Below are 57,671 nucleotides of genomic sequence, written 5' to 3'. Positions count from 1 at the left end.
TTACCCGAAGCATGAAAATTCACAGGGCACCCTGTCCGGAGGGATCGACCTATTACCAAAGCCGCAAGGCGCGCGCTTGCCGATACTCATTACCGGCGGCAGCCAGCAAACACCCGACTGGGTGGCGCAAAACGGGGACGGCTGGATGACTTATCCGCGGAACGCGGCGGCCCAGGGTCAGGTCATCGCGGATTACCGGAGGCGTTTGCAGGCAGCCGGTCAACCGGACAAACCGGTCATGCAATCGCTTTACGTTAATGTCGTGGCCGATCGTGCTGCACCTCCGCGTCCGATCCACCTTGGGTTTCAGTCCGGAACGGATTTCCTATGCGAATATCTGCGCGAGATTAAAACGCTCGGGGTCAATCACGTCGCGCTGAACCTGAGGTTCAATCAAGCACCCATCGACGCAACTCTCGACCATCTGGCGGACGTTGTGCTGCCTCACTTTTCCTGAAGGATCTTACCGATGACCAAGACTATTCTTATCACTGGCTCCACTGACGGCATTGGCTTGCTCACGGCGAAGAAACTGGCAGCCGAGGGGCACAAGGTACTGCTGCACGGACGCAGCGCCTCCAAATTAGAGCGCGCCGCCGCCGAAGTTGTTGGCGATGTTGAAACCTATTCTGCTGATCTGAGCGATCTGTCCGCGGTTCGAAAGCTGGCCGACAACATACGCGCCAAACATGACCAACTGGATGTGCTGATCAACAACGCAGGTGTGTTGAAAGCCCCGCAAACCGTGCTTGAGAACGGGCAGGACATTCGCTTTGTCGTCAACACGCTTGCACCGTATCTGCTGACCGAATTGCTGTTGCCGATCATGCCCGCCGACGGGCGCGTTGTGAACCTGTCGTCAGCGGCGCAGGCCCCGGTCAACATTCAGGCTATGCTGGGCCAAGTCCCGCTGGCGGATATGGACGCCTATGCGCAAAGCAAGCTGGCGATCACCATCTGGACCCTAGAATGGGCCAAAGCGCTAACCGATGCGCCGATGATGGTCGCTGTAAATCCCGGATCATTACTCGCCTCAAAGATGGTGCAAGAGGGCTTTGGCATCTCAGGGAACGACATGAACATCGGCGCTGATATCCTGACTGATGCAGCCCTGGGTGAGCGGTTCGCTGACGCGTCCGGCGCCTACTTTGACAATGACAGCGGTGATTTTGCAGATCCACACGTTGCTGCACGCGACAAGGACCACGCCGCCGAAGTCATGAACACCATCAAATCCTTGATCAGCCAAACGGGCTGACCCAAGCGGCGCGGCCGCGCCAAACACATTCACCTTTACCTCCCCCCACCCCCTCGCGCGTATCGCGTCGAGGCCCAAGAAAGGGCTGCCTGATGAAATATGAGAACTTTCAAACTTTTAAGGTCGCCGTCGAAAACGGCATCGCCACGGTGACATTCGACTTCGGCTCTGTGAATGTGCAAGGCCAGGAAATGTTGGCCGACCTCAACAGCTTGGCCATGCGACTGGAGCGGGACCGCAACACCAAGGTCGTGATCTTTCAATCCGCCAATCCGGAAATCTGGGTCTGCCATTACGACACCGACCTGCTCAAGGACATGTCGACCGAGGCGGTATCCCGGCAGGATGCACAGCTTCTGGACCTGCAGTCGGTTTGCGAACGGATAAGCAAGGTGCCGCAAGCCACTATCGCTAAGCTGGAAGGGTTTGCACGCGGCGGCGGGCACGAGCTGGCGTTGGCGCTCGACATGCGCTTTGCCGCGCGGGGCAAGTACAAATTCATGCAGATGGAGGTCGGCATGGGCATCCTGCCCTGCGGCGGTGGTGCCTCGCGCATGGCGCGTCAGACCGGTCTTGGCAAGGCGATTGAGATCATCTTGAGTGCGCAGGACTATGACGCAGACGACGCAGAGCGCCTGGGCACCATCAACAAGGCGCTAGAGCCGGATGAGATTGGTCCCTACGTGACCGCGTTGGCCAAGCGGATCGCACAATTCCCAGCCGAGTCGATCAATGCCTGCAAGCAGATGGTTTATGAATCCATCGACAAGCCGATTGATGAGGCGCTGAAGGCCGAAGCCTATTGGCTGTATCAAGCCACCAGCAAGACCCCTGCGGTCAAACGATTCACCATAGCGGATGAACAAGGTCTGGAACACGACATCGAAAACCAGCGCAAATGGGGCGATCTGGTGATGCAGGTGCAGGACATCAACTGACCACTCTTCAACACAATGAACTCGTCAGGCGTGCGTGGTTTCCGCGTGGGCCCGACACACTCTCTCTCAAAAGGAAAATCCCAATGAAAGCACTGGTTCTAAGTTCTTACGGACCCGATGCACCGTTCGAGCTTGTCGAAATGCCCGACCCGGTCGCGACGTCTGGGCATGTGGTCATCAAGGTGGCCGCTGTCAGCGTCAACACCGTCGACACAATGATCCGAAGCATGGGTGCAGACCTGCCTCTGTCTCCCCAATTGCCAGCCGTGCTTGGCATGGATTTTGCTGGCACGGTCATTGCAATTGGCGACGGTGTGACAGGTTTTGCCGTAGGCGATGAGGTGTACGGTTGCGCCGGCGGTTTGATGGACCTGCCAGGCTCTCTGGCCGAGTACATCAATGCGGATGCCCGCCTGATTGCACACAAACCCAAGTCGCTGACCATGCGGGAAGCCGCAGCGCTGCCTCTCGTCGGCATCACCGCCTACGAAGGGCTGTCCCGCACCGGTGTTGGCGAAGGCCAGACCGTTCTGGTCCACGGCGGTGCAGGTGGCGTGGGCCATGTCGCGGTCCAGATCGCCCGCCACCTTGGTGCAACCGTGTCCGCTACAGGTCGCGGCGCAGATCACATGGCCCTGATCGAAGGTCTCGGTGCCCGAGCTGTGGATTTCACCACGGAAAAAGTCGAGGATTATGTGGCCGAGCATACCGGTGGCATAGGTTTCGATGTAGTGTTTGACAGCGTGGGCGGGCCGAACATGACGAACTCGTTCAACGCGGCCAAACTCAATGGCCATGTCGCCTCGACGGTCGCGATGGTCGAGATTGATTTGACGCCTGTCCATTTCAAAGGCCTGTCACTGCATGTCGTCTTCATGCTGCTCCCCATGATGCATGACGTCGGGCGGCAAACCCATGGCGACATCCTGAAGTCACTGGCAGATTTGGCGGATACGGGCGCACTTAAACCAATTGTTGATGAACAATTGTTTGGATGGACTGACGTCGGTGCCGCTTATGCGCATCTGACAAATGGAACTGCGGTCGGGAAAGTTGTAGTAGAACTGTGACCTGATCCGCTTTGGATTGGTGCGCGACTACAATCTTGCGCACCGGTTCAAAATGGCCTGCAATTGATGTCGCCCATCGTTAGGATAACTGACTTTCTTAGCAACCAAATACGCCGAAAAGCCAACTGGGTTCAAAGTGGCAAGCAGATCTAAACTAAATTGGTCATGAGCGTAGACCTGAACAACCTGCGTTCAAACTTGGTGGGCGTTGAGCAGAAAAAGATGTGTGAATTGTTGCGCTCACATCGCCTGCTTCAATTCAGCTCAGGGATCTTCTGGAATTTTCGCGCGATGAAATCCGTGAATGCCCGCACCCAGGCGGGTGGCGTGCGTGACGGCGAGCGGACAGCATGAATGCCCCATTCGGGCACAACGAAATGGTCCGGCAGAACTGGCACCAAGGCGCCCGAGGCAAGGTGCTCATCAATTTCCCACCGGCATTTTCGCGCGATGCCAACGCCGGTCAGCGCGGCCTCAGTCACGGCTTCGGCCAGATTGGTGGCGAAATTGCCCGACACTTTGACCTCTTCGATGCGGCCATCCGGTCCGCGCGTGACCCAGTTGCGCAGATCTGATCGGATCAGGCAGTTGTGGTGTTCCAGAGCAGCCGGCACCTGCGGCGTGCCGTAACGCTCAAGATAGGTCGGGGCCGCAACGGCGATGCGGGGACTTTCCCCGATACGACGTGCTTTCAACGTAGACGGCGTCAGGTTCCCCAATCGGATGGCGAGGTCGAAGCCGTAATCCACGATATCAAATGGTGCATCACTCAGATGCAAGTGTAGTGAGAGTTTCGGATAGAGGTCCAGAAACTCAGCAACAAACGGAGCCAGATACTTTCGCCCGAACGAGGCTGACCCGGCCACGCGCAACGTCCCGCCGATCGCATGAGGATCGCTTTGCAGGTCGGACAAGGCGTCCTCGACATCCTGCAGAATGCGTTTGGCATGGACCAGAAACGCCTCTCCGTCCACAGACAGCGAGACGGATCGCGTGGTACGGTGCAGCAACTGGGTTCCGACAACCGCCTCAAGATCCTGAATGCGCTGCGAGGCGGCGGTTCGTGACAAACCAAGTTCGGTACCCGCTTTGCCGATGGCACCCAATCGGGCCACGCGCACGAACAGTTCCAGCGATTTCAGATCGAAGTCCATTATCCCGAATTAGGGAATTGTGAAGCCGCAAACAAGAAGGTTATCCGCATCCGCCGGAGCCCTACCTTATGCCAGCCCATCCCACACGCCGGTGGGCATTTTGTACGGACAGGAGATATCATGACCATCCGAATGTTCCTCTCAACGCTTATGTTGGGCGTTGGTTTCATTGCCAACCCGGCCTTTTCCGAGGCTACCGTCGAGGTGGTCAAACGCGCTGATGTGAATTTCATCCACCTGAACCCGGCCCGTGGCGATGCCAGCCCACAGGCGGGTGTTTTGTGGGGCAACATCCGCGAAGACAATGCCAGCGGGGCGCTGATCTCCTTTGCCAGTGGCTTTCGCTCACCGCCGCATATCCACAACATCACTTATCGCGGCGTGGTGATCGAAGGCACGGTGCACAATGATGACCCGGACGCCGCCGATCTGTGGATGGGGCCGGGCTCGTTCTGGTCGCAGCCTGCGGGTGAGGTGCATGTCACCTCGGTCGGGTCTGGTGGCGGGTTTGCGTTTCTGGAAATCCTGTCCGGCCCCTATCTGGTTCAGCCCTCGGACGAGGCGTTCGACAACAATGAGCGCCCGATCAATGTCGAGGCCCGCAACCTTGTGTGGCTGAACCCGTCCGACCTGACATGGTTGGAGCATTCCGGTGAAGGCCCCGCACCCGATGTCGCCTTCCTGTGGGGCACGCCCGAGGCCGGAGCGTTGAACGGCACATTTTTGCGCCTGCCAAACGGTTACTCCGCCGCATTGCAGGCCGGTGCGGATGAGCTGAAAGCCGTGGTCATTCAGGGCGATATTGCGCATGAGGCCGGAGATTTGTCTGCACTGACGACGTTGGAGCCGGGCAGTTATTTCGGCTCGGATGGCGTGGTTGCCCACACCCTGTCTTGCACGGGTGACGCGGGCTGCGTTCTCTATGTCCGAACCGTCGGCACCTATCGGGTCGCCGGGGCGCAATGACTCAAACGGCACTGTCTGTCTGAAGCCCGGGATGCCCGATCCGCAGCACTCTGCCTTCGCGCGCGAAGAGCGCGCGAACCTGACCTTTATGGTCCGGGGCCGAGCGGCGGTGCTGGCCCTGATGGCGATCTGGGTAGCGGTGACCCTGCCGGCGGAACGGTCGGTGCTGTACCTCGCGGTCATTCTGACCTTTCTGCTATCGGGTATCGTCCCGGTCTTGATTGCGCGCCGGGGTTACGGCAGCAGCTTGCCGTATGCGTTGTGCCTGTTTCTGGATGCGGGACTGCTGAGTTACATCCTCATCGTCCCGAACCCCTATGGCCTTGACGGCTGGTCGCCACAGATGAACCTGCGTGGACCGGGTTTTTTGTATCTTGGTATCTTCCTTGCCTATGTGTCGCTGAGCTACCGGCCCGCGCATGTGATCTGGGCCGGGATCGCAGCCATCCTGAGCTGGAGCATGGGGTATTTCTGGGTCGCCAGCCGTCCCGACACGCTGGTCTTCCTATCGCGCGATGTGCTGGACGCCGGTCTGCGACTTGAGGCTGCTTTGGACCTGATCCTGGACCCCGCGGCAGTGGGGGTGGCGCGTTGGGTGAACCAGATCGTCTTTCTGATCGCCGTCACTTTGATCCTGACCTTGGCGGTATGGCGGTCGCGAAATCTTGTGCACCGACAGATGGCGGTTGAGCGGGAACGCGCGGCGCTATCGCGTTACTTCTCCCCAAATATTGTAAATGAGCTGACCCAAAATGCGCAAAGGCTCAATCAACCCCGGCTCCAACCGGTCGCGGTTTTGTTTGCTGATATGAAGGGCTTCACCGAAATCTCCGAGCAGCTTACCCCGGTTGAACTTTTGAACCTATTGCGTGCGTTCCATGGGCGTCTGGCCCGTCAGGCGATTGCGCATGGCGGGACCATCGACAAGTATATCGGCGATGCGATCATGGTGCAATTCGGGACTCCGGACCCAAGACCAGACGACGCGGTGCGGGCGCTGACCTGCGCTGCTCGAATGATCGAAGATATCAAAGATTGGAACCGTGCCCGCGACGCGGCGGGACAGAAACCGATCTGCGTCGGGATCGGTTTACACTATGGTGAGGTCATCGTCGGAAATATCGGTGATGCGCAACGGCTGGAGTACACGGTGCTGGGCGATACAGTGAACGTTGCCAACCGTCTGGAGGAGCTGACGCGCAGGCTGAAGACATCGTTGGTCACCAGCGATGCACTGATCCAAGCGATCCGAGACGAAGGGGTCGATCCGTCCGATATCGCACCAAATCTAACAGGTGGAAAATCCGAACCGATCCGTGGGCGCGCGACCCCGGTCAAGGTTTGGTTCAGCGGGTCTGCCGAGGAAGCAAAATTCACCTGATAGCCAGCCCGTCGCACAAGACGGATCGGCGTCTTCAGCGGAGTTTAGTTGGAGGGTTCAGTAATCATTCAGTTCGACACCCAGATTAATTCGTTGGTACATGTTGTCGATACACTCTTTCACTACCAGCGCGCCGTCGTTTACGCGTTCAAAGATTGGCCGCTGGCACAAGCACCGTGGCGTGGTTCCTTTTAGCGCAATTTGTAGTCTGCGCCGCACGCGATTGACTATTCATGATACGAGTGACCACCCTCCGCACAGCTGACTGATGCAGGCTTTAGCTGCACCAGCAAACCGCACTCCAAAATCATTCCATGTGGTTCAAACCTGTCCTGGAAGCCATAAAACGATGGCAGGGAAGGCAACGAGCAGTGCGATGGTTGCGGCATCCGCCAGAAAGAAAGGCGTTACACCTTTGAAAACATCCTGAACGCCAAGGTCATCACGCACACCAGCCACTACAAAGCAATTCAGCCCAATGGGTGGGGTGATCAGGCAAAACTCGGCCATTTTGACCACCAGAATACCAAACCAAATAGCACACATAGGCCCGGACATACCAAAGGTGCTATCAGCTGCGCTTACGGCTTCTCCACCATTCAACGCCATGACGGCGGGGTAAACCACCGGCAACGTCAGCAGCAGCATGCCTATCGCATCCATGAACATACCCAGTACAGCGTAAGCCAGAAGAATACAGATCAGGATTAGCATCGGAGACATCTCAAGCGAGGTGATCCAGTCGGAGAATGCACTTGGCAGTTCGGCAAAACCAAGAAAACGAACGTAAACCAAAACGCCCCAGATGATCGTGAAAATCATGACGCTCAGCTTGGCGGTTTCCAAAAGCGCGTCTTTGAGTTCGGACCAGCGCATGCCCTGATACAGCGCCATCAGGAACACCACGAAGGCTCCGATTGCGCCACCTTCGGTTGGTGTACCCCAAGCATCGCCGCCGAACGGGTTGTAGACAAAGAAAATGATGGTGACGACGACAATCACGATGGGCAATGCAGGCGGCAACGAGAGGAGGCGTTCCTTCCATGTAAATCCGGTGACTGCGGGACCAAATCCTTTGATCACGACGGCCATGCCGATGATCAGCAAGCCATAAATCACCGCCGAGAACATGCCGGGAATAAATCCGGCCAAAAGCAGTTTGCCCACATCCTGCTCAACGATAATCGCGTAGATGACCAGAATGGCCGAAGGCGGGATAAGCGAGGCGAGCGTGCCGCCTGCAGCAACGACACCTGCAGCAAAACGCTTGTCATAGCCGATCTTCAACATCTCGGGGATGGCAATACGGGCGAACACAGCAGAAGTGGCGACCGAGGCCCCGGATACCGCCGCGAACCCAGCGGTTGCGAAAACGGTCGAAACCGCCAGCCCGCCCGGGACCCATGCCAGCCAACGTTTTGCGGCTTCGAACAATGCTTTGGTCAGGCCCGCGTAATAGGCGAGGTAGCCAATCAGGATGAAGGTCGGGATCAGGCTCAACGCCTGGCTTGAAATCTTGGAGTGCGGCACCTGCCCCGCTGTTTTAACAGCCACTGTCACAGCCTTGCCGAACCGCGCCGGGTCGTACCCAAACTTGGCCCAGAAGATCCAGATCAGACCAACCATGCCAGCTGTCGCGGCGGCAAAAGCCACGCGCATCCCCAACACCACAAGAACAAGCATACCGCCCGAGACGATCAGACCAATATCAATGGGTTCCATCAGATTTAACCTCAGTTGTCGTGGCCCGAGACGTGCTCGGCTTCCATCGCAGCTTGAGTGGCTGCATCGGCTATTAGCGGGACGGCAATCGGAGCCTGATCGGGGTGCCTGATCGCGCGACCATAGGCCCAGAGCTGCAGAGCAAGCCTCAGGCAAAGCACGCTGAAAGCGACGGGGGCCAACAGCTTTGCGGGCCATAGCGGGATACCTATGTCGATCGAGCTGTCACGGCTCCAGAGTGGAGCACCAAAGTCAAAGCTGCGTGCGAAATGCGCCCAGCTCCCCCAAATCAGCAGGACGATCAGCGCCAGAATTACAGCGGTCGTGACGAATTCGACGACATAGAGCATCCGGCCTTTAAGCGCTCCGACAACCATGTCCATTCGGATATGGCCGCCATCACGCTGCGCATAAGAAATCCCCATGAAGGCGATTAAAGGCATGGCCTGCTCGATCCAGTCCACGTAACCGGGAAGTGGCGCATTGGCGAAATTCCGACCACCAACGGAGACTACGGCCATGACCATCAGCGAAAAAACCGCAAGACCGCTGATCAGGGCCAGAAAGCTTTCCAGTTTGTAGAGGCGTTGATCGAGAATGCTCAGATGGCTGTCATCAGACAGCACCAGGGATGACCCGGCCATCGTTGTACTCCGCTGTCAGGGGAAAAGGCACCCGACGCCAGCTTGGCCGACGCCGGGGTGTGAGTGGATTAGCTGCCGTTTGCGATCTTCCCGGTTACAAGGTCATAAAGCTCTTGTGCTGGTAGGCCACGCTCGGTGTTTTCTGCAATCCAGGCCTCGGCCGCGGGGGCGGCAGCGGCGTCTTTGAACGCTGCGATTTCTTCATCGCTGAAAGTGACCCGTTCTATGCCGCGTTGATCCAGCTCAGGGCCCCACGCTTCCATCGTTTTTGTCTGGTAGTGGCTCACGTAGTGATCCAGTGCCTCTTCCACCGATCCCAACAGCGCTTCGCGGTGTTCGTCAGATAGGTCTTCCAGCGCCAGCGTGTTCACCACGACAGGGCAGTTGACGGTGCCGGGGTTGAGGTTCGTCGTCCACCATTTTCCATTTTCAATGGTGCCGAAGGACATATGCGCGTGTGGTGCAAAGCTGACTGCTTTGACGATGCCGCTGTCCATTGCCTGACGCACTTCGGATGCGGACATCGAGGTCGGAACGGCCCCAACCGTCTCCATCGCCTTGCCGATACCACCTGTAGCCCGTACGCTCAGACCTTCAAAATCCGACAGGGATTTTGGTGCTTCACCCACGCCGACAAGGTTGTACTGCGGCAGTGGCGAAGGCATCAGCAGAGTCGCGTCCCAACGGGCCAGATCCTCGACAACGGCCGGATGCTGATAAACGGCCATCGACAGGTCGACTTCTTGTTCAAGGGATGTCACGCCCAGAAACGGCAGTTCCAGAACAGTGATCGAGGGATTCTTGTCGCGGTGATAGCCCGCGCAGAACTGGGCCATTTCAAACGCGCCAATCGAAATCCCATCAAGGTTTTCTTTGTTTTTTGACAAGCCACCATAGCTGATGTTGAGTGTGAACTCACCGCCCGTCTTTTCGTTCACCAGTTCGGCAAGTTTCTCGACGTGTTCAGTAAAGGCACGACGCTTGCCCCACAGTGAAACGTTCCAATCGACAGCCAGTGCTTCGGATGCAACGGTCAGCGACAGGGCAGCAATGGCTGCCCGGTTCAGATGTTTGCGCATAGTGGCTCCTCCCAGATCACGCAATTCGTTTGGGTGGAGTATTCAGGAGGCGCAGCAGCCTGACTATGAAGGAAAATGCGGGCAGAATTCAGGATATCCTGCGGGTTTCCGCAGGGTGGTTTCACTTACAACAAAGCTTCTTTGTCGAGACCGAGTTTGACGATCTTTTCGTTGAGTGTCCGACGCCCAATCCCAAGCGCTTCGGCGGCGGCGTCCATGCGGCCTTTGTGCGCCTTGATGGCTTTTCCGATGAGCTCGCGTTCAAACGCAGCCACCGCTTCGCGCAGTGTATCCGGGACATCGTCAATATGCTGGTCGCTTTGGATCGCCTGCGCCACCGACCCTGCTCCGCGTCGCGCCGTCAAAATACGCCGCTCGCAGACATGGCGCAGCTCACGCACATTTCCAGGCCAGTCATGTGCAAGCAAGGCGGCCAAGTCGTCCTGATCGAGTTCTGGCGCGTCTATCTCATAAATCTGCGCGTATTCATTCAAGAAATGCGTTGCCAACAGAACCAGATCATCCCGTCGTTGTCGTAGCGGAGGTAAGGACAGAACGACAGTATTCAATCGAAACAACAGGTCCTGACGCAGGCGGCCTTCCTCGGCTGCCAGCACAACATCTTCGTTGGTTGCCGACACGACTCTGAAGCTGACCGGCACCGGCGACACTGCGCCCACCGGAAGCACCTGCTGATCTTCGATGACCCTTAGTAGCTTAGCCTGCGCCGCTGGTGGGCACGAGCAGATTTCATCCAGGAACAAGGTCCCACCTGATGCCGCCACAAGTCTTCCGTCGGATTCACCCGCGACGCCGAACATCTCCGCTTCAAACGTATCAGCCGACAATGCGGCGCAATTCAACGCCAGAAACGGTGCCTCGGGCGAGCGGCCCAAATCATGTAAAGCATGAGCTACCAGCTCTTTCCCGGTGCCCGTATCCCCCTTCAACAAAACCGCAACCGATGTATCTGCAAGATCAAGCACGTCTTGTCGCAAGTCTGTAATGGTGTCTGTTTGGCCCAGTAGGATGCGGTCAAGACCCGACAGTTTGAACAGCCGGTCTTTGAGGCGGGCATTACTTCTTCGCATCCGGTTCTGTTCAGCCGCGTGCCTCAGCACCGTAAGCAATCGACGTGGTTCATATGGCTTTTCGATGAACCCATACGCCCCGTCCTGTATGGCCTGAACCGCCATGGGAATGTCACCATGCGCCGAAATCAATACCACCGGAGGCGCCACATCCCTGTCCAGGCTGGCCAGCAATTCGAGACCCGACATGCCGGGCATACGCACATCGGACAAAATGACATCGGGCGAGGCATTGGCCAAATGTTCCGTCACCTGTGTCGCACGTGGTAAGGCGCTGACTGCCCAGTCGGCGGCTTCGAGCAACTCGACAAGGGACTGTCGCATTGCTTTGTCATCGTCAACGACCAGAACTTTGAAGGGTTGCTGCTGGGTCATTCGTCCGTTTCTTCATTAATTGAGGCTATCGGGAAGCTGACACGGAAAATTGTTCCGCCGCCATCACGATTTCGGGCCGTCATTGTGCCATCGTGATCTTTGACAATGCTGGTGGAAATGGCCAGTCCCAAGCCCATGCCTCTCCCGCTCTCTCTTGTGGTTACAAATGGCTCTTGCAACTCGGCCAGCGTTGCCTCACCCAACCCATGACCGTTGTCCTGAATTTCCAACACGACCTCATCATCAAGTGCCTTGACGGCGATATGGATTTCAGGCGCGTCCGCGTCATCCATAGCGTCTATGGCATTGCGCAAGAGGTTCGTGATGACCTGTTCGATCCTTAGGGCACTGCCCCGGATAAAGACCGGATCGCTCGGCGCATCAATTGAGACTTTCACCTTGCCCTGTTCGATGTTTGGCGCAACTAGAGCCAATGCGGCGTTAACCGACGTGCATAAGTCTACGTCGTCGAACGCCTCGCTCTCTGAGCGCGCAAAGAACCGCAATTGGCGCGTGATCGCCTCCATCCTGTCCACGAGGCTTCCGATTTTTTGCGGCAGCTTGCTCTCCCCGGAAGATGAGATCTCTTCTGCCACCAAGTGATTGCGCATCGCAGCAATGGGTTGACCCAGCTCATGTGTGACCGACGCGGATAGTTGCCCCAGAGCCGCCAGTCGGCTTGCGCGCTCCAACTCGCTTTGGGTGCGTTTGAGGCTCCGCTCGGCTGTCTTGCGGTCGTCGATTTCAACGGCAAGCCTTTCATTTGCCTCGCGCAACTTCACTTCTTCCTCTTCGGACCGCACCAAAGCCGCGCTTACGCGTCTTGCGCGTTGTATCTGGATGAAGATAAACGCGAGCCCCGCCAAAAGGACAAAAACTGCAGTTACAAGCCAACTGCGCGCGACGGCCTGGTCGTCACTTGCGAAATAGTGCAGCGACCAGCCATGCGGCAGGTCCGTAGCCGCAAGGTGCAGACGCTTAGCCCCCGCAATTCTGGCCTGATCCCCGGGCAACTCGGCCCAATCCATTGGATCTAAGTCTTGCCCCGGAAACTGCCTTGCGTTTCGGATCCGGTCTTTCTGCTGGTCCGACAGTGGCGTCAGCACGCGGTATTGCCAATCCGAGTTTGAGGACAGCAGAACAACACCGTCCTCATTGGCCAATAACACCTGTTCGCCCGAGTTTTTCCAACTGTCCTGAAGGTCCGAGAAATCTATCTTGATCGCTATGACGCCGGTTGAAATCCCTCGGTCGTTACGCACTGCGTTCGCAATGAAGTAACCCGGCAAACCCGTTGTGGCCCCGATGGCGTAGAAGCGGCCCTGTCCACCAGAAATGGCAGTTTGGAAATACGGTCGGAAAGCGTAGTTCTGTCCAACAAAGCTCCCAACGTCGCGGAAGTTCGAAGCGGCAATGGTGATACCGTCTTCGTTCATCAGATAGATAGCATCCAGCCCCGCCTGCGCCGCAAAATCTTCGAGCCTTCGGTTCAAAGTACCAGTGCCGTCCCCTTCGGCTGTTCCAATCACAAAGGAATCCTGTGACAGCACATATGTGAGGTGGGAAAATCGTTCGAGTTCGCTGTTTACCGAGCTTTGATAGAGAGAGAGCCGGCCCTGAGCCTTGGAAAGCTCCTCTGAAACGAAGTACTGGTAAGAAACCAAATAAAGGCCAATGCTGGCGGTAATGGCTACCAATATTCCTACAATATACGAAGCTGATCGCATTGAATGCCCATGAACTGTGACCGCATAGGATCACAGTAGGTTTTAGCCGTCCATCCCAAGAGTTCTAACCCGACATTTGGATGTTCATGCCAAACAAAAATGACCGAGTAATTTGAGTAAGCGAAGCAATGAACAAACCGGTCAATGCTAAAAAGGAGCAGGGAAACAACTTTCTGGAAGTCCCGCCAGGATTGTTGGCTGCGTCAATAAGATTGGTGTGTCCGCTGAGCGAGATGCTTACCCTGCTCGAATCAACTGCCCAATATGGTGATCTGAGCGCCCCCGCGAGTGTGATCGGTTAGTAGGCCAGCAACCTGATCACTGTTTATGCTCAGTCCGTGACCTAAGCTCAACGTGGCAACCAGGGCAGTGCGCTCAGCTCAAAGCTGCACGCACGACTCCTGACTATTTCTCGTCATTTCTTCCCGGCCACGATCCGATCCAGGATGAGCGCGCAGAAAAGGATCGCAAGACCGGCCAGTATCCCCTGCCCTGCCGCCGCGTATTGCAGCGCCTCGAGCACATCCTCACCCAGTCCCTTGGCCCCGATCAACGACGCAACGACAACCATAGCCAGCGACATCAGGATGGTCTGGTTTACGCCCGCCATGATGGTTTTGTGCGCCAAGGGCAGGTCGACGCGCCATAGCAAGTATCGGGGTGTTGCTCCGAAGGCCAAGGCGGCCTCGCGAACGGTTTCCGGGACCTGTTGCAGGCCAAGTACTGTGAAACGAATGACAGGCGGGCTGCCGAAGATCATGGTCGCGACCACGCCCGCAGGTTTGCCTGAACCGATAAACGCGACTACAGGGATCAGGTAAACGAAGGACGGCATCGACTGCATGAAATCCAGGATGGGGCGCACGATGGCAAAGGCGCGCGGGCGGCGCGCGCAGTAAATGCCCAGAGGAATGCCAAGCGTGATTGAGATGAGCGCCGCAGCGCCCAGCAGGGCAATCGTGGTCATCGCTTTTTCCCAGAAATCCAGCAGGCCCAGATAGGCCAGCGCTGCGCCGGTAAAGATGGCCACGCGAGGACCAGCCGACAGGTAAGCAAGCATGATGATCACCAGCGCGACCACTGGCCACGGGGTATCGACTAGTACAACTTCGATCCAATCCAACAGGGTGCGCATCCCATAGGTCAGCCCGTCAAAGAAGCCACGCCCGGAGGTTTTGGTCCACTCGAACACTGCCTGCACACCGTCGCCTACGTTCAGACGCCAATCCCGGTTGGTCGGGAAGGTTTTGAGCACCGCCACCGCATCCGGCTGCGCAAACTTGATCATCGACAGGATCACCACCACGGCGGTCAGTGCCGTCGCAACAACCAATCGGGGGAATGACCAGCCATTGGCGACGCTGGGGTCCGAGCGCCAGCGTGCGAACTGCCCTTCTAAGGTCCAATTGGCCAACGAGGCAGCCAAAAACTTGACTGCCAACAACAAAACGATTCCGATCACCAAATAGGTAACCCCGGTCGAATCCGCCGTCTGCGCGGCCTCTTGCGCCCCCGCCAGAGCCCCTTCGAGGGACTCTGCTGCCCGTTTCAAAGACTCCAATGTGGCCGATCCGGATTGCTCCGCAGCAGCGATTTGCTGTTGGCGCAGCTCCAGCGTCTGCTCGATTTGTGCCGCCCGTTCGCGGAATTCGCGGCCCAAATCACCAAACAAGCCAAGACCGATCTGGATATAGGCCAGCGTCTCCAGCACAAGAAACCCAAGGAACCACGACCAAAGACCGCGTGCCCCGAACCAGATCGGCCCCAGAACCGCCGCCGCCTTGTTCAGCGTAAAGCGATAGCCGGGGGCCTGCATCATATAGGCAAAGGTCTTCTGATAGTAAGTCTGCCCCTGCCCCACGAAATCTCCGATCAGACCATTCAAACGGTCGGCGGTTTCCGGTTGGATCTGTTGCATATCAACATGTTTCATAGCGGTCCCCTTATGCCTGACTGTCCTGAATCGCACGGATCAGACCCGCCCGGTTGATCACGCCCACGGTCTTGCCATCCTGCGTCACTGCCACGATCCCATGGCCGTCCACACAGAGGTTCATCAGATCGGCCAAATCCATTTCCGGATGCGCCTCTTTTGCATCGTCCGGCACTTCGCCGTGGCGTGCTTCGAACTCGTCGACTGGTTTCATAACCGCATGGGCGAAGATCATGTTGAGTTTGGAAATCCCCGCCACGAAGTCGGCCACATAGTCATCGGCGGGGTTGAGGATGATCTCTTCCGGCGTGCCGATCTGAACGATGCGCCCGTCCTTCATGATCGCGATGCGATGGCCGATGCGGATCGCCTCATCCAGATCGTGGGTGATGAACATCGTGGTCTTGTTCAGCTTGTGGCTCAGTTCCATGAACTGATCCTGCAACTGTTTGCGGATCAGCGGGTCGAGGGCCGAGAACGGCTCATCCATCAACAAAATCTCGGGGTCGGCTGCGATGGCCCGGGCCAGACCCACGCGCTGCTGCATTCCGCCCGAAAGCTCATGGGCGTATTTATCTTCCCAGCCATTCAATTCGACCAGTTCCAGCACCCGGTCGGCCTCTTCCCAGCGACGGGCCTTGCCGGTGCCGCGTATTTCCAGCGGCATCGCCACGTTGTCGCGGACCGTGCGGTGAGGCATCAGGCCGAAATTCTGAAACACCATGGCAACGCGACGGTTGCGCAGATCACGCAGGCCTTCATCATTCAGACCCATCACATCGTCGCCATCCAGATAGATACGGCCGTCGGTGGGTTCCAGCAGACGGTTCACGTGACGCACAAGGGTCGATTTGCCCGAACCCGACAGGCCCATGACACAGAAAAGCTCACCCCGTTCGATCTCGAAACTGGCATCAGCCACGCCAACAACACAGTTGAAGCGCTCCAGCACCTCGGCCTTGCTCAGCCCCTCGCTGTGAATGGCGTTCAAAGCTTCCTGCGAGCGCGCGCCGAACACTTTCCACACGCCCTTTGCGTCGATTGCGATTTGCGCTGTCATTTTGACCCCATCGGATTTGTGTTGTGTTACGCCCCCGAAACCTGGGGGCGCGCAGGTTTTAGTTGGTGGTCAGACCCAGCCAGCTGTCGACGGTATCGCCATTGGCAGCGATCCATTCCGCCACGACCTCATCCGTGTCACGACCTTTGACCACGACCTCATAGGTCAGTGCACTCAGCTCACCGGCATCCATGTCGATATTGGCCAGGAAAGAGGCCGCCGCCGGGTTGCGCTGGTCCAGTGATTTGGAATGCGCCACGGTCACTGTTTTGACCGGTTCACCTGTGCTGACGTGCGATTTGTTGTACCAATCCGCATCCTGATCTGGCTGCACCATCTTGTAGGTGGCGGCGTCATGCTCGGGCTCTTCCAGAATGGTCACGTCATACAGCGCATGGACGTAATGCGGCGCATAGCAATAAAACGCCGCGCCTTTCTTTTGGTCGATCTGATCTTTCAGCCGCGAATAGAACACGGTTTCGTCTTCGGTGGTCGGCGTCAGAAAAGTCTCGATCCCATAATCCCGCACCCGCACTTTAAAGGTGTTGGTCGAGGCCCAGCCCGAAGCACCGACCCAGACCTCACCCATGCCGTCACCATCCGAGTCGAACAGCTCTTGCGCCACCGGTGTCGCCAGATCGTAGATTGAGCGGATGTTGTGATCCTCGACCATGTAGTTTGGCACGCAAATCCCGGCGCGGCCTTTATAGCTGCCCGAGGACAGACCCACGGAGCCTTTCTGGTCGACATATTCATCGGTGAAGGAGGATTGGTTCGGCAGCCAGACATCAGGATGCACGTCAATGTCACCTCGCCCGCCATCCATGGCGGCAAAGATCACCGCGTTGGCGCCGGGGGCATAGCCAACCTCGCCGCCCAGGCGGGTTTCGATGACCTGCCCGATCACCCGGCTCATGATTTTGGCACCGGGCCAGCTGGGTTCACCCACCATGACCTTGTCCTGTGCCATTGCCGTCGTCGCGCCCAAAGCCAGAGCCAAGGTTGCTGTAAGCGTCAGTTTCTTCATATCTTATCTCCCGTTGTATTGAGTTATCTACGCCATCAGGCGCGCGCCCGCTTGCGTTGCGGGTCTATGAATGGAGTGTCCGAGACGGTGGCGCGCAGGCGCTTCATCCGCCCGTCGAGCTGGCCGATCTCCAATTCGGCGCCGTTCTCCGCGTGTTCGACAGAAAGCCGCGCCATTGCGATCGCGTGTTCCAGCATCGGTGAGCGTGTGGCCGATGTGACCACACCCACCTGCCGCTCGCCCGCATAGACTGGGGCACCGTGTGCAGGCACATCATCGCAACCGATCAACAGCCCCTTCAGCACGCGGCGCGGATCTCGCGCATTGCGTTCCAGCGCGGCTTTGCCCGTGAACTCGGTTTTGGTCAGATCAACGGCAAAGCCCAGACCAGCCTCAAACGCATCGACACCTGGTGCAAACTCGGCATTGGCCGAAGCCAGCCCTGCCTCAATCCGGATAATGTCCAGCGCGGCCGAACCCATTGGAGTGACCCCGAATTCCTCGCCGGCCTCCATCACTGCGTCCCAGATCGCGACGGCATCGGATTTGGAGCAGAAAACCTCATATCCCAATTCGCCGGTATATCCCGATCGCGACAGCATGAACGGCGCGCCCTCGCGGTCGTTCAGCCGCGCGACGGTGACGCCGAACCAATTCAGATGATCTAAGCCGGGCACATGCGGTTGGGTGAAGGCAATCTTGCGCATCAAGTCGCGCGATTTCGGTCCTTGAATGGCAAGGTTCGGCATCGCTCCGCGCAGCGCATGAACCCGCACCTGCAAATCGCGCGCATCAGCCAGTTCCTGCAACGCCCGACCGCTTTCCTCGGACCCGCAGCACCAGCGGAAAATCTCGGGCGCAAGGCGGAACAAAGTGCCATCATCAATGACCGAACCGCTTTCGTCGCACATCAACGTATAAGACCCACGCCAAACCGGCAGCTTCGCCACGTTGCGCGTTGTCGCCAGCTGCATCAGAGCCTCTGCATCCGGGCCGACAATGTCGAATTTGCGAAGTCCACTCATGTCCTGAACAGTCACCGCCTGACGGCAGGCCCAGTATTCGCCCAACGTGCCATAGGCCGGATAGCTGACAGGCGCCCAGAGATCACGTGCCGGGGCGAAATGCTGTGTCAGCGGCGAGAGACGGTCGTGAAAGGCGGACTCCTGACTGATCGACATGGGCGCGTCTTCCTTTTCACGATAGGCAACCGCTCGGCGGATGGGTGTTTCGGGACGATAGATGCGCACATGCACATCGGTCGGGTTCCAGCCATTGATGGGGTCAATATCGTCCGGACAAGCAGTTGAGACGCAGACCAGATCCTCCAGCGCCCGCATGGCGACATAATCGCCGGGACGAGAATGGGATTCTTCGGTCAGAATGTGATGGTTCGCCGGGTCGATCCACGTGTTCCAGAAGAAGTTGATTGCAGGCCAGGCAGCCCGCCGCGCAACACTGTAAGCAGCCAAGGCATTTGACATATTGTCCGAGCAATTCACGTGCCCCGGAAACCCGCGCTCTTCATATCCACGCGCAGTGCAGGCCAATCCGAATGTGTCATGCCGCCCGCATGTGTCTTGTACCACGTTGAGCAGCGGTCGCATTTCGCGATCATAGAATTTATCCAGTAGACCCGGGCCGGGATAGGCGCGGCGCACCATAGAGCGGGTGGCGGTCGAGTCGATCGTCCATTCTTCGCCACGATCCAGCCCATCGGCCCGCAGCGCCATGAAGTCAGAACATTGCTGACCCTCGACATCAATGATCTGAACGAATTCTCCAGCCTTCAGTTCGTAGGCCAATGCGCTGCCGCGCGTTACAGTGAATTCATCCCGCGTATCCCCCAGCAAATGCGGCAGATGCGACCCATTTGTAACTGCCGGCTTGTGCAAAACCGTGACGCATCCTGCCCCGCTGCCCTCGATCAAACCTGCAACAGGGGCGGCACGAACCAGCCAGACGGTCAGAGCCCGGTCCGCGCGTAGAATCAGGGCCTCAGACACCTGCTCCAGCCTGTGACAGTGAAGCCGCATTTCGCCGCCCTGCGCCGTGACCCAACCTGAAAGACGCGCACTGTCAAAACCATCCCAGTCGATCTGCCCGCTGGCCGTCAGACCCAGCGCCGCCAGAGCCGGTTGCCCATCCTCGGTAAACGCAACCACATCCAGCGGTCGCGCAGGCCCAACCCCATCTATTGAAAGCAAATCTCCAGGCTTCAGGGTCAGCGGCGCGGCCTCGCGCGGGGCAAGGATATGCGAGCAGGTGCCAAAGGTCTTCGGAAAGCCTGGAAACCGGCGACCAGAGCCGTCAAACCCAGTATTCGTAAACTTTCGTAAGACAGATGATCCCAGCATGGCAGCGATGGATTCCTAGTATGTAACTAGTTACAGAGCTTGATGAAACCAGTTACATATGTCAACTCTTTCCTTAGAAACCCGTCAGACGGACACCAAAACCCATGATGCGAAAAGCCTCTTTGCCTAAAAAACGCGCAAATCTCAGGGATGTGGCAAAGGCGGCAGACGTGTCCGTTGCCACGGTCTCTCGCGTATTAAACGATCCCACAGTGGTGAAGAAAGACACGCTGGAGAAAGTTCAGGCTGCCATAGAAGAATTGAAGTTCGTCCCCAGCGCCGCAGCCCGTGCAATCAATTCGGGCCGCACCAAGTTTGTCGGAGCTTTGGTCCCCACTCTGGACAACGCGATCTTTGCCCGCTTCCTTGCCGCGCTGGAACGCAAGCTGTCGGACCATCAGTTGTCTCTGATTGTAGCCACCACCGATTCAAGCCCTGACATCGAAGCCGAGAAAGCCAAAAGCTTAGTGGATATCGGAGCAGAGGGTCTGATCGTCACCGGGGCCTCGCACAGCCCTGCCTTTCACGATCTGATCGAGCGTACAATGCTGCCAACGATCATCACGTCTTTCTTTGACGCTGGAAACCCGCTACCGACCATCGGATATGACAACGCGTCTGCCGCACAACTTGCCTTACAGCACCTTGCCGACCTCGGCCATCAGAACATAGCAGTCGTACATGGCCCTGTTCACGACAATGACCGTACACGTGCGCGTCTTGCCGGTCTCAGGGCCTTTCCATTCACCGGAGAGCTCACGACTTTCGAGACACAAATCAGTCATCAGGGCGGTGCGGACATAGCAAAACTGCTGGGCAAACTGGACACAAAACCGGACGCAGTTCTATGCCTATCTGACGTTGTTGCACTGGGAGTTTTGCTGGGTCTTCAGGCCCAAAAGATTGCTGTCCCGGACCAAATTTCCATGGTGGGCGTTGATGATCTTCCAACCTCGGCTGTGTCAGTTCCGCCACTTACAAGCGTTCATTTGCCCGTTTCTCAAATGGGAGAACGCGCCGCAGACGCGCTGGCCCGTTGGATTACAACCCAACAAGTCCCTAAACCCGAAAGACTCGAAGCACGGCTCGTCGTTAGGAACTCCACAAAACGAGGTTGAAGCACGCCAGCCCAATGCCGACATCTACTAGTTAACCGAATTTATACATTCGCAAGCCACCTTGCTGCCATTCGCTGCACTATAGCTGCCAGGGTGCTTAGCTTATCGCATCCCGCTTGCGAGACACTACTTCAAAAGCTATTGTGGCCACAGGCCGTTTCGAGGTGGCCCCCTGGTCCGCGGAAAGCTGTCATCGGCACCTCGCACAGAATGTGTGAAAACCACATCGGTTTCTCAGCCCGGATTAGCGGATCGTCGGGCAGTGGAGGGAAGACCGATGACCAAATCACTCGATCAACTGCGCCGTGATGCCAAAGCTTTGGGCAAAGCTCTGACCGAAAGCGACAAAGGCGCCATGTTGCGCGTCCACGGCATTGTCGCAACGCCTGCAAACGGGGTCTACAAACATGCGGATTGTCTGCACGTCATCGCGCGCGAGACTGGATACGCTTCGTGGCCAGCTTTAAAACTTGCCGTTGAGACACAAGGTATGGATCGCGCGCAGAAACAAGGACGGCTGCGTTGGGCGCTTTACAATGGTTCACACGAGACGGTCGCACATCTGCTTGCGGATGAGCCAGACCTCGCGGACGGTCAGGTGCCTCTTCTCGTCGCTCTATATGATGTGGCTGCGATGCGCAGGATTCTGGCGCAAGATACCGATGCAGCGACGCGCGAATACCCTCCGAGGCGACCTATGTGCCATCTGGCGTTTTCGAAACACATCAAGGCAGAGGCTGAGAAAGAAGCCGAGATGCGCGCCATGGCGGAATTACTGGTTGAACATGGGGCAGATGTGAACGACAGTTTTGCATTCGACCCAGAGACAGATCATCGCTTGTCCGCGCTCTACGGCGCCATCGGCCACGCAGACAACATGCCTTTGGCCAGGTGGCTGTTGGAGCATGGTGCAAATCCAAACGACAATGAATCCCTTTACCATTCCACCGAGCTCGGCCACACCGAAGGTCTTCGTTTGTTGCTAGAACATGGGGCAATCCCAAAGGGTACAAACGCACTGCCCAGAGCGATTGACTTCAACAGCATCGATGCTGTTCGGCTGTTGCTGGAGCACGGTGCTGATCCCGATGAAGGGATCAATCCACATCCGTCGGGTGAACCTTCCTTGGTGATCCCAGCCTTGCATCAGGCGGCTCGGCGTCTGGCTTCGGGTGAAATCGCTCAGCTGTTGCTGGACCATGGCGCGAACCCAAATATTGTTAGCCGCGGCCATTCTCCCTATGCGTTTGCCCGCATCTTCGGAAACCGGGATGTAGCCACAGTCCTAGAAAAATCGGGGGCATCCACACAGTTGACGATGACTGAAGAGCAACTCGTGCGGGCAGCGGACGGAACGACAACGGAGGACGACCAGATCGACATGAATGCCCTGTCGCAAGAGATGAAATTTCTTCTCTGCCGCCTTGTCTGGCGCGAAGGAACCCTGCCCCACATGCAGCGCCTTGTTGAAATTGGCTTTGACCCAAATCTGCCGGACGAGATGGGGATGCCGCCCCTGCACCTTGCCGGGTGGGAAGGAATGCGAGATGTCATGTCGTATTTTTTGGACCAGAACCCGGACCTGGACCACACAAATGCCTACGGAGGGACCCTGCTTTCAACGATCATTCACGGCTCTGAAAACTGTCCGCAAAAAGCGCATCGCCATCACATCGAATGCGCGCGCTTGGCGCTGGAGAACGGTGTGGCGCTTCCACGAAAGGCCTCGAAATTCGCAACCGTACCCGAGATGTCCGCCTTTCTTTCTGATTGGGCGGAAGCGCATCCCCTGCAAGTCTCGGAACACGGAGTCGTTTAAGGTTCGAATAGCTTGCGCCAGACGGACAGTCTGGCGCGGCCAGATTGTCTAACGACTGATCTTCATCGGTAGTATCAGCCCCCAAGGCGTTTGCCGCGCCGCGCCAAAGGCTGAGAATCCCGCCTTCTTATATGCCGCGATAGCACGCGCATTATCCGGGTGCGGATCTGTTGCGACAACCGGAGCTCCGGCAGCAAATACCTTTTTGAGATGCTCTGAGATAAAAGCCGGGCCGTGCCCTCGCCCGACCATATCCGGTTCACCAATGAACTGGTCAATTCCCCGAGATCCCGGCGGAAGAGAGAAGAAGTGGTGATCCTTCCAACCGTGAACAGTGTAATCCTGAATATATGCAAATGGGCGTTCCGAAAATGATACGATCCATCTTTCGACCCGCCCGTCTTCCAGCTCTCTGTTCGTGCCAGGTTCATCGGAATCCCACCATTCGCGAACATGCGGATGCGATTGCCATGCCGAGATCATCGCAAAATCTGCAGACGTCATCTTGCGAAACGCATATTGGCTGGAGGTAAGCATGGCAAAAAAAGTAGCAAACAGAAGGTAATTGTTTAACCCCATGAGCCTATCCCTTGGGACTGCACGCTGTGCGTTAAGGACAAAGGGCCTGTTTTGGCGATGCACAGACTCGAAGCTGCAGCCAAGTGACCTGAAGCCTCGATACGCCAATATAGCGGCCCAGGCTTTGTCGCGAACATTGAACTGAGATTGGCGAGCACTCAGATTTCGCAGTCTGTTTCCGTCGAATAGTTTTCGCTATCGGGTGGCCACCCGGTCACCCGATAACGCTCCGAGCGTGCTTATGCGGCGTTTGCGACGGCAGGCAGATGTTATTGCACGTCTACGAGCTGCTCGCTTTTGGCCCAAAGCTTCCGCTGTTTCTCGCGGTCCAGGGCATGTTCATTGACCTTGGCATCGCTGACGGGGCCACGCGTGTCTCCCATTTTCGTCGGGCCATAGTATGCGCCGCGTTTGGCTTCGTTTCTGACAGCAGCCAGAACGGTCGGGTAGGCGCCCGCTTCCGGACGCTGCGCGACCAACTTGTTCATCACGGCCAACAAGCCTTTCATAAATCCGGTGGGACCAGTGCTTTGCAGGTTTGTGTCGGTGTATCCAGGATGTGCGGCAACGCAGATCGCCTTGCTACCTGCGGCTTGAAGGCGACGGTCAAGCTCAAAGGCAAACATCAGATTGGCCAGTTTCGATTGGGCATAGGCTTTGACTGAAGTATAATTTTTGTCGGTCATGAAGTCATCAAGATCGAGTGGCGTTTGTTTGTGTACGATACTCGACAGCACAACGACACGGCCTTCGGCAGCTTCGACCAGATCCAGCAGTAAGCCGGTCCACAAAAAGTGACCCAGGTGGTTCGCACCCATCTGAAGGTCAAAGCCATCGACGGTCTTTTCCTGCGGGGTCATCATGATGCCGGCGTTATTGATCAGCCCGTCGATCTTGGTCACACGGCCGCGCAGCTCTTCTGCCGCTTTGCGCACCGATGCCAGATCGGTGAGCTATTGAATCAGCTGCCAATGCAGAGGTCGACTACGAAGGGCTTTTCTTCGGCGGATTGTCAGAGTTTTTGCTTCGATCAGGACTTGCGAAAGACACATCGGAAGCGGACGAAGTAGCATTCGCTCTCGGTCGAATATCTAAGGGTTTGCTATTGAAAACAGATCGGCCTGAGGATTATAAATCCGGGCTTCAACGTGCGGTTCGTGTCGTTTGCAGCTAAATGGCAAGTATGGCGTTGGTTCCAAGTGGGGTTCTGTCGCAAACATTTGCAACGGCCAAAATCCCTGACTTACTGGACGCAACTATCCTGCGATCTCAGCAAACATCCCGAAGCCAGAAGCCCTGAGCCTGGCGTCCTACTCATTGGACCAAGTCAACTTCATAGTCTGTGACCCAACTATCTCAGAACCTGCTGCCGAAAGTCGTTCCGGGTTCGTACCACCCCCAACGTTTGTATTGCGGTGAGTTGGCGTTGAACGGACTCCCGGTGTTTCGACAGAGCGACCGAGAGCCCGGGATGGCTCAGCCATGTTGCGTTTCCAGATCACCGGACCGCAAGGGCGTCAGGCGCGGTATTAGCATGGGAACCATCGCCTGGTACGCGCGATACGTATCGCCAAACTCGCGCGCCAGAGATTTTTCTTCGAACCATAGGCCAATCATCACGTAAACGGTCATCAGCCCGGCAAAGAGCGCGTGACCAACGGTCATGTGTGGAGTGCCGAACAAGACCAGAATGACGCCAAACTGCATCGGGTGACGCACGAAACGGTAAAGCCCGGGCGTTCTGAATTGAGGTTTGGGCATGGGTTGCGATCTGTTCGCGGTCCAAATCTGTCGCAGGCCAAACAGCTCGAAATGGTCGATCAGAAAGGTTGAAAGCAAAACCAGAAAGACTCCCAGTGCAAAGATGCCATAGGTCAGCCACGCGAGGGCACCATCGACGATCCAGATCGTTTCGGGCAGCGGGCGCCACTGCCACATCGCCAGGATCAGAAACAGGGCCGATTGCAACACATAGGTACTGCGTTCTGCATCCGCAGGTATGATCCGCGTCCACCAGACTTTGAACGCCTGTCGCGCCATGAGGCTGTGAAAAAAGCCAAAGAGGAAGATCAGCCCGACATTGATGACAACGGCGACGGGCCAGGCGGTTGAGGTCCCATCGTTGATCGCCTTCGGAACGGGCAATTGCAGAAGAAAGCCGATCATGTACAGAAAGGCCACATTGAAAAGAACATAGGCAGCAGCGCCATATAGGATCAGGCCAGGGCGTTTCATAAGTCAGGCTCCAATTCACTTTTGTTTCAGATGACCTCTGTTTGCCCGAGCCGGGTGTTGCGATGCTTGGCCCTTTCATGGAGGTTTTCTGGTGATTTTCTGAAGACTTGACGATTTTGCGGTCTGGCCGCTGACAAAGCGTTTTTCTTGGACTCGAAAACAGCGGCAAACGGGTACCGCGAATTGCGTTCACGCTTTACGAAAAAACTGATTTCGCGCAGAATTACCCTGTGAAATATGCATTTGATCAATACGTTCTGGACGCAAGCCGCCTGCAATTGACGCGGGAAGACGTTCCAGTTGCGACCGAGCCGCAAGTGTTCGCGCTGCTTCGGCATCTCATTGAAAACCGTGACCGTGTCGTGTCGAAGGACGAGATTTTTTCGGTTATCTGGAAAGGCAGGATCGTTTCGGATGCAGCCCTAAGCAGCCGCGTCAAAGCGGTCAGAGCGGCCATAGGAGATGACGGCGCGCGGCAGGCTTTGGTCCGAACTGTGCACGGGCACGGGTTCCAATTTGTTGGCACGGTTGAGGAAACGCATGACAAGACCGGCTCTGCAGCGGTTTTATCGCAACCCTCCATTGCCATCATGGCAACAACGATGGTGCATCCAACGGATGCTGAACGGGCCTTTGGTGAAGGGTTAGAGGACGATATAAGCGCAGCCATTGGTCGGGTGGGAACGATTTATGTCGCGCGATATTCTGGGCAGAATGACGCAAAGCAAGCGGCCGAGGAATTGGGCGTTCGGTACGTACTTGGCCTCAAGCTGCGATTTGCGGGGAATGCATTTCGCCTAAACGCTTCTTTGTTGCATGCCGGGCGGCAAGCAGAGGTTTGGGCAGATCGTTTTGAAGGGCAGCTTGACAACCCGTTTGAGGCGCAAGACCTGGTGGTTGCGGCCATTCTGGGCCGCCTCGTCCCGAATATCATGATGGTTGAAGTGCAACGCGCCTTGGCTGAAGCTGACTTGACGGATGCATATCATGAACTCCTGCGAGCGACGCCGCTTTGCATGCGTATGGACGCGGATGACAATCGGCAAGCCGTGGTTCATTTGCGACGTGCATTGGTTTCAGATGCCGAACATGCGTTGTCCCATGCCATGCTTGCGTGGTGTCTGGGTCAACAGGCGATGTCCGACTGGGCCCCTGACGGACCGGCTGCGCTTGCAGAGGCGATGGAACATGGCAAAAGCGCGCTTGACCTTGCGCCGCGCGATGCATTGGTTCTGACATTCGTGGCCACGGCCGAGGTGGCTGCAGGGCAACATACTGCAGCGCGCCATCACCTCGAGTCTGCCCTTGCGCTGGACCCAAGTCTGGCTTGGGCTTGGGCCATGTTGGGGGCCGTGGAAACCTTTGCTGGGAACATGAACGAAGCAGTCGCAAACTACGAAAGAGCTTTGCGTCTTAGCCCGCATGATCCGATGCGGTTTAGCTATTACTTTGGCATTGGCGCCGCCCGATACGGATTGGGCGAATATGAAGATGCCTTATCTCTGCTTGAACAAGGTTACATTGAAGCGCCCGGCTCTACATGGGCACCGCGACTGATCTTAGCCTGTGCTGCCGAACTTAATCTGACCGACAGGATGCATGCCATGGCGGAAAAAGTCCGTAGCGTGAGGCCGGATGCCACGGCCGAAAAGCTTGTGGCAGCAAGTGTTGTGAAAGATCAGGCATACCGTGATCGCATGCTCAGTTCATTTCGCAAGGCAGGTTTTTAAAACTCAGATCCCGCGCCTACGGCTCAAGCGACCTTTCTGTTTGGTTGGTAGTGTTTCAGGCGTGCAATTCGCGTATCGCCAAATCCACGCAAAGAGACTGTCTCAGCCTCACTGAGTTTGAAATCTTCGATAAGTTCGTCGCGCATCGAATCGCATACCGTGATCTCCATGGGGTTGGACTGAGCCTGCAAACGCGCAGCCATGTTCACCGCAGGACCAAAGACATCATAGACGTATTTCTGAACGCCGACCACTGAGCCTACGACAGAGCCGCTGGCAATGCCGATGCGAGCGCGCCATGTGTGCGGGTGCGTTTGATTGCGCCGCTCCAGAAAGCGCATCATTTTGGCCGCGACCCGCGCGGCTGAAAGCGCGTGATCTGGCGTGGAATGCGGCAATCCAGTCACCGCCATATAGCAGTCTCCGATGGTTTTGATCCTCTCGCTGCCGTGCTGCTCACCAATCTGATCGAAAGCGGTGAAAATAGAGTTCAGTTCGGAAACAGTTACATTCGGATCGCCCGCTGCGGCCATCTTGGTAAACCCGACAAAATCCAGCATGATGACAGTCACCGGCTCGAACAACCGTGGCGTGACACATCCGAATGTCATGAATTCCTCATAGACCGATTTTGGCATCATGTTCAAAAGCAGTTTTTCAACGCGCCTGTTTTCTCGCTCCAACTCGCGTGTGCGCTTGTCAACCATAGCCGCATAGCTGTCGATCATGGCTTCCGTCTCGCGCAAGCGCGAGATGTTTTGACCTTCGATGACAATCAACGTGTTGCCCTCGTATTCTGCTTCATGGGCACTGAGCTCAACGACCAAAGTCCGATGTTTGACCTTCGTACGAACCTCCACCGGCTCTCTGTCTGGCAGGTCTTTCAATGTGAATGACGTATCCAAATTCAAAACTTGACACTGTGCCGCGTCACTGAACCATGTCTCAAACGTTTGGTTCAGCGAAACGATAACGCCGGTGTCTGCATCAACGATGCAGATTCCAACATTTATGGAGCCTAATAGACTTGCGCTAATTTCTTGGATTTGCATGGAACTACCTAACGATCAGCGAACGCCGCGCTTCAACGGCGCACAGTGTTTTGGAAAGATCGTCTGAAGCAAAGCCCGCTTCGGTCAGCGTCTCGCTCAAAAGCGCGACAACTGCATCGAATTGCGCGTGTGTTATGGTCATGTGAAGATGTGCACTCACCAGTCGTTGATCTGTGTATTTTGCGGGACCGCCCAATATCGACGCGAAGAATTTCATCTGGTGATCAATCAATTTGGCCATATCGACGTCGTCGAAAAAAGGGCCCACAATATCGCTGTCCAACACTCGATCATAAAAATTGATGATCACCGAGTGCAAAGCACGCATGCCACCGTATTTATCAAACAGCGGGAGTGATCTTTGGTGTTCTGACTGCACTAGCATGGAATGTCTCCTGAGAATGAATTGCCCGGCGAAATCCCGCCGGGCTGACGGCTTTTCATGCTCGGTGAATGATGATTTCGGCGTATTCAGCCGGAACAATCATGGCCTGAGTATCGGTCGAGTGATTCCGCGCAACAGCGATCAGATCTGCTGCGAGTTGCGGTGCACGCTCGCCGACGGCGTCAAAGGCTTTGTGCATTGGGCCGTAAATTTCGCGCCACCGTTCCACCCAATGTTGCGGTGAACGTTCACGGAAGGTGAATTGGCGTTTCGTGATTTCGATCTTTTGGGCCTGTGCCCCAAAGAGCTCCTGCAAACGCGCCTCAGTACCCCATTCCAATGGGGAACGAACGCCTGCAACCGGTGGCACATGCCGTCCTATGGTTCGAAACACTTCGCCTATGAAGCTTTCTGGCGTCCAGTTGGCAAGACCGATAGTGCCTCCACTGCGACAGACGCGCAGCATTTCATCAGCAGCCGCCTGTTGATTGGCTGTAAACATGACGCCAAACGTAGATGTCACATGATCAAAAGCCGCCCGCTCAAAGGGCAGGTCTTCCGCGTCAGCTTCTTGAAATGCAACGGTCAATTGCTCGGCCTCGGCGCGGGCGGCACCGGCGCGCAACAGACTGGTAACATAGTCTGTGGAAACGACATTGCAGTGTCTCCGCGCCGCAGCCAGGGTTGCGTTGCCATTTCCGGCGGCAACATCCAGAACGCGGGCGTCGGGTCGCAAATCCATCGCTTCAGCAAGGGTTTCACCAACGATTTGCAAGGTCGTGCCCACAGCGGCGTAATCACCTGACGACCATGTAGCGTGTTGTTTTGATTTAACCGCAGCCAGATCTGGTGCGGTGGCAAGTGCAGCGGCTGTATTCATTGTCTGTCTCCATTGATTTCGCTTTCAATGGGACAACTCTTGCCAAAAGTCGGGATTTAAAACTTGTAGAAGACCTGTAGAATGTCTGATGTTTCCTGCAGGTTTGTCGATTTCCAGTTGTTTCGACTAAGATCGGTGGGCTCCTCGACGTAAGGGCACCCTGTTAAGTTGAGTTCGACGATTGCCGCCTACTAATGTGCGCTAAGCGAGTGCGGCTGCAACATCCGGATTGAGTGTTCTGTCTCTGGGCTGGGTCACCTGCGAAATGCCATAGAGATACCAAGCACGATCCCGCCTTCGAACCAATTGAGCGCGCCTGACCGGCGTCGTTCGCGGCCCAGAAGTGGGCCACACCTGCGGCCATGGACGAGCTATACCCCGCGAAAGAAATGCGCTTAGCTCTCGTGATAGGTGCCAGAGAAGACGTTTCAGCCGACAGGTACCCTAACCTGTCCGAACGCTGCCCGGAGACTGGCCCGTCCAGCTCTTGTAGGCATTTGTAAACGCAGCCTGATCGGAATAGCCGAGCGCGAAGGCAATTTCAGACAGGCTCAGCTTGGGGTCATCAAGGTACTGTTCTGCCAGCCTTGCGCGAATGTCCTTTAGAAGTTGTTTGTAGCTAGTGCGTTCTTTGGCAAGCTTGCGCCCCAGTGTACTGACGCTCATTCCCAGCGTATTCGCGATTTCGTCTTGCGTGGGCGCGCTAAAAGACAACCGCGATGTAATCTCGCCCTGCACCAGCGCACTGGTTTCTCCGATGATTGGCGGCAGGTCTTTCATCAGGTTTTGCACATGCGTTTCAAGATGCAACAACAACGCTGGGTCTGTATCCTTGATGGGAACATCCATCACTGTCTTCTCGAACAATATTCCCGGAACGCGCTGGTTTTGTTTGACTGCGACCGACAAGACATCCGAGATCAGAGCGCGCTTTTCTTCGCTCATCTCATGCGGAAACCGTATCTCTTGCACCGGCAAGGGCGTTTCAGCTGCAATTTGAAGACTGGTCAAAAAAGCGGAAACCCGGAACTCGTTGTGGGCCCCGGCAGACCGCAATACTTGAGCAACGGAATCTATCTCCAGGAACACACCGCGCTCTTCTTCATAGAATGACATTTTGGCGAAACCGCGCGCCACACGTACGTAGGTAACAGCTTTTTCAATCGCCTCGCCGACAGTCGGAGAGTTCAACACGACATAGCTGAGAAGTGTCGTTTTTCTTGGGTTGAACGTCTTTCCCGCATAGATCGCAAACAGGGGATCTCCGGTCTCTTTGATCGCAAGGTCCAGAAGGCGTTGCTCATTGCGAACATCGACGAAATTTGGCGGCGTCTCGAGAATATCCACGGGGAGGTTGACCGATCTCAAAAGCTTAACAACATCTGAATCACGATTATCCAAAAGCTTGGCTATGTGATGCACGCCAAACCCCGGAACGTTCCAGGATTGGCTTTCAGTATTCACGTCATTCTCTGTCATGCCGATACGTTGCCCAAGACTGCCTATTTTAAAAATCGGGGTGCTTTTTGGTTTTGGGCAAAAATAGACAGGGTACAAAAGAGATGCCAAGCAAAGGTTTACAGGCTGCCACAGGGGCAACCAGACAGGCTTGCGGCGACTTGACGGAAATTCCCAAAAACCTGAGCTCCTCTCACAATATCTAAGCCCATCGCGTTCCTAGATTGGAGATGTAACCGAAGGACAAGGAGATAAAAAATGGAACGCTTCAGCACACTCACAAAACGCGCCATTGCACCGGCACTGATGATTGCCCTGACAGCGGGATCTGCCTTGGCAAGGCCGGGTCACTATGCTGCAGCCGCTCATCACGGCGCCAAAATCAGCCACTCGGAAACAGCGCGCAGCACGGCGCATGAAGCAACGGATATGACAACAACTGTTACCGGAAAAATTGTTAACCTTATTGCCAACCTCTCTCCATTGGACGTGACGCAAGATGTGGGCAGTTCCAAGGTCGTTCCGCCCGTCAATCATGCCGCAACGCCTTCTCCGATTGAGACCATGCAGGATGCGGGTGCCGGGACCGTCGATGCAAGTGGGAAACGGCTTCAATCACAGAAAGCCAGCGGTGACTTCTACCTGGACGGCGAGGCGCATTTCCAGTCCGCGCCCACAATTCAAAACACCGGTCTTGCCGAGCCCAACAAACATGTTGGTGATACTGATGGAACCATCAAACAGGACGCTGAACAGAAGGTTCAAGACATGTCAGGAAGTCAGTACCTCAATGCGATTGCGGAAGCTGCTGGCGGCGTCCTCAAGTTCAAGCAATGGCAAGATAACCCGAACAAACCACCAATCGGGCGCCCTTAAAACGCAATGCAACCGGACTAGGTTCCTGAATCAAAGGTGGCCAGGTCAAGCTATTGACCTTGCCACCTTAACGCCATTCTGGATGTGCAATCGGCTCTTAGATACGTTTCGCAGCCTTTCAGTATAAGCGGGCGCTTTTTAAATGTGCGCTTCTGAGAACTGTAGGAAAGCACCCTATACACGCGCGAACAGACGCACTTGGTCGTGTCCCACCAAAAGGCTGAGCGCCGCTGGAGAAGGCTTACACCGAAAAACTAAACTGATGCTTGTGGTACGCCGTTCGTCTTTTTTACTTTCTGCGGAGAACTACAACAAGATGCCAAACTTCGCATGCATACTTGCTCGTCTCAGCCTCATAGAGCTGAGCAAGACGGCTGTAAAACTCGGTCATAAGCTGGTCGAGCATTTCAGCGCTGTTGCAGTTGAGACCAAATAGCTGCGTTCTCAAAGTAGAGTCAGCAAAGGCCCGAGTGTATCCAACATACTTCTCGGCATATGTTTCAGCATCGTCGATATACTCCTTGAAAATATCGTCAGCTTTGATTGGGGCAGGTTTCACACTGATTTGGCATATTTCGAAGGCGTCTCTCAGGTCGGCGTTTTGCTCAAGAGCATATTTCGCCTCCGCTTCAGTCATGAACCAAAGTGAGAACAAAAATGAATCGAGGCTTTCGGGGTTAATGTGGCCGTCGTCTGCCATTGTCTTGGCCACAACCTGAATCGCGCGATAAATACCGCGCCCTGATGCGGCAATGCCGTTCTTCTCGGAAGGATCGGGAACAGAACCAAGCGTTCCGACCACAAGGTATCCTCCTGAACGCAATTCTTGAGCCCGCTGGAGCAAAAAGTGAGTCCAGTCTTTCTGTGCGATCCCGTCGACAATTTGCCGTGCATCGCGTTGAAGATCCGCGAACCAGACGGTCCCTGGCGAGTTCAATTGAATGCCCTGGCTCAGCCAATGGCTTGCAAAAATACATGTTCCGATCGACACAGAAGCAGGGGACGCCACCCGATCGTAAAAGGATCCGATTTCTGCTTCGGTACGGATATTCTTGGAGATTTGTGCATAACCAGAGGGACCTTCGACCAGTTCAAACAAAGTGTTCCAGTCGTTGGCGACCTGATCGGAATGGCATACGACGATTGGTGAGTTGTCGAACTTCTCCAAACACGCCTCTATGGCGGGCTTGACCATTTCGATGGAGTTGACACCCGGCCCGCAGCCATAGTCCACGATTTTGAACTCGTCGCTAGGCTCGTCCATTGAGGAAACCAAATCGTGAACAAGCGGCCTCAACAGACGAACCAACAGCAGTTGCGCAGAAGAGTTTTCGTTGTAGTCGACCATGCCCTCGGTCGATTTTCCCGATTGAACCTGCTGATCAGTCATGTGCTGGCCCTCAATGCGATACCGGTTGCCAAATGACAAAATACTACGGCTCCGGAAGCCACTTGTCAGGTCAAACCGACACCGAAGCTACAGAAGCCCTTGCAACGCTCGTTGGCTGCGTCGTTGACACTGTGCGATGCCCGATGCTGTTATCTCAGCAGAAACTTCTCTTTAGGAGCGTAAAGAATGAACGAGGCCGCGGGTGGGTCCAGCGCTATCGATGAACGGATATTAATCTGTGACGACGATGTGGAATTTGCCGAAAACGTTTGTGTTTTCCTGCGACACAAAGGCTACCAGATTGATCACGTTCCAAATGTTCCGGCGGCCCGGGAAAAGATAGAAACCGAGGATTTTGATCTTTTTCTGTTGGATCTCGTCATGCCCGGAACAAGCGGGAAGGTGCTGTGCCGAGAGATAGCCTCGCGTCTTGATGCCGGGATCATCATGATCAGTTCGGTTGACGACGATGCCGAACGCATTTCGTTACTGGAACTGGGCGCAGACGACTACATTATCAAACCTTTTAATGACCTTGAACTTTTGGCGCGTATTCGGGCACTTATGAGACGTCGGCAAACGGGCCAGAAAACTCAAAAACGTCTAACTCGGTTTGGCCCCTGGGAATTGGTGGAGAATGAGCGACACCTCAAACACGACGATGGGCGCGTGATCACCCTGACTTCGAGTGAAGCGCGCGTCATGCGCTTTTTCGTCGAGAACTCAGATGTTCTTTGCACACGCGAAGACCTTCTGGCGGTCGCGCGCACAAGGCAGCACGGGGGCGCGGGCGATCGCAGCGTTGATGCTTTGATCAAACGATTGCGGTCCAAGATCGAAAGCGATCCAGCCAACCCCGAACATATCCGCACTGTCTGGGGGCAAGGTTACATATTTCGACCTGGCTAATTGTGTTTGTCAATTGGCAGGAAGACGCTCGCCCTCAGGCCCCCGCCAGGGCGGTTTTCCAAGGATACCGTGCCGCCCTGATCAACAACAATGGTTCTGACAATCGCCAGTCCAAGCCCACTGCCGGGTCCCTCAGCGCCAAGCCTTTGGAATGGCTCGAACGCAGTCTCTAACTGCTCGACTGGGATCCCTGGCCCTTCATCGTCGATGCGAATGGCGGCCATGTCGTCTACTCTGGTCAGAGTAACATTTGTACGACCGCCATATTTGACCGCGTTCTCCAGTAGATTTCTCAGAACACGGGTGAGCGCATTGTGACGCCCATTCACTATGGCAGATTGCTCGATGGTGTAGGTCACGTCGCGGCCGGCATCAACCTGCTCTTCCACCAGAGCTTCGATCAATGAGCGCAGATCCAATCGCACAAGATCTCCGTCGTGGTGCGTTTCGCGATTGAGGTCAGTGACAGAGTTCACAATTTCACTGAGGGTATTCAACCGATTAAGAAGCTGCTCTTTTGGGGCCGTCGGCTCCAGTTTCTCGATGGTGTCGTGCATCCGGGCAATCGGTCCTTTCAGGTCATGCCCAAGGCTGCGGAGCAAGGTGGTCTTGTATTCGAGCGCCAGAACAATCCGGGCTTCCATCCGGTTGAACGCGATGATCGTATGGCGAATGTCGATGGCCCCTGTCTCGATCAGCGGGCCGACCTCTTCACCTCGACCAATCAACTCGGCATTGACGGCCATAGCGCTCAGCGGACGCATGACTTTCTGGATAAGGAACGCAAGAATACAGAGCAGAGTCAGTGCAACCAGACTGTCGATGGACCCAACAACGACCAAAGGCGCGATGCTCTTGTTTTGCATCAGCAAATAGCAGTTCAACCAATCCTCGTCATCCTCAAGTCGGACCGAGAAAACGCTTACCAGAAACGCGTCAACGCTTTTTGCGTCAAGGGGTTCGCCCGCGTGGCTCTTGAACAGTTGCAACAGCGCGCTCTGATCTTCTCTGGCGTCAATGACCGTCTCCGCCACGGACAGGTCCGCGACGGCTATCCCTCGGTGTTCCAGCCGCGCCGCCAGCCAGTCCGCCATGTTCGGGCGTTGGCGGCCATTTTTCAGTGCAGTTGCTGCATCCTGCGTGCCCACTCTGACGCTCCATTCCGCAGGAAAGAAACCAAGCGCTGCTTCGACGCGGTCGTCGGGCGGTACGCGGGCCAGGGTTGAAACCACCTGAGCAAGAAAGGCATCGCCCCGATTTCGGATCTCTTCAGCGCGTGAACTGCGGATTTGGACCACGTCGGTGACAACCGAAAACACGCCGACAATCGCCCAGCTGATAAGAACGATGCTCATAACCTGTGTTCGAAGTGTCAGATCATTCCAGCGCATCGCGCGAAGGCTCCTTGTCCCATCCCCTTAGTTTGGACGCTAGTTCAATTTCTGCTGCTTTCCCAAGCGGAAATTGCATCTGTGGTGCAGCAGCTGATGCGAAAGGTTTTGGCCCGGGTCCAGAACATCACTGAGTGTGCGGTTAATCCATTCCGTCCCGCTGAGGGCAGAAAAGCCAATTGAATCAAAGTGTGACAAAACCTTGGGGCGTTCGGTGCGGGCTCCCACGTATTTCCCACAGACACACTTTTTGGAGGCCCGTTATGAATTCGCATTCGTCCGTTCACCCGCAACTCGCAGGCGCTCGCCGCGCTTTGCGAGGAAATCTGATTGCCACCGGCGTGTTCAGCGGTGCCGTTAACCTGCTGATGCTGACCGGCCCGATTTTCATGCTGCAGATCTATGACCGCGTGATGTCCAGCCAGAGCGTGAATACGCTCGTGGCCCTCAGCACGCTTGTCGCCGGTCTGTACCTTTTCATGGCCCTGATTGACGGCGCGCGCACCCGCGTACTTGTCGCCATGGGTCATCGTTTCGAACAAAGGCTGTCAAAAACAGCATTCAACTGTTCGCTGGCTGAACCTTCGCTTCATCGCACATCCGGAAATCCTGCTGCCGCCATTCAGGATGTCGAAAAAATCCGTGGCTTCCTGTCTGGTCAGGGTGCTGGGGCGCTGTTTGATTTGCCCTGGATCCCGGTCTACCTGGGTCTGGTTTTTGCGATGCACTTCTGGCTCGGCCTGGTTGGCGTTATTGGCGCTATCGCCTTGCTGGTGATCGCCGTCGTGACCGACATCAAGGTGCGGGCTGCGGCCTGTGTTCAGGCGCAACATGCTGGCAAACGCAGCCGTTTGGCCGAAGCAAGCCGCCGCAATTCCGAGATGGTTCGCGCCATGGGAATGCAGGCCAATCTTGGTAAGTCATGGCAGGACATTAATGACCTTCATCTGGGCGCAAGTGCCAAGGCCGCCAACACGGTTGGTGTCTCGGGCAGTTTCACCAAGGTGTTCCGTCTGGCCCTTCAGTCCGGTGTTCTTGCTGTTGCGGCCTATTTGGCCATCCACGGGCAAATCTCGGCAGGTTCGATTGTTGCAGCTTCTGTCATCATGTCTCGTGGCTTGCAGCCGATTGAAACGCTTGTCGGAAGCTGGCGCAGTCTGGTGGCCGCGCGTCAGGCCTGGGCACAGTTGAAGGACACTCTGTCCAGCGAAAAAGACGATGCCAGAATTTCGCTGCCCAGCGCCGAGAAATCTCTGACCGTGAATGGTCTGATTGCCGCGCCGCCTATGGTGACATCGGCTGTTCTCAAAGGCGTCGGTTTCGACATGAAGGCCGGAGAAGCACTTGCTGTGATCGGTTCGACCGGCAGTGGTAAATCGACCCTGGCCCGCACATTGGTTGGCGCGTGGTCTGCAGCGAAAGGGAGCATCAGCCTCGACGGCGTGCCGATTGATCAGTACCTGCCCGAAGAGCTCGGCCCGCAGATCGGCTTTCTGCCGCAAGATGTTGAGCTGTTTGACGGCACGATTGCCCAGAACATCGCGCGCTTCGATCCGGAAGCAAAAGATGAGATGGTCGTCGCCGCCGCGAAAGCCGCCGGTGTGCACGAACTGATCGCAAGCTTTAAAGACGGCTACGCAACAGCGGTAGGTGAGCGTGGTGCCGCCCTGTCCGGTGGTCAGCGTCAGCGCATTGCACTGGCCCGCGCACTTTATGGCAATCCGTTCCTGGTGGTTCTGGATGAACCCAATTCAAACCTGGATGCCCAGGGCGAAGCTGCCCTGAATCATGCGATCCGGGCTGCCAAAGCGCGCGGTGCGATTGTGATCGTCATCGCACATCGGGCCAGCGTGCTCGGGTCTGTCGACAAAGTCCTGATTATGGACGACGGCCGCGCCAGTGATTTTGGCCCCAGCGCCGAAGTGATGGAGCGTCTGCGTCAACGCAATCAGGCCGCTGCCGCACAGGCCCGTCCTGCCGAGCAGCAACCGGCTCAGGTGGCAAAAAGCCAGACTCAACCGACACAACACACAACTAACGAAACCCCTGTCGCTGCTGCGAGCTAATCCAGCCCTGCACTGCAGCCAATTAAATGGAGGAAGTTATGAATACCGATACAAAACCCAACACCCAAACCGAAGCTTTCGTTGACCGGTCGTGGAAGTCCATCGGCTTTGGCCTTGCCGCAATTGCGGCACTGGCGATCGGCTTTGGCGGCTGGGCCGCAACAGCCCGCATGTCTGGCGCAGTGGTGACCGGCGGAAACGTCGTAGTCTCCTCGGACCTGCGAGCCGTTCAACATCCCGATGGCGGCATTGTTGGTGGAATCCATGTCAGCAACGGAGATCGGGTCGCCGCCGGTGATGTCGTTCTGACGCTCGACGACAAGCTCTTGTTAGGCAGTCAGGTGCTCGTCGATGACCGTCTGATCGCGGTTGAAGCCCAGTTGTCGCGTCTGATTTCCGAACGCGACGGTTTGAACGAGATCGAACTGTCTGAAGAACTCGCCGTGCGTACGGATGATCCGAAAGTACAGCGCGCTCTGGAGACCCAGCGTGCCGTCATGGACGCCCGCCGTCTGTCCCGGGAGGTTGAAGTTGCAGCATTCGAAGAACGGATCACCCAGACAGAACAGGAAATCGCGGGTCTTGAGGCACAATATGAGGCCTCCCTTGAAGAGATCGACCTGATTGATAGCGAACTAGAGGGGCTGACCCAACTCTTTGAGAAGGGCCTGACACCAGCGAACCGGATTACATCGCTGAAACGCCAACGCAGTGGTTTGTTGGGAAACAGCGGTGGGTTGACCTCAAGGATTGCAGTTGCGCGTGGGCGTATCAGCGAAACCAGGATCAACATTCTTCAGCTGGAAAAAACCTTTCGCGAGCAGGTGATGCACGAGATTTCTGCGCTCGAGGTTGAGCTTGATGGTCTGAAGGAACGCCGGGCCGCCGCCGAACTGCAACTGGCGCGCGTTGAAATCCGGGCACCGGCAGATGGTGTCATCCATGAACTGGGTGTGCATACCGTAGGGGGCGTTGTTGCGCCGGGCGAGACCCTGATGCAGATCGTGCCGGAAAACGACGGGCTCGTGGTCACGGCAAGTGTCATGCCGCAGGATATCAACAATGTTTCGGTTGGTCAGGCCGCTACGGTCGTGATCTCAGCGTTCGACCAACACATCGCCCCGAGGTTTGATGGCAATGTCCAGTTTGTCTCGGCCGATCTGAAAACGGATCCAGTGACTGGAATGTCATTCTACGAAGCACGTGTGGCCTTGGACGAAGGCGCGGTGGAAACTCTGTCTGATCTTCAGCTGAGTTTGCTGCCCGGCATGCCCGCAGAAGTGTATATCGAGACTGGCGAGCGGACACTGTTCCAGTACCTTGTCGATCCGCTCAGCAAACAGATCCGGACAACTTTCCGGGAGGTTTGATCTGCGGCCCGAAGTCACAACTTGCTTACACGTTTCAAGACGTGACAGCACAACGAGACCAGCGTCAGAATTGGCGCTGGTTTTTTCAATTTGCGTATCTCCGAAGGCACTCTTTTGTGCCGGACATTTTAGCGAAATACATCAGCGAATTTGGCGGGGGCTACCGAGGCTTCAGAGCAGAAAAATCACCGCTTCCTCAGAGATTTTTGTCATACTTTGTAACAATTTACGCCGTGAATTCGCGTTGAAAGAAACGGGTGGGACCACCACCTTGTTTGTATACCCGAGGAGGACGTTTCCAACTGATTTTTGGGTGCCAAGTACCAACTTTAATGAGGAGAATACCAATGACTACCAAGACACATACAACCTTCGAAATTGCAGCCGATGACGTCATCGCTGTGACCCCGATCATGCCTGATCCACGTTGCGGCACCCCGGTGCCCCAGGATGGTGAGGATCTGACCGCAGTAACCCCGCTGCCAGCTGATCCGCTGGTTGCCGATCCCATCGAAGAGCTGGTCGCTGTGACCCCTCTGCCATATGGCGCGGTGCCTGCCGGTGAAGGCGAAGACCTGACGGCAGTCGCCCCGATCATGCCTGATCCCCGCTGCGGCACTGAGGTGCCTCAGGACGGTGAGGACCTGATTGCAGTCGCACCGCTGCCCTATGGTGCGGTTCCTGCTGGTGCAGGCGAAGACCTGATCGCGGTGGCTCCGCTGCCGTATGGCGCAGTTCCTGCTGGCGAAGCTGAAGACCTGACCGCTGTGTCCCCGATCATGCCTGATCCGAGATGCGGTACAGAGGTTCCGCAGGATGAAATGGAACTGTCGGCAACGACACCTCCGCCGCTGTGCGAAATCGTTCCGACCGACAGCTTCTTTGTTGATCTGGTCGTTTGAATGCAGCGAGAAAGTAGCGATCCTCTATCGCTGCAAAACCAAACTCCGAGCGCTTTAGTTTCTATGGAAACAGGCGCTCGGGCAACCAAAAGGAAAGCCAAGTATTCCACCGGCTGGAGCCCGAAACGGCACCAGCCGGATAGTGCATTTCAAGCCGTAGTGATTTCTTTTTTGTCATACTTTGTAACAGTTTACGCGTCATTTCCGCGTTGAGATCGCACCCGCGAACGACCACATCTTCCTTATGATCTGCGATGAGAATTGGCCCGATTTCCGTGTGCCAAGCATCCAGAATAGTGAGGAGAAAGAAGATGAAACATGCAAACAAAACCAACCACCAGCCTTTTACGAAGGGTGTGGTCAAAACAGATGATATCATCGAAGAACAAAGCGAGGAGCTTCTCTCGGTGAAGACGAGCGGTGAACCGCTGGAGTCTTCCGGGCAGGTTTCGCTTGCTGGCCCCGAGGCATCAGCCTTGCCCAAGGTCGTGGCGGACTCGTCCGATGACGTTCTGCCGCCGCGCATGGTCAATGAAATTGATACCGAGATTGGGATGACGCCCGATCAGATGCACTTCCACGGCTATGATCATGAGTATTGGTCCTTGAATTGGCAAGAATATCCCCACAACTGGAGCCGGATCGACGTGACCGAAAAGGTCATCGCCGGCGGCGTTAAATGGTTGGGTGAGAACGAGACGAACTTCACCAATAACATCTGGCACCACTTCGACCACAAGAAAGGCGGCAAAAAAGACATCGTCTATCGGGTCGAAGCCGGGGTGATCGGGAATGACAAAGACAATGTGATCTACGGCGCGGACACGCATCGCAACGGCGCATACAAGCACGACGACAAAATCTTTGGCATGGGTGGAGATGACACGATCTATGGCCGCGCTGGAAACGACATATTGAGCGGTGGGTCAGGTAATGACTATATCGATGGCGGTGATGATGACGACACAATCTATGGCGGCACCGGCAACGACATTCTGTTGGGTGGAACCGGCGTAGATACGCTGTATGGTGGTGCCGATAATGACTGGCTGTATTCCGGCAATAGGGATGGCCAGGCCGGTCATGACCAGTTGTGGGGCGGCTCCGGCTTCGACACCTTCGTGCTTGGCGATGCCAATGCCCCTACAAACGACGGCAAAGACTTTACGGATTACATGGCCGACGGATTGTGGACAGGCATGGGTGCGGCCGCTGGTGCCATCTTGCCCGGACCGATGGGCGGCTTGGTGAGTATGTTCTTCGGATTGGGAGAAGCGCTTTCAAATATGGGCGGTCAAGCCGGTGGCGAGTTCCAAGATGGCAATGCCACGCATGTGCGTGATTTCGATCCGACACAGGATACGATCATCGTTCCATTGACCGAGCACAACTTCGACGACATCACCTTCAAGCATGAAGGTCTGCCAAAGGAGCAGGCGTTCCGGATCTACGATGAATCGACAGACACACCCAAGCTGATCGCTGTCATCTACTGGGACCAACTGAAAAGCTCTTTCCCTTCAAGCTTGAACTGGGATGATCTCTCCATCCGTCAGGCTTGGGCAAAGCAGGTCGTCGAAACCGCGCTTTTCATCGACAAAGACGGTGTCGACATGCAGTCGGGCCAGTCGTTTGATTTGCCAAACGGGTCGCTTGACGGTTTGGGCAGCGGTAAGTTCCTGATGCTGGGCGCTTATGGCGGAACCGAGATCTATGGGAAAGCCAACGCTGACTACCTCTTTGGTACGGATTACGGCGACATCCTGATGGGATACAACCGGTTCGGCCAAGACGGTGAGGAAAGCAAAGCCGGCGATGACAGCTTTTGGGGCTTTGGCGGTGACGACCTTTTCATCGCCGGATCCGGCTTTAACCACATATACGGCGGCGGCGGCGACGATACTATCGCGTATCTGGATGCCAGCAGCGGTGTCACCGTGGACATGCGCAAAGAAGACGGCAAAAGCTACTTTGAGGTGAACGGTGTCGAATATGACGGTAAAACAAGCGACAAGTGGCGCGACTATGTCTACGAGGTGGAAAACGTCATTGGCAGCCAGTTCGATGACCATCTGATCGGCGATAGCGGCGACAACGTCCTGAACGGGATGGATGGAAACGACATCCTGGATGGCGGAGAAGGCAACGACACTTTGGTTTCGGGCAAGGGTAAAGACACTTTGACCGGCGGCCAGGGTAAAGACACCTTCGTTCTGAACGGTGGCGAAAACACGATCACCGATTTCGACGCCAACGAAGGCGACCGTATCGAGATCGACATGGATGCCTATGGGATGAGCGGCTGGTTCGATCTGGATCACCGCATCGAAAACGGTCAGATCGTGCTGTTCAGCAAAACGACCGGTGAAGACATCGTGCGTTATGACGATGACGGGAACGGATTTGATCCGTCCTACGTCGATTTGCGCAGCCTTCAGGGCAATGAAATTGTCTACGAACCTGCGTTTGGTTCGAACACGCTTGCGTGGTTCGAGAAATATGGCAACCGGATCGATGTCCAAGTTGATGACACTGTTCCAAACGTCGATGGGACCTATAGCTGGGACTATATGGTCGGTGACGACGGCAGCGGTATGGTGACCCTGAATGGTGGGGGCGGTGACGACTATATCATTGGCGGAGCACATAATCAGGCTGCTAACCTGAACGGCGGCGATGGCGACGACATCATCATGATCCGCAAGGGTGCATTGATTGCCAACGCCGATGGCGGTGCTGGTGATGACGTGATCATCCTGGACGCCGACCAGTCAACGAAAGCCGGTCTGGTGAGTCTGACAGGTGGCGAAGGCAGCGATACCTTTGTATTCACCGGCCCGGGTTCGCCAAATGCCACGCCTCGCATCAGAGACTTTGAAGCGGACGACGCGATCGTCTTTGATCTGGAAGGCTTGGGTTTGTCTTCGCTGGATCAGTTGCAGTTCAACTTCTCAAACGGCAACTGCCATATCAGTGCCAATGGCCAAGGGATTGTCACTGTCCAAAATGTGCACAGCGAATATGACATCATGCAGCAGGTCAACGAGCTGACCGTACAGCAATCGCAGGACTGGGGTCTCTGATCTCTGACTGTTTTTGCAAACGCCCCAGCCGGTTTCCACCGGCTGGGTTTTTTTTGCTCCAGCGGGACGTAAACCAAAGCCTTCCGTCACGTTTGAGTCAGACTGCTGACACCTACGTCTTTGAAAATCAGCCCAAGTTGTTTTCTGCGCCGCGCCAATTGCCGCGAGCAATCGCACAAACGGTTCAACTGCTTGCCAATGTCCTAAGCTACGCCTTGATCCCAGGCAATGTTCCTTGCGCGCGAACAAAGAACGTCCGCTATTTGCTTAGACTAATTCGTTAATTGAATCTGAAACTTACGCCTTACGCGCGTTTGAGTCCGGCTAGGACCGAGATCGCTATGACGCGGGGGCATTCAGGATTGGCTATTGAACCAATGTGCAGGTGGCGAAGTTGGGGACTTCTTCCTCGGCTAGCCCTTGGGACACGAGCGATAATGACAACGTTGTTGGGCTGAGTTGACTATGAAAGATCTGAGGCACCATGCACATTGGGAATGTCCGCAATGGGGACTGAATCGGCAAAGTCACGGTGACCAAGTCTTTGAACATCGTCCTTTTCCCAAGTCGTCGAGACACCAATCAGATCGACTTTCTGACGTTCCTATTTAAACATGGGACTTGCCGGAGATTGATGCAGGTTTGAGAAGGCAGCCGGATGGCTGCCTTCCATTGTTTGCAAGGGGTCAAAACGACCACTTGATACCGGCTTTTACAAACGGTCCCTGAGCGTCGTCACCAATCTCCTGTTCCGCGTTTACTTCCAGTTTCAGGCCGGATGCAAAGTCATGTTCATAGCCGACCAGGACACTGCCTCCGGTGAAGTCGGTACTGGGGAATACAAGCGTGTTGCTGCTTGAAAACACGGTAACATTAGCAGATGAATCGCCCAGATCGCGACGTACCACACCGCTGAGTTGACCGATTATGGCTCCGCCTTTGGTCACGGCTTTTTTGGCCTCGACGCCCAATTTGGCTTCGATCACCTCAGTTGTCGCGTCGCCTATCGTTGCATTTGCGAGTGAGCCGGTTTCAGTATAGCCATCGTCTTCTTGCCGAGTGTAGCGAACGTTGCCAAAGCCCAGGAGATCGAACTGGTTTTGCAAGTCGAATGAACGTTCGATACCTAGGTTCACCGTATAGAGAGTGGAGTCGTAGTCTCCATTTGCGTCAGGGCTGCCGTTAATTTCCCTTGTTTTGTCATTCGACAAGAAACCAACCCCAATATCTGCTTCTACCGTGTAGGCACCGAACTGGCGGCCAGCGGCAAAGCTTAGGTAAACAGCATCTGTGTCGAACGAAGTTGTGTCGCTGTCCCCATCGGCTGTGAACACGCCAATGCCAAAGGCCAAAGCTGTCCCATTTTCCAACTGCCCTGCGAAACCGAAACTGCCGTTCAGGATGTCTACATCCGTGTCCGTGGTGTCAGATTGCTCGAACCGTTTCGCTTGTGCGTCGACCATCACATAAGGGCGGAACGCATTTAAAGATCCGCCTGCGAAGGGCAGGCCTCGCGATACCTGAGCCGGAGCACTGTAACCCAACGCTTGCCCGGCATTGCCAACCACCCCACCGTATGTTGCGATGACATCACCCGATGTGAAAACATCCGCGGAGTCGACGCTTGCATAGACCGGGTTTGATCCGCCTTCGCCTTCAACGTACCAGGCCGACCTGTCATCGGACACGGTCGTCGTAAAGGTTCCGCTGTCCGTGGCAGCGTCTTCGAAGAAGAACACATTGCTGCCGCCGCGCGCGTCGAGGTTAACGTCATGAGCCGCAACCCGGATGGTACCGGTCACCCGATCCTCGGTATCGACGTTCAGCGTACCGGTACCGCCCTCCAGATAGATCGCATATGCGTCGCCATTTTCAGACAAAGCCGAAACCGTTCCGATGTCTGTTATCACCCCATCGAAGTTCTCGATGTAGATCCCAAGCGCATCCCCATCTGCACCAGAGGCCGTTGCAGATATCTCACCGCTGCTGGCAAGGGTTCCCTGCATGTCTTCGAGGTAAAGACCAAAGGCATCCGCCCCGTCGCCCAACGCCGTTGCGGTAATCGTGCCGCTGTTGGAAAGGCCGCCTTGCATAGTCTCGATATAGATGCCCGCAGCGATGGCAGCTGCGCTGCTGGTCGGATTTGTAAGCTCTACCGTGGCGCTGATGTTACCGGTGTTGGTCACTGAAGCTGTCACATCGTCATACAACAGGATGGCCTGCGCGCGCGCTCTCTCGACACCATTGGCGCTGACAGAGATGCTGCCGCTGTTGGACACACTGCCTGTGGTATCCCCACGGATGTAAACCCCACGGGCTGTTGCGTCTTCGCTGATCGAGACACTCACCGCATCGATTACGCCCGAGTTGGACAATGCGCCGTCGTAACCGTCTCGGATGAAGATGCCTCCATTATATGCCTCGGAGGCTTCATCGGAGCGAACCGAGATCGTTCCGGAGTTGGTAATGTCACCGGTCATGCCATCATTGACGTAAAAACCATAGGCGTCTGCATCGTCGGTGACATCGGTGCTGACTGCTGTAATCACACCCGAGTTCGAGAAGTCACCAGCCAGCGCGCCATCGATGTAGATACCGGCCGCGGTAGCATCGGTTTCGCCATTAGCGTTAACCGATATGGAACCGGAGTTGGCAATATTCCCGGTCATGTCGTCATTGACGTAGAAACCGAACGCTTCGACAGACTCCGTCTGATCCGTTCCGACAACCGTTACTGAACCTGAGTTGGTGAAGTTACCGGTGAAATCGCCGTCCAGATAGATGCCGCCCAGAGTAGCTTCGGAATACCCATCGGCGCGCGAGAAAATCGTTCCTGAATTGACGATGTTGCCGGTCACGTCGTCGTTGACATAAAGCCCGTAAGCCTCAGCCTCTTCGGTCTGATCGGTGGCAATCGCGGTGATCGAACCTGAATTGGTGAAGTTTCCGTCCAAAGCCCCGTCAAGGTAGAAACCGCCAACAGTAGCCGAAGTTTCTCCGTCACCTCGTGCTAAAACCGTACCGGAGTTGACAATGTCGCCGGTCGCGTCGCCGTCAACATAAAGCCCATAAGCCTCAGCCTCTTCGGTCTGATCCGTCGCAATTGCGGTAATGGAACCGGAGTTGGTGAAGTTTCCGTCAAAGTTTGAATCGAAGTAGAAACCGGCCACCGTCGCAGAAGAGGATCCATCCCCCTGCGCGTAAATCGTCCCGGAATTGACGATGTTGCCGGTGACGTCGCCATCCACATACAGGCCGTAAGCCTCGGCTTCGTCATCTGTAATATTGGTGGCGACGCTGTTTATTGAACCCGAGTTGTCAAAGTTTCCGGTGAGATCGCCATTGATGTAGAAGCCTGCAGCGGTCGCTGTTGTGCCGTTTACAGCGCGTGTCTGCACGCTACCGCTGTTGAAGATATCGCCGTTGACGTCCTGGGAAACATAAAGGCCATAGGCCTCTGCGTCGTTGTCGCCTGAATCCGCTGTCACGGTGATTGAACCGGAATTCGAAAATCCGCCGTCCAAGTCATTACTAATATAGACACCGTAAGCTTCGGCGCCGTCGTCAGGCGAGGTTGCGGATACTGAAATCGAACCAGAGTTTGAGAAAACTCCGATCAGGTCGTCCTTGAGGTGGAAGCCCGAAGCCGTCGCACTTCCTGTGCTGGTATTGGTGGCTCTGACAGTCACCGTACCGGAAGTGCTAATATTCCCCTGAACCGTATCTTGGATCACAACCGCAGCGGCATCCGGGTTGCGCAGGAATGGCGGCAAAGGTGGGAACGGAGCGGAAAACGCCTCGGTCGCGACAGCGACGATGCTGCCGGAGTTGTTGAAATTACCAGTCAGGCCACCGTCGAGATCGTATCCAAACGCTTCGACCGAAGACGAACTGCCAGCGGCCTGTGCGGTGACGGTGCCACTGTTGTTGATATTGCCAGTGACATCATCGCCAATACGAACACCGGCGGCGCGCGCAAAACTGCCGTTTTCGTTCGCCGTCGCAGTGATCGTGCCCGAGTTGTTCAGGTTACCGTTCAGCTCCAGATCAATTTGAATACCGGTTGCTGAAAGGGTTGATGCGTTCCTGGCTGTGGCCTGAATCGTGCCGCTGTTGTTGAGGTTGGTGTCGACGTCGAAGTCAAACACCAAACCCATTGCAGCTGCAAAAGTAGACGACCCCGAAGCGGTCGCAGATATGGTGCCAGTGTTTCGGATTAGTGCAGTCGATCCAACATCACCGGCAAACATCACCCCAACGGCTGATGCGCTACTAGAGGCTGCGTTAGCATCTGAATTGATGGTGCCAGTGTTGACAAACGCGCCATCGGTTTGTCCGGCCAGCGTTACGCCACTTGCGGCCGCAAAGCTTGTGCTGTTTACGTCGATGTCAATTGTGCCGTTGTTCACAATTTGACCCGTGGTCGCCAGATCGCCGTTCAACAGCAGGCCGGTCCCAACCGCCGCGCTTACAGATGGGCCGGAGATCCTGCCGTTGTTCGTTGCAATACTGCTGTAGTCTGCGTCGATCGTAACGGCCGGGCCACCGCTTGTTGTCAGGTCGACGGCGCCTGTAGATGTAACGGTGTGATTTTCGTCGGTCGTGACCGTTAGATTGGTGTTCTGTATCGATGAAATCGTATCTGCTGCTGTCATCCCCACGGACAGCGCAACCACCGAAACCGATGCGAGGAACACCGAAGGCGCCATACTCGCCACTGTCCCTTTCCATTTCACTACTCGACCGCCACGGGCCACGTGGTTTTTCACGTGCCGCCCCAATTTCCCACTTTTCACTTATTACTCCCCTCGGAACTTTTTTTGTGTTCAGGGTGAGTGGGTAAAAATCGAGTGAGGCGTAAGTATGGCATTTTAACAAATTCGTCGTGAGTTTGGTGGCGTGGCGAGAAAGACACACAAAATGCTGTTGCTTCGGGCGAGCTGCCGATGGATGGACGAGGTTTCGGGTTTGCTCTAACAAAAGTCGGCTCCCGCCAGTGGTGGGGAAGTAACCCGGCACGGTTAAAGCGTCACAAAATGGAGTTCTCAGCGTGACCCAAGGCAAGCAGATCTCGGTTCAGGAAGCCTTTAAGAAAGGCATGGCGCTTTATCAAGGCAGTCAAATCAAACCGGCCTTTCAGTTGTTTTCGGATATTGTTCGCGCAGCCCCCCAATTTGCACAGGCGCATCAGATGTTGGGCTTGATTGCCTTCCAAACGGGTCAAACTGAGCCCGCAGTGAAGGCAATGACCGAAGCTGTTCGTTTGCAGCCTGAGAACGTGACCTTTCTGACAAATTTCACCGAAATCCTCCGTAGTGACGGGCGTCTGGACCAAGCCTTAGAGGTCGGGACCCGCGCCGTTCGCTTGGCTCCGGGTAACGCCGCAGCGCATTCGAACCTTGGACTCGTCTTCTATGACCGAGGTGATCTCGCTGAGGCGCAGACCTCGCAAGAGCGCTCCCTGGCCCTTGACCCAGAGTTCGACCGGGCAATCAACAATTTGGGCAGTATCGCACGCGACAATGGCGACCGGACGCTGGCCGAGGAGTTTTATCGCAAAGCGCTAAAGATCAACCCTGATTCCGCTGAAACCGCGAACAATCTGATCTCGGTACTGATTGAAGAAGAGGATGTTTCTGAAGCTCGCGCCGTTGCTGAGGTTCAGCTTGAGCGTTTTCCACGTGACGCGGAAATGCACCGAAACTTTGGCCGGGTATTCCTGCTTGAGAACAATCTGGACAAAGCGGAAAGCGCGTTCCGGAATTCGATTTCTCTGAACGGCAAAAAGGCAGATAGCTATGTGGGGTTGTCGCAGGTTCTGTATGAAAAGAACCACCCGAAACTGGCTCTGATCGAGGCTGAACAAGCGCTGCGTCTTGATCACGAAAACGCGTCGGCGTGCCATCAGATTGGCATGGCCAAAGCGAATTTAGGGGATATTGAAGCGGCCATCAGGTATTACCGACAGGCATTGGAACTGAAACCTGACATGTCGTCCAGCAGGTTGGCTTTAGGGCATCTCGAGATTGAACGCGGCAATTTTGACACCGCCCGCGAGCATTTTGAACAAGCGGCCACGACTGCCAATGATAAACTGAATGCGATGATTGCTTTGTCAAAGCTGGAGAAAATCACCCCGGACAATTCTGTTTTTCAAGCACTGGAAAACGCTCTGCCGGAAGCATCGGCAATGCTGCCTCAGAAGGCGGCAGCTTTTCATTATGCCCTGGGCGAATGCTACGAAAAGCTAAAACGTCACGACGAGGCATTTCAACAGTTCAGGACCGGCGCAGGAATCAAACGCTCGACCATCGACTACGATCCGTCAGAAAACGATCGCCTGACCGATGATCTGATCAACACATTCGACGCTAGCATGATCGACCGGTTGCGAGAGTACGCGGTGCCCAGCGACCAGCCCATCTTTGTACTTGGGATGCCAAGGTCAGGGACAACCCTGACGGAATCCATTCTGAACGCGCATCCCCACGTGTTTGGCGCAGGAGAACTGAACGATCTGCAGAACATTTTCGGTCGGCTGGCTGATAGCAGCGCCAACGTGCCGCAAGCCGTTAAATCCATGCCTGGCGAAAAGCTAACCAAAAGAGCGGAGTCTTATATCGAGGCTCTCAGACAACATGCCCCGGATGCGTCCCGCATTGTCGACAAGATGCCAGCCAATTTTCAGCTTGTCGGTCTGATTCACGGCATCATGCCCAACGCCAAGATCATTCACGTCGTGCGTAACCCATTTGATACGTGCTTGTCCTGCTACACCCGGCTGTTCGAACGTAGCCAATATCACAGTTATGATCTGGTTGAGCTTGGCCGATACTACAAGAATTACGCCCGCATCATGACACATTGGCGCGAAACCCTACCTACCGGCTCGTTCCATGAGTTACGGTATGAATCCTTGGTTGATGACATCAACTCGGAAGCGCGCCGATTGATTGAGTATTGCGGTCTTCCTTGGCATGATGCGTGCCTTGACTTCCACAAGTCCAAGAGGCGGGTGCGTACGGCCAGTGTTCAGCAGGTGCGCCAGCCGCTTTATGCATCGTCCAAAGAAAAATGGCGCAAATATGAGGAACACTTGTTGCCGTTGGTTGATATGTTGAAGGACACATCTGAACAGCAAGGTACGATAGTTTAACTTAACTCAAGCTAACCAGACTTAGCGCTTGCCCCTGGCTGCACGTGACACAAAGGAAGGATCAACTGAGGGTAATCGAGTTCGCGCCAATCCCGAACGATAATCACAGCTGCTCGTGTGACGATGGCGTTTTCGATGAATTTCGCGACCGGATAGAACGCCGCCGCCATGTGTGATCAAGGCACACTCAGCCGCACGATTTGTTGAAGAGCTATTTTGTCTTGTAGTAGATCCGTCGCCATTCAAGCGATTGAGAAACCGACTACAGAAGTTAGCAAAACAGACCGATACAGGACCTGTGGCTTTAACGTGTCGCGCTTGGAAGGCAACGTCGTTCTACGCCGGTCCAATCTTGGGCTATACGTGAATCAAAGACTGTGCCTTGGCCGTGGCCCGGTCAGCGTTGGACGCGTCCCCCAACCCTTTGAAGGCGCGCGCAACGGCTCGCCAATTCTGCGCAGAAGTTGGTTTCAACGCAGTTCGTTCATTGGCCAGCGCCAGAGCGAGGTCAAACCGGCCTGCGCGAAGGGCTGCTTCCAGCAGTGTCCACCCGATAATGTCACGCTGAGCGAAAGAGCCACCCAAGCGATGGGTCATATATCGCACGGGCAACAACCGGTCGACACAGGCAGCGTAGTCCTCGTTCTTGAAATCCCGCATGGCCAGACAGAATGGCATCCCAATCTCGCGGCTCATTGCGACATTGGCGTCCGAGGCTTTTTTAAGATACCGCTCATTGGCCGACAGAAGCTTGTCCTGTGCCTCGGCCCGGTTATCCGACACGAAGGTCATCATAGCGTGGACATCGTTGAATGCGTAAAGCGTATCCTGGGCGGCGGGCTCCCACTTGTCGGCCAAGTGTTTCCACCGGTCCCCTGAACCCTGCCCGACGAGATTGATCCGCCACAACAAGGCCGCTGCGTCGAGTTCCTCGTATTTGTTTCCATCCTTCTGGCGGGAATCCAGATGGGTGTCGAAGATTTCGTAAACCCGATCATATTGTTCGATGTCGAGATGATAGAGCGCAGTGTGCCACCAAAGGTGATTGGCGAAATTGGACGTACCCCATTGGCTGGCCCGGTCGTTCATGAAGCGCACGCCGCCCAACTGACGGCCGCGCATTTCCATCACATGAGCCACGGCATGCACCGCATAAGGATGATCCGGGCGAATGGCCAAAGCCTGACGCGCCAGTTCCTCGGCGTGCGAGAAATCGCGGTTTTCCTCAAGCCCGAAGGCATAAAAACCCAGTACAAATTCGTAACCAGGAACACTTTCATCCCAAAGCGTTGAGGCGCGCGCCACGACATCGCGCTGCCCGGCAATGTCGCCCAGCAGAACATCGGTGTAATGGACCAGTTCCATCGCCAGCAGGTCCATTGGGTATTTGAACAGCACGGCCTCCCATTTCTGAACGGCCCCGTAGAAATCGCCGTTGACCCAGGCTTTGACGGCTTCGTAGTGACCGATCTCACGGTCATTGGCAGTGCTCAGGCGTTTTTCGGCCTGATCCAGCGCTTCGACCATCAGACCGTAGATTCGCGTTTCCATTGATTGCGTCAGCCAGCCCGCCTTGAACAGCCAGCCCATGATAAAATCAGGATGCTCGGCCAGAACGGTATCGATCTCGGCAATCGCATCGCCCCGAAACGACAGAGACATCTCGATTGCGCGTTCCAGCCCTTCGATGGCTTTTGTATCCGGGTATGAAACGGGAATTCCCCGGCAATCGAAGTAGGACTTTTGCACGGCAATCTCTTCAGATGCGTCCATCATAAGCATTCCCTCCAACTACGGCTGTAATCAGGGTGAATGTCTGACGTTCAAATGCAACCTTTTTTGCAGCACCTGACTTGAGATCTCGTATCTGAGATTCATGAACTTGGTCCTGAAAGATCATTCCTCGCCTGACTTCGAAAGATAGCCGCCCCGTGTCTGCGGCGTCTTCATGTTCAGCGCTTTGCCCGCCACCAGATTGCGCAGCATCTGGGCGGTGCCTCCGCCAATGGTGAACATGCGTGCATCACGCAACATCCGCTCGACGGGCGCGTTGCGCGAATAGCCCCGCGCACCATGCAATTGAAGGGCGTCATTGGTGACCTTCACGGCCATTTCCGAGGCAAACACCTTAGCTTGCGCCGCCAGCATTGGATCAGGAAAACCAGAGGTCTGCGTTTCAGCGCTGGCAGCGGCGCGCCAGATCATCATCCGTGCAGCGTCAATCTGCATCGACATGTCGGCGATCATCCACTGCAATCCCTGAAACTCAGCAATCGGGCGCCCGAACTGTTGCCGCTTTTTGACGAAATCAACAGCAACCTCATATGCCCCACGTGCAATGCCAAGCGCCACTGTCGCAGCCCCGACGCGTTGCGCGTTGTAGGCGTTCATCAGCCCGGCAAAACCGTGTTCCAGCCCCTCGGGCGGGGTGATCAGGCGATCCATTGGCAGGCGGAGGTTATCCAGAATGACCTCGGTTTCCGGAATACCGCGTAATCCGAGTGTTGGTTCGCGCGCACCAATTTTCAGCCCGTCTTCCCCAAGATAGGCCATAAAGCCGCCAATTCCTTTGAAGACGCCATCATCGATCACGCGCGCGAAAATCAGATGCAGTTGAGAGATACCGCCGCCCGTGATCCAGTGTTTCTTGCCATTGAGGACCCAAGCATCACCATCCCGAACGGCGGTGCTTGTCATATCGGTCGCCGCGCTGCCCGCCTCTGGCTCTGTGATACAAATGGCCGGCTTGTCACCACGCAGCACATGAGATGCGGCGCTCTGTTTCTGCTGTTGAGTACCATAGGCTATAATCGCCCCAACCGCGCCCATATTGCCTTCCACGGCGATCCGCCCGGACACGCCACATGCCGCAGACAATTCCTCAACCACCAGCGCGACATCAAAACAGCTGCGACCCGGCCCGCCCAGAGCCTTGGGGACGCCCATCCCCATGAACCCGGCCTCTGTCAGCGCCTGAACGACCTGTGTGGGATACTGCTCGGTCCTGTCGGTTTCAGTGGCAAGCGGGCCTGCCACCGTGCAGGCAATTTGGCGTGCCTTGGCCTGCAGGTCCCGCTGCCGATCGGACAATTCGAAACATGGGCCGCGTGGGTGAATAGCGTCGTGGATCATGATGCATACGCCTTAAATACTGCGTATATCATAACAGAAACAGTAATTTTTATGTTAATTACTATTTCTTGTTTTTTGCATGAGAATTTCTCATGCTGATTGCAGCGCCTCGATGAAGGTATCGATCACAAAATCTGACCGACCATCCGAGTTTGTAAGGGCCCCGATCTCACGGTGGAACACAGGGTCCCCAAAGGGCAGCGTTCGCAAGCGGTTCGAAAACGGGCGTCTTCCTTTGCAAACGGGTACGATGGACACGCCCAACCCCTCGCCAACCAGGTTGGAGATCGCATCCAGCGAGTCGACCTCCATCGCGCGTTTCACCTCAATACCTTGCGCCCGTAATTCTTCTTCGATGCTGTGACCGGCCCATGTCTTGCGATTAAACCAGATGAAAGGATGATCTTGTAACAGGTCCTGCCATGTTTCCCCCTTGGCATGTGCAGGCGCAACGACAACAAATGGCTCGCTGGCAATACTGTGCCAATCCAAACTTGGGATGGGGTTCACCGGTTTGGTGCAAATTACGACGTCTACTTTCCCGTCCGCTAAACTGTCTGCCAGCGCAGATGAACTACCGTTTTTTACTTCGATCTGAAGTCTGGGATAGGTCGATTGCAACAGCTTCAACCCAGCTGGCAGGAAACTGGCCAAAGCCGTTGGAACAGCACCGATGGCCAGTTTCGACCTAACGAGCTCTCCACGAGCAATCGAGGCAGAGGTATCAAACAACTCCAGCGTTTTTTTTGCGTGTTCCGCCAAGGCTCGCCCCCGCGCCGTCGGAACCGGGGGGCGCTTGATCCGGTCAAAAAGCAAAACCCCTAACTCATCTTCCATCGCTTTGATTTGCAGACTGACAGCCGAGGGAGACAAGCCAATCACCTCGCCTGCAGCCGCGAAGGACTTTTGATCTATGACGACGACAAGGGTTCTGAGTTGGTTGATGTTCATAGGACCAGAGACTAACAAAACTCGTTTTGCATTCGCAATTTCTCGTTGAACGACAAATCGGCGACCAGATTGGACAGGTTTTAAGTCCGTTCAGGCAGTCTGCGAAGCGGTTCAGTCGCAAACTTTTTAGATGGCAAAGCATCAGTGGAGTTAGAGTGCGGTTTTTGTATCGGGATCTGGAGGAGATCACGGTCGAACGCGGCAATTCCCCACCATTACGAATTCCAGTTTTCGGCTGTTTTCCGAGAACGCAGGATAAGTGCGTCCAGTAAGGCGCTGACTCTGGCCGCTCCTAAAGGTTGCAACACATCCAGGCACAATCAAAAGTAGAGGACCGCAAGGAATTTAATGGTCTTTTTATGAGCGTTTTGCTTATTACATAAAGCCCTTGTTAGTCGCCCTATCCGCTTCACCCATAGCAGCACCGTAGAGTTAAACATCGCGAACGGCAGTTTCCAGTGCCCTACCGGTCACCCTCCCTTAAATCACGAGGTTCAAACAATGCCAGCAATTCCCGATCAGCCTAGCGCGACGCACTGTTCTTGCGGAGCTATAAGCACCATCTCGAACGCATCGTTTCGCTCGCGACGAACAGTCAGACTACACAGAATTCTCCTGTGTCTACCCCCTGCCCTCACCACCCGACGTTGACCGTGACGCTCCAGCGCTTGCTTCCTTTTGCTACGAATGATGCGCCGCAAATCTACTGCGCCATTCTTCCGTGACGCGTGCCTTGGTCCTGGTCCCTTTGCAGAGGGCATGTTTGAGCCTTCAGACCACAACGAACGTTCAAGCCAGTTGCCACTGCCTCATTCGCAATTTTGCACAAGGTTTATGCCAGCCTCTGTGAATTTTGAAGCGGTGTCATTTTGTACCGTTGCGCGCCATTGCGACTGGCTGTTTCCGGGGCACAGGAACCAACACGGCGACCTGTGCAACTGAAAAAGACGCGGACAGGTGTCCGCGTCTTTGAGAACAAGGTGGCTTGAAATCTTACCCGTGGGTAAGATCGTCTTCTTCGGGGAGCGCTTCAATGAAAGCCGAAATCGCTTCTTCCAGTTTGCTTCGATCCACCCGCGTAAAATCCAAATCGTACTTTAACTCTATGCGCCCGCTCGAGGCGGAGCATTTTGCGACCCCTGCCCGTCCCGATACCTGGAACGTCGTTTTTGCCCGCCGTGGCTTGCTGCTGCCTTCATTTGCCGGCTTCTTGCTTACACTAGGCTCTTGTTCTTCCAAGAACGACCGCAGTATCGCAACTTCCCGAGCACCATCACGATCCGGCTCACTCAACAACGTGTCGGTCACACGTCGTACCAAACCTGGCGTTGCGTCGAGCTTTCGTTTCAGTTCTACTCCGACATTGCGCGGAATGTCATTCGGATGCATGAGCGCCTTGTCCATCATCATCAGCAAACTGGCAAAAGATCGTATGTAGCTGCGCTTGGTATAGCTTGCTGACTTGAAAAGTTTCGACACGGCCTTGTCCACATCGGGACAATCATTTGCGGGGTCTTCAGCATAAGCACGCGCCAACGCACCCATTTCAGCGAATGAGATATCCTTACGGATCAGGTTTTCATCCACCATCCGCCGATAACTATTGTCGAGTTCACTTGCCTCAGAAATACCGGCAGGGATCTTCGCATATATCTCTTCGCCGGTTTCCTCAAACAGAGCTCGATATGCGGATAGTCGACGCATCCCTTGAATCAGTTCGAACCGACCATCCGCACGACGTTCAAGCCGAATCGGATTGGACAATCCGATATCGCGAATGGATGCCTTGAGCTCGTCCAACTCAGGGTCAGGGCCCGGCTTGCGATCTCGTGTCAGTTTTTCGGTTAGAACGTCGGCCAGTGCCACATGCTCTGTGACAAGCCCTTCGTTTCTCAAGCGAACCAGTTCATGCGCCAGTGCATCGTTCTCGGCACGAATGGTTTCTTCTGTTGATTGCTGATCCCGTAAAGCGTCAGCGTTTTCTGAAATCGCTGCGGCCATAGGGCCGCGTCGCTTTTTCAGAACTTTGTCCGGCACCTTGCCAACAGGAATGTCGTCCATGGCCGGTATATCGATATCGAACATTCTGCGCTTGCGGCTCATGCCTCATCCTCCAGCTTGTCCCAGGCCGACAGCATGACGTCCCGGAATTCCTCATACACATTGTCAAAAGTCGACCGAGCGCGGCGCCAGGTTTCCCGCGTCATCTCTCGGTAATCCATCTCATATACAGAACTGAGAAAGCGGCCGGACTGTTCAACCGCGCGCGTCATCTCGACCGGATGTTCGGCGACATGCTCACCAAAGACTTTCTTGAAAGCCTCAAACATCGCCAGGTGAAGGGCGTTACCAGGCTCGTACCGCGTCAGCAGGAACCGCAACTCGCAAAACGTTTTTGGCAGGCCGATCTTACCCGTGGGTAAGGTTTTGTCGAAACCGTAGGCCAGATCCTCCAAAGCTTCAGCAAGCTGACCGATAAAGGACGTGGTGGAATCGTATTCCCAATATCCGGGGCCTGAAGGGATATACAGCATGTCTGCCGCGAAAACCGCGTTCATCGACTGATACCCGATGGCCGGCGGGCAATCGAAAATGATCAGGTCATACGCGTCGTCGGGTATCTGATCCAAGTATCGAGACACCGCTGCAAAGAATGACCATTCGGGGTTTAGGTGCCGGTACTGGGCCGAGGCAAACTCGACGAAAGCTGCGTTAGCGCAGGACGGGATCGCATCGATGGTGGACCAGGACGTCTTGCGAATGAAGTCAGAGATCCTCAGGTCACCAAGACCCATATCTGTAATTGCTGGCGGCAACTCGCGGCGGGGCAGGGCGGTTCCCGATTGCGCGGCGACAGGGCGGTTGTTCATGCGCTCCGTCTCGCGGATAAGGTCACGCGCCATGATCCCCCAGACAGTATAGTCTTCTGCAACATCCGTCAGGCCCATCGAATGGCTCAAGGTCGCTTGCGGGTCAAAGTCCACCACCAGAACACGATACCCGTCCAGCGCTGACGCATGCGCAAGATGCAGCGCCACGGTCGATTTGCCGGCACCGCCCTTGAAGTTGGCGACGGCTGCACGAATAGCGCGCTTGCCTTCCGGGCGTGGGGGCATGAGGGACTTGCGGTTCACTTTGAGGCGGCGGCGCAACTCATTCACCTCTTCCAGGCTGAACCAGCGCTGACGACCGTCGGGCTCGACCTCGCCACCAGGCAGCGAAGGATCCGCCGCCAGCTTGCCACGGAAAGTCGATTGATTGACCCGGAAGATCAGCTCGGACACCTCCCAGCTGGAAAACCGGCGGAGTGTTTTCTCCATCTCGGGGCTAAAGGTCTGCTGGCGGATCCAACCCTGCAGCTTAAGGGATTGGTTACGCAATGCGTTCAGGTCTTCGTGCGTGTACAT

41 protein-coding genes (1 of these 41 running past the window's edge) are annotated in these 57,671 nt (G+C 55.7%); 16 read left to right on the top strand and 25 right to left on the bottom strand.

Annotated elements, in window-relative coordinates:
* The 4 genes from GS646_RS18265 to GS646_RS18250 all read left to right on the top strand — a co-directional run.
* On the top strand, window positions 1-457 hold the 3' portion of the coding sequence (locus tag GS646_RS18265; protein WP_171647955.1) for an LLM class oxidoreductase. Its footprint begins 509 nt before the window's first position; 457 of the gene's 966 nt are visible here — the last part of the coding sequence; the start codon falls outside the window, past its left edge; its stop codon occupies window positions 455-457.
* A gap of 12 nt (window positions 458-469) precedes the next feature.
* Window positions 470-1,258 carry an SDR family NAD(P)-dependent oxidoreductase gene (locus GS646_RS18260; RefSeq protein WP_171187267.1) on the top strand — a complete coding sequence of 263 codons (789 nt, stop codon included), beginning with the start codon at window positions 470-472 and terminating at the stop codon, window positions 1,256-1,258.
* 92 nt (window positions 1,259-1,350) lie between these two features.
* The gene (locus tag GS646_RS18255; RefSeq protein ID WP_171647957.1) at window positions 1,351-2,196 is read left to right on the top strand and encodes an enoyl-CoA hydratase/isomerase family protein; all 846 of its coding nucleotides are present in this window, start codon (window positions 1,351-1,353) and stop codon (window positions 2,194-2,196) included.
* Between the two features lie 83 nt (window positions 2,197-2,279).
* Window positions 2,280-3,266, top strand: a complete 987-nt coding sequence (locus GS646_RS18250; protein WP_171187263.1) for a zinc-dependent alcohol dehydrogenase family protein — start codon at window positions 2,280-2,282, stop codon at window positions 3,264-3,266.
* A gap of 254 nt (window positions 3,267-3,520) precedes the next feature.
* Here GS646_RS18250 and GS646_RS18245 read toward each other — a convergent pair whose 3' ends face one another.
* Window positions 3,521-4,420: a LysR family transcriptional regulator gene (locus GS646_RS18245; protein WP_171647959.1), complete on the bottom strand. Its 900-nt coding sequence runs from the start codon at window positions 4,418-4,420 to the stop codon at window positions 3,521-3,523.
* Between the two features lie 120 nt (window positions 4,421-4,540).
* On the opposite strand from GS646_RS18245, the gene GS646_RS18240 reads away from it, so the two are divergent.
* Entirely contained in the window at window positions 4,541-5,386 is an 846-nt protein-coding gene (locus GS646_RS18240; protein ID WP_253746640.1) for a DUF4437 domain-containing protein, read from the top strand.
* Window positions 5,343-6,767, top strand: a complete 1,425-nt coding sequence (locus GS646_RS18235) for an adenylate/guanylate cyclase domain-containing protein (RefSeq protein WP_171187259.1) — start codon at window positions 5,343-5,345, stop codon at window positions 6,765-6,767. The genes GS646_RS18240 and GS646_RS18235 overlap by 44 nt, the downstream gene beginning before the upstream one ends.
* A gap of 321 nt (window positions 6,768-7,088) precedes the next feature.
* Here the strand turns inward: GS646_RS18235 and GS646_RS18230 are convergent, their stop codons facing one another.
* From GS646_RS18230 to GS646_RS18190, 9 genes are all read right to left on the bottom strand, one after another.
* Window positions 7,089-8,489, bottom strand: a complete 1,401-nt coding sequence (locus GS646_RS18230; protein ID WP_171187257.1) for a TRAP transporter large permease — start codon at window positions 8,487-8,489, stop codon at window positions 7,089-7,091.
* Between the two features lie 11 nt (window positions 8,490-8,500).
* On the bottom strand, window positions 8,501-9,133 hold the full coding sequence (locus GS646_RS18225; RefSeq protein ID WP_171187255.1) for a TRAP transporter small permease subunit: 633 nt from the start codon (window positions 9,131-9,133) through the stop codon (window positions 8,501-8,503).
* Window positions 9,134-9,201: 68 nt separating this feature from the next.
* The gene (gene dctP, locus GS646_RS18220; protein WP_171187253.1) at window positions 9,202-10,212 is read right to left on the bottom strand and encodes a TRAP transporter substrate-binding protein DctP; all 1,011 of its coding nucleotides are present in this window, start codon (window positions 10,210-10,212) and stop codon (window positions 9,202-9,204) included.
* Between the two features lie 125 nt (window positions 10,213-10,337).
* Window positions 10,338-11,678 carry a sigma-54 dependent transcriptional regulator gene (locus tag GS646_RS18215; RefSeq protein ID WP_171647961.1) on the bottom strand — a complete coding sequence of 447 codons (1,341 nt, stop codon included), beginning with the start codon at window positions 11,676-11,678 and terminating at the stop codon, window positions 10,338-10,340.
* Window positions 11,675-13,405, bottom strand: coding sequence for an ATP-binding protein (locus GS646_RS18210; protein WP_171187250.1), 1,731 nt, complete (start codon window positions 13,403-13,405; stop codon window positions 11,675-11,677). The genes GS646_RS18215 and GS646_RS18210 overlap by 4 nt, the downstream gene beginning before the upstream one ends.
* A 415-nt stretch (window positions 13,406-13,820) precedes the next feature.
* The gene (locus GS646_RS18205; protein ID WP_171647963.1) at window positions 13,821-15,338 is read right to left on the bottom strand and encodes a proline/glycine betaine ABC transporter permease; all 1,518 of its coding nucleotides are present in this window, start codon (window positions 15,336-15,338) and stop codon (window positions 13,821-13,823) included.
* A gap of 10 nt (window positions 15,339-15,348) precedes the next feature.
* Window positions 15,349-16,398 (bottom strand): glycine betaine/L-proline ABC transporter ATP-binding protein, encoded by a 1,050-nt coding sequence (locus GS646_RS18200; RefSeq protein WP_171647965.1) that lies wholly within the window; start codon window positions 16,396-16,398, stop codon window positions 15,349-15,351.
* A 58-nt stretch (window positions 16,399-16,456) separates the two neighbouring features.
* Window positions 16,457-17,425 carry a glycine betaine ABC transporter substrate-binding protein gene (locus tag GS646_RS18195; RefSeq protein ID WP_171647967.1) on the bottom strand — a complete coding sequence of 323 codons (969 nt, stop codon included), beginning with the start codon at window positions 17,423-17,425 and terminating at the stop codon, window positions 16,457-16,459.
* Window positions 17,426-17,460: 35 nt separating this feature from the next.
* Window positions 17,461-19,782, bottom strand: a complete 2,322-nt coding sequence (locus GS646_RS18190) for a DUF1989 domain-containing protein (RefSeq protein ID WP_171647969.1) — start codon at window positions 19,780-19,782, stop codon at window positions 17,461-17,463.
* A 104-nt stretch (window positions 19,783-19,886) separates the two neighbouring features.
* On the opposite strand from GS646_RS18190, the gene GS646_RS18185 reads away from it, so the two are divergent.
* A complete protein-coding gene (locus GS646_RS18185; protein WP_253746647.1) occupies window positions 19,887-20,900 on the top strand; it encodes a LacI family DNA-binding transcriptional regulator in 1,014 nt (337 codons plus the stop codon).
* A gap of 277 nt (window positions 20,901-21,177) precedes the next feature.
* Window positions 21,178-22,719: an ankyrin repeat domain-containing protein gene (locus tag GS646_RS18180; RefSeq protein WP_171647971.1), complete on the top strand. Its 1,542-nt coding sequence runs from the start codon at window positions 21,178-21,180 to the stop codon at window positions 22,717-22,719.
* Window positions 22,720-22,767: 48 nt separating this feature from the next.
* Here GS646_RS18180 and GS646_RS18175 read toward each other — a convergent pair whose 3' ends face one another.
* The 3 genes from GS646_RS18175 to mddA all read right to left on the bottom strand — a co-directional run bounded on the left by GS646_RS18175 (window position 22,768) and on the right by mddA (window position 25,533).
* Window positions 22,768-23,298: a GNAT family N-acetyltransferase gene (locus tag GS646_RS18175; RefSeq protein ID WP_253758676.1), complete on the bottom strand. Its 531-nt coding sequence runs from the start codon at window positions 23,296-23,298 to the stop codon at window positions 22,768-22,770.
* Between the two features lie 269 nt (window positions 23,299-23,567).
* Entirely contained in the window at window positions 23,568-24,242 is a 675-nt protein-coding gene (locus GS646_RS18170; protein WP_256368451.1) for an SDR family NAD(P)-dependent oxidoreductase, read from the bottom strand.
* Between the two features lie 532 nt (window positions 24,243-24,774).
* The gene (gene mddA / locus GS646_RS18165) at window positions 24,775-25,533 is read right to left on the bottom strand and encodes a methanethiol S-methyltransferase (protein WP_171187239.1); all 759 of its coding nucleotides are present in this window, start codon (window positions 25,531-25,533) and stop codon (window positions 24,775-24,777) included.
* A gap of 230 nt (window positions 25,534-25,763) precedes the next feature.
* Here mddA and GS646_RS18160 point away from each other — a divergent pair, with 230 nt between their 5' ends.
* Entirely contained in the window at window positions 25,764-27,263 is a 1,500-nt protein-coding gene (locus GS646_RS18160) for a winged helix-turn-helix domain-containing protein (RefSeq protein WP_171647973.1), read from the top strand.
* A gap of 23 nt (window positions 27,264-27,286) precedes the next feature.
* On the opposite strand, the gene GS646_RS22985 is transcribed toward GS646_RS18160, so the two are convergent.
* From GS646_RS22985 to GS646_RS18140, 4 genes are all read right to left on the bottom strand, one after another.
* Window positions 27,287-28,123 carry an adenylate/guanylate cyclase domain-containing protein gene (locus GS646_RS22985; protein ID WP_216600470.1) on the bottom strand — a complete coding sequence of 279 codons (837 nt, stop codon included), beginning with the start codon at window positions 28,121-28,123 and terminating at the stop codon, window positions 27,287-27,289.
* 196 nt (window positions 28,124-28,319) lie between these two features.
* Window positions 28,320-28,700 carry a group 1 truncated hemoglobin gene (locus tag GS646_RS18150; protein WP_171187232.1) on the bottom strand — a complete coding sequence of 127 codons (381 nt, stop codon included), beginning with the start codon at window positions 28,698-28,700 and terminating at the stop codon, window positions 28,320-28,322.
* Window positions 28,701-28,755: 55 nt separating this feature from the next.
* Window positions 28,756-29,580, bottom strand: coding sequence for a class I SAM-dependent methyltransferase (locus tag GS646_RS18145; RefSeq protein ID WP_171187230.1), 825 nt, complete (start codon window positions 29,578-29,580; stop codon window positions 28,756-28,758).
* Window positions 29,581-30,024: 444 nt separating this feature from the next.
* Window positions 30,025-31,044 carry a helix-turn-helix domain-containing protein gene (locus GS646_RS18140; protein WP_371732111.1) on the bottom strand — a complete coding sequence of 340 codons (1,020 nt, stop codon included), beginning with the start codon at window positions 31,042-31,044 and terminating at the stop codon, window positions 30,025-30,027.
* Between the two features lie 252 nt (window positions 31,045-31,296).
* Between GS646_RS18140 and GS646_RS18135 the strand changes: the two genes are divergently transcribed.
* Window positions 31,297-31,914 carry a hypothetical protein gene (locus tag GS646_RS18135; RefSeq protein ID WP_171647975.1) on the top strand — a complete coding sequence of 206 codons (618 nt, stop codon included), beginning with the start codon at window positions 31,297-31,299 and terminating at the stop codon, window positions 31,912-31,914.
* A gap of 289 nt (window positions 31,915-32,203) precedes the next feature.
* On the opposite strand, the gene GS646_RS18130 is transcribed toward GS646_RS18135, so the two are convergent.
* On the bottom strand, window positions 32,204-33,304 hold the full coding sequence (locus GS646_RS18130; protein ID WP_171187224.1) for a hypothetical protein: 1,101 nt from the start codon (window positions 33,302-33,304) through the stop codon (window positions 32,204-32,206).
* Between the two features lie 186 nt (window positions 33,305-33,490).
* Here GS646_RS18130 and GS646_RS18125 point away from each other — a divergent pair, with 186 nt between their 5' ends.
* A complete protein-coding gene (locus GS646_RS18125; protein WP_171187223.1) occupies window positions 33,491-34,213 on the top strand; it encodes a response regulator in 723 nt (240 codons plus the stop codon).
* Here the strand turns inward: GS646_RS18125 and GS646_RS18120 are convergent.
* Window positions 34,210-35,604, bottom strand: coding sequence for a HAMP domain-containing sensor histidine kinase (locus tag GS646_RS18120; RefSeq protein ID WP_171187221.1), 1,395 nt, complete (start codon window positions 35,602-35,604; stop codon window positions 34,210-34,212). The genes GS646_RS18125 and GS646_RS18120 overlap by 4 nt on opposite strands.
* A gap of 263 nt (window positions 35,605-35,867) precedes the next feature.
* Here GS646_RS18120 and GS646_RS18115 point away from each other — a divergent pair, with 263 nt between their 5' ends.
* The 4 genes from GS646_RS18115 to GS646_RS23150 all read left to right on the top strand — a co-directional run bounded on the left by GS646_RS18115 (window position 35,868) and on the right by GS646_RS23150 (window position 43,025).
* Window positions 35,868-37,670 (top strand): type I secretion system permease/ATPase, encoded by a 1,803-nt coding sequence (locus tag GS646_RS18115; RefSeq protein WP_171187220.1) that lies wholly within the window; start codon window positions 35,868-35,870, stop codon window positions 37,668-37,670.
* Window positions 37,671-37,708: 38 nt separating this feature from the next.
* The gene (locus tag GS646_RS18110) at window positions 37,709-39,040 is read left to right on the top strand and encodes an HlyD family type I secretion periplasmic adaptor subunit (RefSeq protein WP_171187218.1); all 1,332 of its coding nucleotides are present in this window, start codon (window positions 37,709-37,711) and stop codon (window positions 39,038-39,040) included.
* 347 nt (window positions 39,041-39,387) lie between these two features.
* A complete protein-coding gene (locus tag GS646_RS18105; protein ID WP_171187216.1) occupies window positions 39,388-39,942 on the top strand; it encodes a hypothetical protein in 555 nt (184 codons plus the stop codon).
* A gap of 311 nt (window positions 39,943-40,253) precedes the next feature.
* Window positions 40,254-43,025, top strand: a complete 2,772-nt coding sequence (locus tag GS646_RS23150) for a calcium-binding protein (RefSeq protein WP_305848857.1) — start codon at window positions 40,254-40,256, stop codon at window positions 43,023-43,025.
* 686 nt (window positions 43,026-43,711) lie between these two features.
* Here GS646_RS23150 and GS646_RS23245 read toward each other — a convergent pair.
* Window positions 43,712-47,821, bottom strand: coding sequence for an autotransporter domain-containing protein (locus GS646_RS23245; protein WP_171678558.1), 4,110 nt, complete (start codon window positions 47,819-47,821; stop codon window positions 43,712-43,714).
* 254 nt (window positions 47,822-48,075) lie between these two features.
* Between GS646_RS23245 and GS646_RS18090 the strand changes: the two genes are divergently transcribed.
* Window positions 48,076-50,181 (top strand): tetratricopeptide repeat-containing sulfotransferase family protein, encoded by a 2,106-nt coding sequence (locus GS646_RS18090; RefSeq protein WP_171647981.1) that lies wholly within the window; start codon window positions 48,076-48,078, stop codon window positions 50,179-50,181.
* A 357-nt stretch (window positions 50,182-50,538) separates the two neighbouring features.
* Here the strand turns inward: GS646_RS18090 and GS646_RS18085 are convergent, their stop codons facing one another.
* From GS646_RS18085 to GS646_RS18065, 5 genes are all read right to left on the bottom strand, one after another.
* Window positions 50,539-51,957, bottom strand: a complete 1,419-nt coding sequence (locus tag GS646_RS18085) for a tetratricopeptide repeat protein (protein ID WP_216600472.1) — start codon at window positions 51,955-51,957, stop codon at window positions 50,539-50,541.
* Window positions 51,958-52,077: 120 nt separating this feature from the next.
* Entirely contained in the window at window positions 52,078-53,313 is a 1,236-nt protein-coding gene (gene acdA, locus GS646_RS18080; protein WP_171187208.1) for a 3-sulfinopropanoyl-CoA desulfinase, read from the bottom strand.
* A 90-nt stretch (window positions 53,314-53,403) separates the two neighbouring features.
* Complete coding sequence (locus GS646_RS18075; protein ID WP_171187206.1) at window positions 53,404-54,264, bottom strand: LysR family transcriptional regulator; 861 nt, start codon at window positions 54,262-54,264, stop codon at window positions 53,404-53,406.
* Window positions 54,265-55,257: 993 nt separating this feature from the next.
* A complete protein-coding gene (locus GS646_RS18070; protein WP_171647983.1) occupies window positions 55,258-56,367 on the bottom strand; it encodes a ParB N-terminal domain-containing protein in 1,110 nt (369 codons plus the stop codon).
* Window positions 56,364-57,671, bottom strand: coding sequence for an AAA family ATPase (locus GS646_RS18065; RefSeq protein WP_171187202.1), 1,308 nt, complete (start codon window positions 57,669-57,671; stop codon window positions 56,364-56,366). The genes GS646_RS18070 and GS646_RS18065 overlap by 4 nt, the downstream gene beginning before the upstream one ends.

The sequence above is a fragment of the Ruegeria sp. HKCCD4315 genome, assembly GCF_013112245.1.
Taxonomy (GTDB): Bacteria; Pseudomonadota; Alphaproteobacteria; order Rhodobacterales; family Rhodobacteraceae; genus Ruegeria.
This window is presented reverse-complemented; position numbering and strand designations above follow the sequence as displayed.

What these genes read in the sequence shown, in the direction of transcription:
- GS646_RS18260 (WP_171187267.1), top strand. Translation starts at nt 470, where the DNA reads ATGACCAAGACTATTCTTATCACTGGCTCCACTGACGGCATTGGCTTG.
- GS646_RS18255 (WP_171647957.1), top strand. Translation starts at nt 1,351, where the DNA reads ATGAAATATGAGAACTTTCAAACTTTTAAGGTCGCCGTCGAAAACGGC.
- GS646_RS18250 (WP_171187263.1), top strand. Translation starts at nt 2,280, where the DNA reads ATGAAAGCACTGGTTCTAAGTTCTTACGGACCCGATGCACCGTTCGAG.
- GS646_RS18245 (WP_171647959.1), bottom strand. Translation starts at nt 4,420, where the DNA reads ATGGACTTCGATCTGAAATCGCTGGAACTGTTCGTGCGCGTGGCCCGA.
- GS646_RS18240 (WP_253746640.1), top strand. Translation starts at nt 4,541, where the DNA reads ATGACCATCCGAATGTTCCTCTCAACGCTTATGTTGGGCGTTGGTTTC.
- GS646_RS18235 (WP_171187259.1), top strand. Translation starts at nt 5,343, where the DNA reads ATGTCCGAACCGTCGGCACCTATCGGGTCGCCGGGGCGCAATGACTCA.
- GS646_RS18230 (WP_171187257.1), bottom strand. Translation starts at nt 8,489, where the DNA reads ATGGAACCCATTGATATTGGTCTGATCGTCTCGGGCGGTATGCTTGTT.
- GS646_RS18225 (WP_171187255.1), bottom strand. Translation starts at nt 9,133, where the DNA reads ATGGCCGGGTCATCCCTGGTGCTGTCTGATGACAGCCATCTGAGCATT.
- dctP (WP_171187253.1), bottom strand. Translation starts at nt 10,212, where the DNA reads ATGCGCAAACATCTGAACCGGGCAGCCATTGCTGCCCTGTCGCTGACC.
- GS646_RS18215 (WP_171647961.1), bottom strand. Translation starts at nt 11,678, where the DNA reads ATGACCCAGCAGCAACCCTTCAAAGTTCTGGTCGTTGACGATGACAAA.
- GS646_RS18210 (WP_171187250.1), bottom strand. Translation starts at nt 13,405, where the DNA reads ATGCGATCAGCTTCGTATATTGTAGGAATATTGGTAGCCATTACCGCC.
- GS646_RS18205 (WP_171647963.1), bottom strand. Translation starts at nt 15,338, where the DNA reads ATGAAACATGTTGATATGCAACAGATCCAACCGGAAACCGCCGACCGT.
- GS646_RS18200 (WP_171647965.1), bottom strand. Translation starts at nt 16,398, where the DNA reads ATGACAGCGCAAATCGCAATCGACGCAAAGGGCGTGTGGAAAGTGTTC.
- GS646_RS18195 (WP_171647967.1), bottom strand. Translation starts at nt 17,425, where the DNA reads ATGAAGAAACTGACGCTTACAGCAACCTTGGCTCTGGCTTTGGGCGCG.
- GS646_RS18190 (WP_171647969.1), bottom strand. Translation starts at nt 19,782, where the DNA reads ATGCTGGGATCATCTGTCTTACGAAAGTTTACGAATACTGGGTTTGAC.
- GS646_RS18185 (WP_253746647.1), top strand. Translation starts at nt 19,887, where the DNA reads ATGATGCGAAAAGCCTCTTTGCCTAAAAAACGCGCAAATCTCAGGGAT.
- GS646_RS18180 (WP_171647971.1), top strand. Translation starts at nt 21,178, where the DNA reads ATGACCAAATCACTCGATCAACTGCGCCGTGATGCCAAAGCTTTGGGC.
- GS646_RS18175 (WP_253758676.1), bottom strand. Translation starts at nt 23,298, where the DNA reads ATGGGGTTAAACAATTACCTTCTGTTTGCTACTTTTTTTGCCATGCTT.
- mddA (WP_171187239.1), bottom strand. Translation starts at nt 25,533, where the DNA reads ATGAAACGCCCTGGCCTGATCCTATATGGCGCTGCTGCCTATGTTCTT.
- GS646_RS18150 (WP_171187232.1), bottom strand. Translation starts at nt 28,700, where the DNA reads ATGCTAGTGCAGTCAGAACACCAAAGATCACTCCCGCTGTTTGATAAA.
- GS646_RS18145 (WP_171187230.1), bottom strand. Translation starts at nt 29,580, where the DNA reads ATGAATACAGCCGCTGCACTTGCCACCGCACCAGATCTGGCTGCGGTT.
- GS646_RS18135 (WP_171647975.1), top strand. Translation starts at nt 31,297, where the DNA reads ATGGAACGCTTCAGCACACTCACAAAACGCGCCATTGCACCGGCACTG.
- GS646_RS18130 (WP_171187224.1), bottom strand. Translation starts at nt 33,304, where the DNA reads ATGACTGATCAGCAGGTTCAATCGGGAAAATCGACCGAGGGCATGGTC.
- GS646_RS18125 (WP_171187223.1), top strand. Translation starts at nt 33,491, where the DNA reads ATGAACGAGGCCGCGGGTGGGTCCAGCGCTATCGATGAACGGATATTA.
- GS646_RS18120 (WP_171187221.1), bottom strand. Translation starts at nt 35,604, where the DNA reads ATGCGCTGGAATGATCTGACACTTCGAACACAGGTTATGAGCATCGTT.
- GS646_RS18115 (WP_171187220.1), top strand. Translation starts at nt 35,868, where the DNA reads ATGAATTCGCATTCGTCCGTTCACCCGCAACTCGCAGGCGCTCGCCGC.
- GS646_RS18110 (WP_171187218.1), top strand. Translation starts at nt 37,709, where the DNA reads ATGAATACCGATACAAAACCCAACACCCAAACCGAAGCTTTCGTTGAC.
- GS646_RS18105 (WP_171187216.1), top strand. Translation starts at nt 39,388, where the DNA reads ATGACTACCAAGACACATACAACCTTCGAAATTGCAGCCGATGACGTC.
- GS646_RS23150 (WP_305848857.1), top strand. Translation starts at nt 40,254, where the DNA reads ATGAAACATGCAAACAAAACCAACCACCAGCCTTTTACGAAGGGTGTG.
- GS646_RS18085 (WP_216600472.1), bottom strand. Translation starts at nt 51,957, where the DNA reads ATGATGGACGCATCTGAAGAGATTGCCGTGCAAAAGTCCTACTTCGAT.
- acdA (WP_171187208.1), bottom strand. Translation starts at nt 53,313, where the DNA reads ATGATCCACGACGCTATTCACCCACGCGGCCCATGTTTCGAATTGTCC.
- GS646_RS18075 (WP_171187206.1), bottom strand. Translation starts at nt 54,264, where the DNA reads ATGAACATCAACCAACTCAGAACCCTTGTCGTCGTCATAGATCAAAAG.
- GS646_RS18070 (WP_171647983.1), bottom strand. Translation starts at nt 56,367, where the DNA reads ATGAGCCGCAAGCGCAGAATGTTCGATATCGATATACCGGCCATGGAC.
- GS646_RS18065 (WP_171187202.1), bottom strand. Translation starts at nt 57,671, where the DNA reads ATGTACACGCACGAAGACCTGAACGCATTGCGTAACCAATCCCTTAAG.